Source organism: Lactobacillus sp. M0396, assembly GCF_016101625.1.
GTDB lineage: Bacteria > Bacillota > Bacilli > Lactobacillales > Lactobacillaceae > Lactobacillus > Lactobacillus huangpiensis.
On the sequence record NZ_JACFQE010000008.1, the window covers coordinates 1 to 57671 of the forward strand.

Annotated in this window: 50 protein-coding genes and 8 pseudogenes (1 of these 58 running past the window's edge); 23 read left to right on the top strand and 35 right to left on the bottom strand. The window is 35.8% G+C overall.

The annotated features are described in order from the left end of the window. Positions 1-368: 368 nt before the first annotated feature. The 3 genes from serS to H3T43_RS08610 form a co-directional block, all read right to left on the bottom strand. Positions 369-1676 carry a serine--tRNA ligase gene (gene serS / locus H3T43_RS08600; protein ID WP_198213972.1) on the bottom strand — a complete coding sequence of 436 codons (1308 nt, stop codon included), beginning with the start codon at positions 1674-1676 and terminating at the stop codon, positions 369-371. Between the two features lie 331 nt (positions 1677-2007). Further along, positions 2008-2538 carry a GNAT family N-acetyltransferase gene (locus H3T43_RS08605; protein ID WP_198213974.1) on the bottom strand — a complete coding sequence of 177 codons (531 nt, stop codon included), beginning with the start codon at positions 2536-2538 and terminating at the stop codon, positions 2008-2010. Next, a complete protein-coding gene (locus H3T43_RS08610; protein ID WP_034978773.1) occupies positions 2538-3143 on the bottom strand; it encodes a TVP38/TMEM64 family protein in 606 nt (201 codons plus the stop codon). Before H3T43_RS08610 ends, H3T43_RS08605 begins: the two co-directional genes overlap by 1 nt. A gap of 196 nt (positions 3144-3339) precedes the next feature. Here H3T43_RS08610 and H3T43_RS08615 point away from each other — a divergent pair, with 196 nt between their 5' ends. Together H3T43_RS08615 and H3T43_RS08620 are read left to right on the top strand one after the other, a co-directional pair. Continuing rightward, complete coding sequence (locus tag H3T43_RS08615) at positions 3340-4122, top strand: alpha/beta hydrolase (RefSeq protein WP_198213976.1); 783 nt, start codon at positions 3340-3342, stop codon at positions 4120-4122. A gap of 123 nt (positions 4123-4245) precedes the next feature. Then, positions 4246-5622: an NAD-dependent succinate-semialdehyde dehydrogenase gene (locus H3T43_RS08620; RefSeq protein WP_198213978.1), complete on the top strand. Its 1377-nt coding sequence runs from the start codon at positions 4246-4248 to the stop codon at positions 5620-5622. Positions 5623-5697: 75 nt separating this feature from the next. Here H3T43_RS08620 and H3T43_RS08625 read toward each other — a convergent pair whose 3' ends face one another. From H3T43_RS08625 to H3T43_RS08710, 18 genes are all read right to left on the bottom strand, one after another. Further along, positions 5698-6717, bottom strand: a complete 1020-nt coding sequence (locus H3T43_RS08625; protein ID WP_198213980.1) for a zinc ribbon domain-containing protein — start codon at positions 6715-6717, stop codon at positions 5698-5700. Positions 6718-6812: 95 nt separating this feature from the next. Continuing rightward, on the bottom strand, positions 6813-8372 hold the full coding sequence (locus tag H3T43_RS08630; RefSeq protein WP_198213982.1) for an ATP-binding cassette domain-containing protein: 1560 nt from the start codon (positions 8370-8372) through the stop codon (positions 6813-6815). Between the two features lie 324 nt (positions 8373-8696). Beyond that, entirely contained in the window at positions 8697-11729 is a 3033-nt protein-coding gene (locus tag H3T43_RS08635) for an MMPL family transporter (protein ID WP_198213984.1), read from the bottom strand. Continuing rightward, positions 11722-12309: a TetR/AcrR family transcriptional regulator gene (locus H3T43_RS08640; RefSeq protein WP_045927562.1), complete on the bottom strand. Its 588-nt coding sequence runs from the start codon at positions 12307-12309 to the stop codon at positions 11722-11724. Before H3T43_RS08640 ends, H3T43_RS08635 begins: the two co-directional genes overlap by 8 nt. A gap of 161 nt (positions 12310-12470) precedes the next feature. Next, on the bottom strand, positions 12471-13394 hold the full coding sequence (locus H3T43_RS08645; protein ID WP_198213986.1) for a serine hydrolase: 924 nt from the start codon (positions 13392-13394) through the stop codon (positions 12471-12473). A 14-nt stretch (positions 13395-13408) separates the two neighbouring features. Beyond that, on the bottom strand, positions 13409-14326 hold the full coding sequence (locus tag H3T43_RS08650) for a magnesium transporter CorA family protein (protein ID WP_034978790.1): 918 nt from the start codon (positions 14324-14326) through the stop codon (positions 13409-13411). Positions 14327-14461: 135 nt separating this feature from the next. Then, entirely contained in the window at positions 14462-15763 is a 1302-nt protein-coding gene (locus H3T43_RS08655; protein ID WP_198213988.1) for an extracellular solute-binding protein, read from the bottom strand. A 266-nt stretch (positions 15764-16029) separates the two neighbouring features. Next, entirely contained in the window at positions 16030-17340 is a 1311-nt protein-coding gene (locus tag H3T43_RS08660) for an extracellular solute-binding protein (protein ID WP_198213991.1), read from the bottom strand. 49 nt (positions 17341-17389) lie between these two features. Then, positions 17390-18685 (bottom strand): MBL fold metallo-hydrolase RNA specificity domain-containing protein, encoded by a 1296-nt coding sequence (locus H3T43_RS08665; RefSeq protein WP_198213993.1) that lies wholly within the window; start codon positions 18683-18685, stop codon positions 17390-17392. Next, positions 18669-19493 (bottom strand): carbohydrate ABC transporter permease, encoded by an 825-nt coding sequence (locus tag H3T43_RS08670; RefSeq protein ID WP_198213995.1) that lies wholly within the window; start codon positions 19491-19493, stop codon positions 18669-18671. The genes H3T43_RS08665 and H3T43_RS08670 overlap by 17 nt, the downstream gene beginning before the upstream one ends. Further along, a complete protein-coding gene (locus H3T43_RS08675; protein WP_198213996.1) occupies positions 19494-20360 on the bottom strand; it encodes a carbohydrate ABC transporter permease in 867 nt (288 codons plus the stop codon). Continuing rightward, positions 20360-21445, bottom strand: a complete 1086-nt coding sequence (locus H3T43_RS08680) for an ABC transporter ATP-binding protein (protein ID WP_198213997.1) — start codon at positions 21443-21445, stop codon at positions 20360-20362. Before H3T43_RS08680 ends, H3T43_RS08675 begins: the two co-directional genes overlap by 1 nt. Positions 21446-21772: 327 nt before the next feature. Continuing rightward, positions 21773-22645, bottom strand: a complete 873-nt coding sequence (locus H3T43_RS08685) for a DNA/RNA non-specific endonuclease (RefSeq protein WP_198213998.1) — start codon at positions 22643-22645, stop codon at positions 21773-21775. Between the two features lie 102 nt (positions 22646-22747). Then, positions 22748-23701, bottom strand: a complete 954-nt coding sequence (locus H3T43_RS08690) for an exonuclease domain-containing protein (protein ID WP_198213999.1) — start codon at positions 23699-23701, stop codon at positions 22748-22750. A 9-nt stretch (positions 23702-23710) separates the two neighbouring features. Further along, on the bottom strand, positions 23711-24532 hold the full coding sequence (locus H3T43_RS08695; RefSeq protein WP_198214000.1) for a Sir2 family NAD-dependent protein deacetylase: 822 nt from the start codon (positions 24530-24532) through the stop codon (positions 23711-23713). Between the two features lie 13 nt (positions 24533-24545). Continuing rightward, positions 24546-25181 carry a DUF421 domain-containing protein gene (locus H3T43_RS08700; protein ID WP_198214002.1) on the bottom strand — a complete coding sequence of 212 codons (636 nt, stop codon included), beginning with the start codon at positions 25179-25181 and terminating at the stop codon, positions 24546-24548. Between the two features lie 13 nt (positions 25182-25194). Then, positions 25195-25644 (bottom strand): DUF3290 domain-containing protein, encoded by a 450-nt coding sequence (locus H3T43_RS08705; RefSeq protein WP_045927550.1) that lies wholly within the window; start codon positions 25642-25644, stop codon positions 25195-25197. Between the two features lie 223 nt (positions 25645-25867). After that, positions 25868-26614, bottom strand: a complete 747-nt coding sequence (locus H3T43_RS08710) for a PAS domain-containing protein (protein ID WP_198214003.1) — start codon at positions 26612-26614, stop codon at positions 25868-25870. A gap of 165 nt (positions 26615-26779) precedes the next feature. Between H3T43_RS08710 and H3T43_RS08715 the strand changes: the two genes are divergently transcribed. Continuing rightward, positions 26780-27694 carry a proline-specific peptidase family protein gene (locus H3T43_RS08715; RefSeq protein ID WP_198214004.1) on the top strand — a complete coding sequence of 305 codons (915 nt, stop codon included), beginning with the start codon at positions 26780-26782 and terminating at the stop codon, positions 27692-27694. 437 nt (positions 27695-28131) lie between these two features. After that, entirely contained in the window at positions 28132-29379 is a 1248-nt protein-coding gene (locus H3T43_RS08720) for a glycosyltransferase family 2 protein (RefSeq protein WP_198214005.1), read from the top strand. A 137-nt stretch (positions 29380-29516) separates the two neighbouring features. Here the strand turns inward: H3T43_RS08720 and H3T43_RS08725 are convergent, their stop codons facing one another. The 4 genes and pseudogenes from H3T43_RS08725 to H3T43_RS08740 all read right to left on the bottom strand — a co-directional run bounded on the left by H3T43_RS08725 (position 29517) and on the right by H3T43_RS08740 (position 33522). Next, positions 29517-30674: an FAD-dependent thymidylate synthase gene (locus tag H3T43_RS08725; RefSeq protein WP_198214006.1), complete on the bottom strand. Its 1158-nt coding sequence runs from the start codon at positions 30672-30674 to the stop codon at positions 29517-29519. Positions 30675-30837: 163 nt separating this feature from the next. After that, on the bottom strand, positions 30838-32079 hold the full coding sequence (locus H3T43_RS08730; protein ID WP_255534832.1) for an MFS transporter: 1242 nt from the start codon (positions 32077-32079) through the stop codon (positions 30838-30840). Between the two features lie 169 nt (positions 32080-32248). Then, a pseudogene (cas9, locus tag H3T43_RS08735) lies at positions 32249-32478 on the bottom strand (type II CRISPR RNA-guided endonuclease Cas9); the annotation flags it as partial. A gap of 135 nt (positions 32479-32613) precedes the next feature. Beyond that, a complete protein-coding gene (locus tag H3T43_RS08740) occupies positions 32614-33522 on the bottom strand; it encodes an L-lactate dehydrogenase (protein WP_045927542.1) in 909 nt (302 codons plus the stop codon). A 185-nt stretch (positions 33523-33707) separates the two neighbouring features. On the opposite strand from H3T43_RS08740, the gene H3T43_RS08745 reads away from it, so the two are divergent. Then, positions 33708-34649, top strand: a complete 942-nt coding sequence (locus H3T43_RS08745; protein ID WP_198214008.1) for an aldo/keto reductase family oxidoreductase — start codon at positions 33708-33710, stop codon at positions 34647-34649. A 60-nt stretch (positions 34650-34709) separates the two neighbouring features. Here the strand turns inward: H3T43_RS08745 and H3T43_RS08750 are convergent, their stop codons facing one another. After that, the gene (locus H3T43_RS08750; RefSeq protein WP_223896662.1) at positions 34710-34991 is read right to left on the bottom strand and encodes a hypothetical protein; all 282 of its coding nucleotides are present in this window, start codon (positions 34989-34991) and stop codon (positions 34710-34712) included. 554 nt (positions 34992-35545) lie between these two features. Between H3T43_RS08750 and H3T43_RS08755 the strand changes: the two genes are divergently transcribed. The 4 genes from H3T43_RS08755 (at position 35546) to H3T43_RS08770 (ending at position 39642) form a co-directional block, all read left to right on the top strand. Next, a complete protein-coding gene (locus H3T43_RS08755) occupies positions 35546-36469 on the top strand; it encodes an ABC transporter substrate binding protein (protein ID WP_370520805.1) in 924 nt (307 codons plus the stop codon). 475 nt (positions 36470-36944) lie between these two features. Beyond that, positions 36945-37913, top strand: coding sequence for an ABC transporter substrate-binding protein (locus H3T43_RS08760; RefSeq protein ID WP_198214010.1), 969 nt, complete (start codon positions 36945-36947; stop codon positions 37911-37913). 33 nt (positions 37914-37946) lie between these two features. Further along, positions 37947-38861 (top strand): ABC transporter permease, encoded by a 915-nt coding sequence (locus H3T43_RS08765; RefSeq protein ID WP_370520806.1) that lies wholly within the window; start codon positions 37947-37949, stop codon positions 38859-38861. Further along, positions 38839-39642, top strand: coding sequence for an ABC transporter ATP-binding protein (locus H3T43_RS08770; protein WP_198180403.1), 804 nt, complete (start codon positions 38839-38841; stop codon positions 39640-39642). The genes H3T43_RS08765 and H3T43_RS08770 overlap by 23 nt, the downstream gene beginning before the upstream one ends. A gap of 119 nt (positions 39643-39761) precedes the next feature. On the opposite strand, the gene rpiB is transcribed toward H3T43_RS08770, so the two are convergent. Next, the gene (gene rpiB, locus H3T43_RS08775; protein WP_370520807.1) at positions 39762-40259 is read right to left on the bottom strand and encodes a ribose 5-phosphate isomerase B; all 498 of its coding nucleotides are present in this window, start codon (positions 40257-40259) and stop codon (positions 39762-39764) included. A 17-nt stretch (positions 40260-40276) separates the two neighbouring features. After that, entirely contained in the window at positions 40277-40933 is a 657-nt protein-coding gene (locus H3T43_RS08780) for a ribulose-phosphate 3-epimerase (protein ID WP_198214016.1), read from the bottom strand. A 181-nt stretch (positions 40934-41114) separates the two neighbouring features. On the opposite strand from H3T43_RS08780, the gene H3T43_RS08785 reads away from it, so the two are divergent. After that, the gene (locus H3T43_RS08785) at positions 41115-42101 is read left to right on the top strand and encodes a LacI family DNA-binding transcriptional regulator (protein WP_198214018.1); all 987 of its coding nucleotides are present in this window, start codon (positions 41115-41117) and stop codon (positions 42099-42101) included. A 92-nt stretch (positions 42102-42193) separates the two neighbouring features. On the opposite strand, the pseudogene H3T43_RS08790 reads toward H3T43_RS08785, so the two are convergent. Next, positions 42194-43182: pseudogene (locus H3T43_RS08790) on the bottom strand (D-2-hydroxyacid dehydrogenase). Between the two features lie 71 nt (positions 43183-43253). Further along, positions 43254-43960 (bottom strand): annotated as a pseudogene (locus tag H3T43_RS09650) (coenzyme F420-0:L-glutamate ligase). A 277-nt stretch (positions 43961-44237) separates the two neighbouring features. Between H3T43_RS09650 and H3T43_RS08800 the strand changes: the two are divergent. Further along, positions 44238-44843 (top strand): MFS transporter, encoded by a 606-nt coding sequence (locus H3T43_RS08800; protein WP_198214020.1) that lies wholly within the window; start codon positions 44238-44240, stop codon positions 44841-44843. A 107-nt stretch (positions 44844-44950) separates the two neighbouring features. Beyond that, positions 44951-45439: a hypothetical protein gene (locus tag H3T43_RS08805; RefSeq protein WP_198214022.1), complete on the top strand. Its 489-nt coding sequence runs from the start codon at positions 44951-44953 to the stop codon at positions 45437-45439. A 33-nt stretch (positions 45440-45472) separates the two neighbouring features. Here the strand turns inward: H3T43_RS08805 and H3T43_RS08810 are convergent. Together H3T43_RS08810 and H3T43_RS09655 are read right to left on the bottom strand one after the other, a co-directional pair. Further along, positions 45473-45896: pseudogene (locus H3T43_RS08810) on the bottom strand (IS3 family transposase); the annotation flags it as partial. Next, positions 45876-46309, bottom strand: a pseudogene (locus tag H3T43_RS09655) (IS5/IS1182 family transposase); the annotation flags it as partial. The pseudogenes H3T43_RS08810 and H3T43_RS09655, both read right to left, overlap by 21 nt. A gap of 31 nt (positions 46310-46340) precedes the next feature. Here H3T43_RS09655 and H3T43_RS08820 point away from each other — a divergent pair. Beyond that, positions 46341-46799 carry a transposase gene (locus H3T43_RS08820; RefSeq protein ID WP_198214024.1) on the top strand — a complete coding sequence of 153 codons (459 nt, stop codon included), beginning with the start codon at positions 46341-46343 and terminating at the stop codon, positions 46797-46799. A gap of 138 nt (positions 46800-46937) precedes the next feature. Next, positions 46938-47162, top strand: coding sequence for a transposase (locus H3T43_RS08825; RefSeq protein WP_198214026.1), 225 nt, complete (start codon positions 46938-46940; stop codon positions 47160-47162). Positions 47163-48249: 1087 nt separating this feature from the next. On the opposite strand, the pseudogene H3T43_RS08830 reads toward H3T43_RS08825, so the two are convergent. Then, positions 48250-49040 (bottom strand): annotated as a pseudogene (locus H3T43_RS08830) (FAD:protein FMN transferase). Between the two features lie 370 nt (positions 49041-49410). On the opposite strand from H3T43_RS08830, the gene H3T43_RS08835 reads away from it, so the two are divergent. Beyond that, on the top strand, positions 49411-49809 hold the full coding sequence (locus tag H3T43_RS08835; RefSeq protein ID WP_198214028.1) for a transposase: 399 nt from the start codon (positions 49411-49413) through the stop codon (positions 49807-49809). A 672-nt stretch (positions 49810-50481) separates the two neighbouring features. Here the strand turns inward: H3T43_RS08835 and H3T43_RS09660 are convergent. After that, on the bottom strand, positions 50482-50691 hold the full coding sequence (locus tag H3T43_RS09660; protein ID WP_198214047.1) for a transposase: 210 nt from the start codon (positions 50689-50691) through the stop codon (positions 50482-50484). A gap of 218 nt (positions 50692-50909) precedes the next feature. On the opposite strand from H3T43_RS09660, the gene H3T43_RS09560 reads away from it, so the two are divergent. From H3T43_RS09560 to H3T43_RS08870, 7 genes are all read left to right on the top strand, one after another. Further along, positions 50910-51041, top strand: coding sequence for a hypothetical protein (locus tag H3T43_RS09560; protein WP_255534833.1), 132 nt, complete (start codon positions 50910-50912; stop codon positions 51039-51041). A 102-nt stretch (positions 51042-51143) separates the two neighbouring features. Continuing rightward, the gene (locus H3T43_RS08845) at positions 51144-51728 is read left to right on the top strand and encodes a CPBP family intramembrane glutamic endopeptidase (protein ID WP_198214031.1); all 585 of its coding nucleotides are present in this window, start codon (positions 51144-51146) and stop codon (positions 51726-51728) included. A gap of 18 nt (positions 51729-51746) precedes the next feature. Continuing rightward, entirely contained in the window at positions 51747-52586 is an 840-nt protein-coding gene (locus H3T43_RS08850) for a hypothetical protein (RefSeq protein ID WP_198214033.1), read from the top strand. Next, complete coding sequence (locus tag H3T43_RS08855) at positions 52579-53262, top strand: hypothetical protein (protein WP_198214035.1); 684 nt, start codon at positions 52579-52581, stop codon at positions 53260-53262. Before H3T43_RS08850 ends, H3T43_RS08855 begins: the two co-directional genes overlap by 8 nt. Beyond that, positions 53262-54227 carry a hypothetical protein gene (locus H3T43_RS08860; RefSeq protein ID WP_198214037.1) on the top strand — a complete coding sequence of 322 codons (966 nt, stop codon included), beginning with the start codon at positions 53262-53264 and terminating at the stop codon, positions 54225-54227. Before H3T43_RS08855 ends, H3T43_RS08860 begins: the two co-directional genes overlap by 1 nt. Positions 54228-54237: 10 nt before the next feature. Continuing rightward, a complete protein-coding gene (locus H3T43_RS08865; protein WP_198214039.1) occupies positions 54238-55386 on the top strand; it encodes a pitrilysin family protein in 1149 nt (382 codons plus the stop codon). Further along, complete coding sequence (locus H3T43_RS08870; RefSeq protein ID WP_198214041.1) at positions 55355-56404, top strand: hypothetical protein; 1050 nt, start codon at positions 55355-55357, stop codon at positions 56402-56404. Before H3T43_RS08865 ends, H3T43_RS08870 begins: the two co-directional genes overlap by 32 nt. 42 nt (positions 56405-56446) lie before the next feature. Here the strand turns inward: H3T43_RS08870 and H3T43_RS08875 are convergent. Next, a pseudogene (locus tag H3T43_RS08875) lies at positions 56447-57233 on the bottom strand (IS30 family transposase). Positions 57234-57664: 431 nt separating this feature from the next. Here H3T43_RS08875 and H3T43_RS08880 point away from each other — a divergent pair. After that, a pseudogene (locus H3T43_RS08880) lies at positions 57665-57671 on the top strand (tyrosine-type recombinase/integrase) (it continues 602 nt past the right edge of the window).

Sequence of the window (57671 nt, forward strand, 5' to 3'; positions counted from 1 at the left end):
CTGGGAGCTTTTTGCCGTCTTCCCCCGACAGCGTTTATTATCTTACTAAAGCAGCTCGTTTTTGTCAACTGCTTTTGCTCGATTTATGTTGAACTTGTTATTTGTCGTAACTCGCTCAGACACATGTAATACCTTACTCTTTTTGTATTCATTCGTCAAATTAATCATTTTGTTCGTTATTTAAGTAAAATTGATTTCAAATTAGTTTTCACTAATACCTGTCAGACCAGTTTTTTTACTTTTTAGACTAGACCAATTAACCAATTATTCGTAATTTAGTCATTTTAGACACTTTTATTAACAAAAATTTGGGCAAAAAAATTTCGCAAGTTTATTCAACCTGCGAAATCATAACGAAGTACTACTTATTAAATCAAAGTTTCTTCCTTAGTAATCTTTGTCATTCCATTCATATAAGGAACCAAAACTTCAGGTACGGTAACTGTTCCATCTTCATTTTGATAGTTTTCTAAAATTGCGGCCACAGTTCTACCAACAGCTAATCCGGAGCCGTTAAGAGTATGTGCCAAATGCAGTTTGCCATCATCATCACGGTAGCGAATTTGCGCACGACGAGCTTGAAAGTCAGTACAATTTGAGCAACTGGAAATTTCACGATACTTATCTTGGGCTGGCATCCAAACTTCCAAGTCATATGTTTTGGCACTGGTAAAACTGGCATCCCCAGTAGACAAAGCTACAACGTGGTATGGTAAATCAAGTTTTTGCAACAAGTGCTCAGCATTATGAGTTAGTTTCTCTAATTCATCCCAAGAATCTTCCTGCTTGCAAATTTTAACCATTTCAACTTTTCTAAATTCATGCATTCTAATCAGCCCGCGAGTATCACGTCCAGCTGAACCAGCTTCACTTCTAAATGCTGGAGACAATGCAGTTACATTGATTGGCAGCTTCTCACCATGAATAATTTCGTCACGGAAATAGTTAACAAGCGGAACTTCAGCAGTTGGAATCAAAGTTAAATCACGTGGCTTGTCAGGGTTGTCGTTATCAACAATGGTGTACACATCTTCACGGAATTTAGGAAATTGTCCAGTGCCCTGCATTGATTCATCGTTAACCAAATATGGCGGAATTATTTCGGTATAGCCTTCTTTAGTGTTTTCATCTAAGAAGAAGTTAAAAACAGCCCGCTCAAGTAAAGCACCAGCACCTTTATAATAGACAAAACGAGCACCAGAAACTTTAGCTCCTCTGTCCCAATCCAAAATATCAAGATCAGTACCAATATCCCAATGTGCCTTAGGCTTAAAGGCTAACTTAGTCGGTTCATGCCACTTGCGAACTTCTTCATTATAACTTTCATCAGGTCCAATTGGATCAGAATCGTCCGGGAAATTAGGCAGTCTTAACAAGATGTAATCTTGCTTTTCAGTCAATTCAGCAACTTTATCATCAAGTTCCTTAATTTCCTGTCCTACTTCACGCATTTTTTTAACTGCAGCAGAAGCATCTTCTTTGTTTCTTTTAATTTCCGCAATTTTCTTTGAAACTGTATTGCGTTCAGCTTTTAATTGTTCACTGCGGTTCAATTCTTCACGCCGATCGGCATCAATTTTAACCAGTTCATCAAGCTCTTCCGGCTTAACGCCACGTCTGCCAAGCTTATCCTTGGCCCAGTCAAGATTCTCGCGAATCACCTTTATATCCAGCATCTTTTTACCTCCACAAAAAAAGCCAACTCATCCCACAAGATTGGGACGAATTGGCTCATACATGGCTTCGCGGTACCACCCAGTTTCAGCTAAATATTTAGCTGCACTTCATTAAATCGGCGATAACGATGCCGCGTGCCGTGTAATTATTAATTACCCACATTAATGGAATCTGGAAACGACATCTATTCGCTTGCACCAAGATGCGAACTCTCTGAATCAGTCTGAGGATTCCGTGTTTGGATATTATTTTAAGCTATTATGCTTTTTTTAGCAAACAATATTTAATGTTTTTATAATTATTTTTAAAAAATATTTTCTCAAATTTAAATCACTTTTCTCTTTTAAGCCAGTCTGCCTTTTTCAGCAAAAAATAATCTTCCTGATATCGAAATAGTGTACTTACCATACTCATATCAACTGAATAAATATATTTAAAGCCAAGTCGAGTAAGTAAACTTTGTGAGCGAAAATTATTTTTAAAAGTTCCAGCCCAAATTTCAGATTGATTGAGCTTTTTAAACGCATAATTTAAAAGTAAATTTAAGGCTTCAGTCATATAACCTTGACCAGAAAATTTTTTATCAAGTAAAAAACCAATTTCCTTGGTATGTAATAATTCTTCTTCGCTTGTCCCTCTATTATATAGTTCAGCTAAGCCAATTAATTGCTGGGTATTTCTAAGACAAATTGCATAACTATACTTTCTTGCGGCATACTTTCCTGCAGCAACCTCAGCTTCCGCCAGATTGTGATAATGTTCAAAACCAGCTAAACGTCGATAATATTGATCTTGTCCCCATTTCAGCAAAGTAGGTGCATCTGATAGTTTAAAAGGACGCAAATAAATTCGGCTGTCCATTAATGACCAGTCAATCTAAGCAGCCAGTCCATGCCAAATTCCAGCGCAAAACTGTATGCTGCAATAGTCCAGGGTTTGCCCAATATGATAATCCAAAAATAGGTCCAAAATTTCATATCAGTTAAACCTGCCAAAAGACATAAAACATCATCTGGTGCCATTGGAGCCACAATGCAGATTGCAAAAAACCAGTTGAATTTCCGCTGGTTTTTAGTCCACTTCATATATTTATCAAGAGTTTTTTCAGAGACAATATGAAGAATAAAAGGTCTGCCGTAAAAACGTGCTAAAAAGAAGTCAATAATTGATCCAATACAAATTCCCACGTAGTTGTAAATAAAACCAGCTACAGGTCCAAAGAAAATAACTCCACCCAAAAGTGAAACGCCACCAGGAATAATAGGAATAACAACCTGAATTATCTGAATCAAAACAAAAATAATCGGTCCGATTATTTTCTTGTCAGCCAAATATGCTTTCATTTTGGCTTGACTGGTAAATATTCCCAATCTATACCAATATATACATAACAAAATGATAATAATCCCGCTGACAACGGTCAAGATATTAATCAGTCTTCGACTAGCTTTAGCAGACAGATGCATAGCTTACCTCCAATGTTAAGCCTAATTTTACCAAAAAATAAGCATAGTGATTACTTTTTAAGTCATTAAATAATAATAATTAAAATTTTTTAATTATTTTTTCTTAAAGTAAAAACAAATTGGGTTTTTAGCAAAAACCGACCTTTAATTACATTATAATGGATATTAAAAATACAATTTTTGGGAGGAAAATCGGATGGCAGAAATTATCAATGATGTCACTTATGATGAACAAAGAAAACTTAAGGCAGATATTTATAAGCCGGACAAAGTCGGTTTTGGTGACAAAATATTGCTGTTTTGGCATGGTGGTGGCTGGTTTCGGGGAGATAAAAACAGTATTAAAGACTTATGTCAAAAAATTTCTGATAAAGGTTTTACTGTTTTTGCACCTAACTATTCTCTTGCTCCACAGCATACTTTTCCAGCCGCACACCAAGACAGTATTAACTTTGTTAAATGGCTAATGCAAAGCGATTATGTAATTAATAAAAAAGTTGACATTACTCAAATTGGTGCCAGCAGTGGTGGCACCATGGCACTAAATATTGCAGGCAAGTATGGTTTCCCAACAGTGACATGGTCTGCTCCTGTCAGTTATTCTGCTTGGATGAAAGACCACCAGAACGTCATACCTGCAGTTGATGGTCATAAAGAACTAGGCCTGAGCAACCAACATGATATTAACAACGCTTTTTATAAATATTTTACTTTAGCATATGCAGGCTCTGAAGATGAAATGGCGTTAAAAAGGATTGACGCAGATTCATATGATTACAGCAATCTACAACAATTATTAATGATCAATTCTGCAGACGAGTTGGCACCTATTAGATATTTACTTAATTTTATTGACTTTTTGGCTCAAAATAATCACGCTATAGACCTTAAACTAATAGCGGGTAATCGGCATGCAATGACTTATGCTGCTCAGTATTTAGAGGAATCATTAACTTATCTTTTAAATGCAATAAAATAAATCTTTATTTTTACTTACTAATTATTAGTAAAATATTCTATATGTGCTATAATGATTAATGAAAACGGTTTATATTGATTTTGAGAAAAATCTATCCTGATTAAAATTTAAGGAGATAATATTATGGCTAAATATCAATCTATTAATCCATATACTAATGAAACTTTTGCCAGCTATGACAATCCTACAGCTGAACAAATTGAAGACGCTTTAAACTTGACCAATGCACTTTACCACAAGTGGCGTAATGAAGGCCCTGAAACCCGAACAGCAACATTACACAAAGTAGCAGACGGTTTAAGCAAGCATAAAAAAGAAATGGCAGAAATCATGACTCGTGAGATGGGCAAAATGATTGGAGAATCTGAAGGTGAAGTTGATCTTTGTGTATCTATTTGCGATTACTTTGCCGACAAAGGTCCTGAATTGTTAAAACCAGAACCAATTGATTCCAAATTAGGCGATGCATATTACCTAAAGCAGGCAACTGGCGTGATCATGGCCTGTGAGCCATGGAATTTCCCTCTTTATCAAGTAATCAGGGTATTTGCTCCAAACTTTATTGTTGGTAATCCTATTATTTTGAAGCATGCCCACAATGTTCCAGGCTCTGCAGCTTTGATTGCTAAAATTATTAAACAGGCAGGTGCTCCTGAGGGAAGTTTGATTAATATGTATCCAAGCTACGACCAACTTGATCAAATGATTGCTGATCCTAGAATTCAGGGCGTAGCGTTGACTGGTTCAGAACGGGGTGGTTCTTCAGTTGCTGAAAATGCTGGTAAAAATCTGAAGAAATCTACTATGGAGCTTGGAGGTAATGATGCCTTCATTATCCTTGATGACGCTGATCCTGAAGTTTTAAAGCAGGCGCTTAGTTCAGCCAGAACTTATAATGACGGACAGGTATGTACTTCTTCCAAACGCATTATTGTTGTTAAGTCTCGCTACGAAGAAACATTGCATGAATTAAAAGAGGTCTTTTCTAGTTTGAAGCCTGGAGATCCACTTGACCCAAGTACTACCTTGCCGCCAATGAATTCGCAGAACGCAAAGGAAAAACTAACTAAACAATTAGATAGTGCCCTTGCGGGAGGAGCAAAAATTTTCTACCAATATCCTGAAATTGATTCAGATGGTGCATTCTTCCGTCCAACTATTCTAACCAATGTTGATCGTGATAATCCGGCATTTGACCAGGAGTTCTTTGGTCCGGTTGCTACTGTTTACGAAGTCGAAGATGAAGACGCCGCTATTGCTTTAGCAAACGATTCTAGTTATGGTTTGGGCTCTTCTGTTATCAGTTCCAACATTAAGCGTGCTCAAAATGTAGCTGCACAAATTGAAACTGGTATGAGCGTAATCAACGGCACATGGATTAGTTCCGGTGAATTACCATTTGGTGGTGTTAAGAAGTCTGGCTATGGTCGTGAACTTAGTGATTTAGGTTTGATGGCATTCGTAAACCAGCACTTAGTAATATCAATGCCAACCAAATAACTCATCACTAAGACATAAATTAAAAAGCTGATAAACTGCGTTACTATATAAGAACGTTGATTTATCAGCTTTTTATTATTGCTTTTGACGGTGACGAAATAAATTATACCCTGTCAGTCCAGTCGTCATCACGCTAGCTAAAATTAAGAAATAAGTTGAAGCGCCAATTGAAACTGCGTATAAAAGCAGTTGACTGGTAATGCTGTGTAAAATACCATGATTAGACAGTGTACTATTAGACATTCTATAAATGATGTAAATTAGAAAAATAGTTTCAATCAAAGAAAGTAAAAATGCGATCAACCTGCTCTTTTTAGAATCTTTCAACGTGTGATAAATGATAAATAGCGGAATCAAAACAATTATTAACCATATTACACAAAGTAAGACACCTGAAAACAGTGTGGCATTTGAAGAAAAAAGTCTGCCAGCAAGTCCAAAGACAACCCTGGTAATTGACATTTTTTGACCGTAAGTCATGTCTAAAACAGATGCACCAGATCCAGTAAATAAAACTATCAGGTTTATTACTGCCACCAAAACAATTAGAAGCTGCACATACGTAAAGTGCTTCTTTACCTGAACATTTTCTTTATATTTCATACCCTTCTGAGCTAATCTGCTTTTCGATTTAACTTTTTCTTTCGATTCAGCCACATCATTGAACATGTTGGAACCCAATTGATTGATTTTTTGTGTTAAGCGCTCATCCACGGTATAACGATCAATTTTTTCTTGACGACTGCAAACAATGTAAAGCCAGACAAGCAATGCAAAAAAGCAAATCCAACCAAAGCTGCGGGAGAAACTCATGAGAATTAGTAAAGCAATTCCCAATAGAAAAACAATCATGCTGTTAACATGAATCCATTGCAACATTCGCTCGATAACCGAATTTTGCTTTTTCGGATAAAATTCTTGCCGGTATACCTTGCGACTGGCTATTTTTTTACCGGCTTCTTCATCTTCATAGTTTGCCTTCTGATGTTGGTCAGTGAAAAAAGTCTCACGGTATTTTTGTAAATCAAAATGGCAGTTAGGACAGGTAACATCCGCATCATTAATGGGACGGCCACAGTTTGGACAAGTAGTCATAAGAAACTTCCTTTAATCAATAATTATTAATAGCTTAATCATAAAACAAAAATAGCGATAAGGAAAACTCTTTATCACTATTTTAATACAGCTTTTTATTGTAAATTTTGAATTTGTTCCTTAACCCGTTTTATTTCAGAAATTGAAGTCTGGGAGTCAAGCATTAATTGATCAAGCTTGAATTTGAGCAATTCTAATTCATTATCATTGCTTTTTCTAGACCTTTTCCTTTGGGATGCGGAAGTTATTAAGCATCTGTCCTTAATTTGCCATTTTACAGCTTCAAGTTGCTTGATAAATGCCTGATCGTGCGAGACGAGAATCATGGCAAAGGGATAAGCAGTGACAAATTCGACTAAGGCATTAACCGATGCAATATCTAAAAAGTTAGTCGGTTCATCCAGCAGCAATAAATTATATTGACCTGTAAGTATCTTAGCTAAGTTGAAACACACCAGCTGCCCACCGCTAAGATCACTTATTTTTTGCTGTCCGTATTGACGTAAATGTAGATCACCTAAAACCTGCATAGTTGAACTATCATCAAATATACTGGTAGCAAAAAGAGAATCTAGCAGGGTTTTATCAGTTTGACTAGTAACAATATTCTGGTTAAAATAACCTATTTTCAATTTAGAATTATAAAAACCGGTTAACTGTCTATTCTTGATTTTTTTCAAAAAAACAGTCTTGCCAATCCCGTTTTGCCCAGTTAAAACTACTTTTGAGCTATAAGTAAGATTTGCTTCCTGAGTAATGCTAAACAGCTTTTGACCATATGCATTAACTGGCTGTTTCTCCAGCCGTAATGCCTTGCTTTTAGGTGAAATTGATAAATCAGTTATTGCATTGTTGCCATTTTTTAAGGTAATCGCATAATGCATTTGCGGCTTCTTTATTTCTGCTTTTTCCTTATTGATGCGGTTGGCGAGATTCTTACCTGCTCTTATAACATTATTTACAGTTTTTTGTTTTCCCATTGACTTTGACCGCCAATCAGATGAGGAAAGTCCCTTTTTGTTGTGAGAGAAAGTTCTGGCCTTATTAAAATGCAGATTATAACTTCTCTTTAACTGCTCAAGGTGCTTTTTATTTTGCTCATAAGTCGTTTCTGCCCGTTTTCGCTGATCTTCGCTAAAGCTGCGAAACTCTTCATAAGTCCCTGAGAAATTGTGTACTTCTTTATTTTGAATATACCAGATTGAATCACAAACTTTGTTCAAAAAATTCTGGTCATGACTGATAATTAAACAGGCAATTTTGCTTTTACTTATTAACTTTATTAACCATTGTTGCTGCGTAATATCCAAATTAGAAGTGGGTTCGTCCAAAAGCAGCAAACCGTTAGGCATATTTTTTAATTGTGTGATGGCCTTATTGAGAGCCAGTTTTTCCCTTTGTCCACCGCTCTTATCCCCAGCATCAAGCAATTGTGAAACATAAGCAAAATTACAATTGCTGGAAACCCTACCTTTAAAAGTAAATGAATCTGTTAATTTTTCTTGAGCAAGTATTCGCATTAAAGTTGTTTTACCGGCACCATTGTTGCCAATTAAACCAATTTTTTGCCCAGAATTGATGCTCAAATTTGAGACAGTCAGCAGTTTAGAAGCTGCCACGCCAATTTGTAAATAATCTATTTTAATTAATTCCACTTATAAAACCTCAACGTGCACACATAATACACTAAATAGACTGCAGTTCATTGAATTGCAAAAATTACTCTATCTGCTAAAGTGATTCGCTCTACGTTAGGTTCAAAATTAAAAAAGTGATTAATTATTTAAAACTTTAACGAGAGCTTACTGATTATTTACTTGTCTTGACATTCCAGTATTCCTTACTTTCTGCTTAAAATTTAATTACAAATATTATACTATAATAAATCAACTTTTGTAAACCTGTCAGAAAACATATTTCACTAACAGAAAAAGCTGAAACTCTCTGAATGAGAATTTCAACCTTTTAATTAAGTTCAATTAATTTTTAGCACGCTTATTCTTATGCCAATGAACACCTTCATAGGTCAACTTGACAGCAGCAGACAAAGTGATCGGCATAATAAAGACCAAGATTATCAGTCCGATAATCACTGCCAAGGCCACTTCAATCAGAGTTGGAATCCCTGAAGGGATTAGCGCAGCAAAAGTACCACCTAAAATGATAGCAGCTGAAACTACAACTGTGCCGATAATGCCACAGGCCTTGAGCATTCTTTGACTTGGCTTACCGTCTTCAAGTTCACGATAGCGAGTCATTAAGAAAATACTGTAGTCAACGCCCAGGGCAATTAACATGATGAAGCCAAAGAACGGTGTGTTCCAGGTCAGCATGGATTTGCCTAATGCAGCTTTAACTACCCATTCCGTAATTGATAATGAACAGAAGTAGGCAATCAAAAGAGTACCCAAGATATAAACTGGTTGCAAAAGTGAACGAGTTACAAAAATGAGGGCAATTCCAATACCAATCAACATTATGGCGGCAGTTCTAATAAAGTCTCTGTTGGCAATATCTTTGATGTCAGCAATGTTAGAACTCTCTCCGCCCATTGCTACTGTAGCCTTTTTGAGTCTGGTTCCTGCTAAAGACTTCTTAGCCATTAAACTCAAATCTTGCGCCTTCTTGGTTGCTTTAAGACTACTTGGATTTGACTTAAAGACAATCATAAGCATTGCTGACTTCTTATCAGGACTCAGGTAATTTTTAATTGAGGTTTGGAAAGTATCGTTTTTAATAAATTCCTTCGGGATATAGAAAGTATCTGCGGCTGAGGAACTAGCTAAACCATTAAGATAAGCTGCACCTTGACCAAGTCCACTATTAACTTCATCTACCCCATTGGTAATCTTAGGTGTACTTGAAGCCAATTTCCCTGCACCAGTATTTAGTTGACCAACACTGGAATTCAATTGGCCAATGCCTGAGCTTAATTGACCAGTACTGGAATTAACTTGACCAATACCTGAGCTTAATTGACCTGCACTGGAATTAAGTTGACCAATGCCGCCATTTAGAGTAGAAGCACCGCTATTTAATTGACCAGAAGCAGTAGTCAATCTGCCGACACCAGATTGAAGCTGACCCATTTGGCCAGATACATCTGGCATTGAAGCAGAGGCTTCTGCCCATGATTTTTCTAAAGCAGCACCAGCAGCTTGCATGGCAGCCAACTTCTGTTGCTGAGTTAAACCGGGTATACTATTAATACTCTTTGATAGGTTAGCTTTATAGCTCTTTTCTAAAGCAGCCTTAGTATTTTTCTGCGCATTTGCGATACCAGCACTGCCACTTGCCAATTGAGAATTCAACTGGTTAAGGCCACTGGTCATTTGCTGGGTTCCGCTCTGCAGACGACTTGCACCACCTTGTAGTTGACCAGTACCATTTTGCAAACGGCTGGCACCATTTTGCAGCTTACCCGTACCAGCTTGCAATTTGCTTGCGCCATCTTGGAGTTGACTAGTACCATTTTGCAACTGGCTTGTTCCATCAGCCAACTGACTTGCACCCGCAGTAACTTTTTTGCTTGCCTTACTCAATTTACCTAAACCTGCACGTGCTTGGTCAACACCTTGGTTGACAGTATTTAACTGGTTATTGACGTAAAGCTGATCAATGCTTTCACCATAAGGCTGAGTTACAGAAGTGACAAAAGCCACATCTCCAGATGCCTGGAGTTGTCTGGTTAATTGATCAATTAACCGCAAATCTGCTTCATTATCAAGTTTATGGTTACTCTTAATATAAAGTGTTGAAGGTTCAGCCATCCCTTTTGAAAAGTGATCTTCGACAACGAGCATCCCTGCTTTAGCTGAAGTACTATTATCAATCTCATCAGTGTCATCATAATTCAAGTGACCAGTATACATAAGACCAAAAGGAAGCACAACCACAGCTAATACAATTAAGTAAATAATTGGGTGAGCAAGTGTCGCTTTGGAAATACCATGCCATAATTTATCTTCATGCTCACCGGTAAACTTCTTCACTGGCCAGAACATTTTTTCTCCCAAAACAGCCATGAAGAAAGGATTGAGTGTCAGCAGCACTATTAACAAAACTGCTACACCGACCGCAACACCAACTGCTGAGCGATAAATTGAAAAGTTAGCTAAACTCAGTGCCGAAAATCCAATTAAGATTGAAGAACCGGAATACAGAATGGTTTTACCAGCGACTTTTAAGGCACTATTCATCGCTTCATAGCGATTTATTCCTTTACCGAGGTCTTCTTTGAACTTGTCATACAAAAGGATGTTGTAGTCCGTACCAATTCCGAATAACACAATAATCATAAAGACTTGTGTAAAGTTAGAAAACGGGAAGTTCTGGTATTTAACTAAGTTAGTAACAATCGCAAACGATGTGATAAAGGAAACCCCCACAGTCAGCAATGAAATCAGGGGTACTATTGGTGACCTGAAGACAATCACTAACACGATGAAAATAAAGATAACAGTAATTACTTCTGTTTTCTTAATTCCCTCTTGAATAGCATTTGAAAAGGCATTTTGTAAAACATCAGCACCAGTAACGTAAGTTCTGATGCCGGCAGTTTTGACTACTTTATTCAACTCAGCCTCAACATCATTAACCGGTCCGTGCTTTTTAGCCACATTCAACTGCATTATCCAGGTTGTATTATCCTTTGACTGCAGCTTTTTCTTAGTAGCAATATTATCATCTGGGCCTAAAATCATTTTTATGCCGTATTGATCCTGATCATTTTTCAATCTGTCAATAGTTTCATTAATGGCATTCTTATCATCGGAAGTCAGTTTGCCCTTTTGCTTATTAAAGACCACTGCAATCTGATAGGTATCTTTTTGTTTAGGACCCCAATCATTTTGGATTGATTTTGCGACTTCACTTTGAACATCAGACGGTAAGGAAATATTTGAGTGCTCACGGGTTAACCCTGTAACGTCCGGCAAAGCCACAACAGAAATAATTAAAATTAAAATCCATGCAATTAACGAGAAAATATGATTTTTTACTAGTTTATGCACTCTGATTTTCCTTTCTATTTTTTTGCAATAATTTCTTGGGCTGAACCAATTGAATAATTAATTCATGATAACCTTGGTCAGCCTCTTCACTAGTTTCTTCTGTAAATGAATCAGACACATCTAAAAAAACGTATCCTAGTACTGCTCCAATTAAGGAATGGAGCGAAACCGTGCTGTCACTTCTCAAATTTAGTTTGTCAGCCAAAGCTATTATCTTTAAAATTTCTTGAGTAATAGCATCGTCTTTTTGGTACTCATTCAGATGGTAGAGAATACTAATTAATGCAGGATCGTCCAAAATAAAATCACGGACGATATCCGCAAATTTAAGTAAAGCCTCTTCACCCGAAATTCCGATCAAATTATCAACTAATTTTTTACCTAAAATTTTAATTCTGCTTGCACCGACAAGCGACAACAATTGCTTTCGACCTGAAACATAATGGTAAAGTGACTGTGAACGAACGCCTAACTCTTTGGCTAGGTTCGGCAGAGTGGTCGCGGAAAGTCCCTTTCGTCCAATCAGCTCCGTCGCCTTCGCAATCACCTTATCTAAATCAAGGCTTCTTTTTTTAACCAATTTCACCCCTCCTTCTGACAGCATACTGAATAATATATCACTACAACATGAAGAATACAATCTACATGATGTAAATTATTTTATATTAATAAAAAAGCCCTAAAACATAGTTTTTATTAGGGCCAAAAATTTAAGATTTGGTAAAGTATACGTCAAAAATGTTATTTAAAAAAGCTGTTGACTGCCTTTCCCAGTTTAACAAAATCATGGTCATTATTGCTCCAAACGCTGACGCAATACGCATTACCATTAGACTGGACAAGTGCAACATTGGCTTTACTATCCCCAATAGCATAAATTAAACCCTTGCTATTACGGATAATCTTGGGCTTAGTTTTGTTAGCATTCAGTGCTCCTAAAACTTGATTGGAATATTGTCTGCTTAAAATCTGATCATGATATAGACTCACCATAATTTTATTCAAATCATTTGCAGTAGTATAAGCTGCTGGTTTAGCTGAAAGTTTTCCTTTAATGGCAGTATCTTCAGCGCCAGTTCTTCTGATAATTGAGTTGACTTTTGCAGGCTTAACTACGCGCAACAAAGCGTTGGCCGCAGTTTTGTCACCTTGCATCATTAATTGCTTCAAATAAGTTGCATTATACGCAATTCCTTTTTGAAGGACCTTTTCACCTTTAACGTGATCTGCTTTTTTAATTTTGACAGCTTTATTTATATTTAACTTCCCTTTTTGTTCTTGATAAGTTAAAGCAACAAGCAAAAATAAGCGACTAATAGTATTTACACCATGTCTTTGGCTAGTGTTAGAAACACGGGCAAATTTATTATTATTGAGATCTTGAACACAAACTTGATAGCTCTGATCCTTTCCCATCACCTGTACAATTTTTTCAGCCCATTTTTTCTCACTGCCGGAAGCAATTTTAATGTGATTTGGATACTCCATAGTCGCAATTTTTGGTTCACGGGCAGAGTTTTTTCCTTTTTTATTTTTGACAACTTGTTCCTGTCCTTGACTCACAATTTTCAGGCTGCTGTTCTCTACTTTTTTAAGATTGACAGAATAGAGCATAAAAGCAATAAGTGCTGTGATTAATGAGCCTATCAAAACTTTATTTTTCATTTATTTGCCTCAGTTTAAAAGAAGTGATGTCGTTTCATTAGCACAATCAGCCATACCATCAAAAAGATCGTTATTACAGTAATAGCAATCCAGTCAGACGAGCTGTGTCCAACCGGGAGGCTGACGTTCATACCATAAAAGCCGGTTAAAATTGTGGGAATGGTTAAAACCAAAGACCAGACTGTAAGGAACTTCATCGTATCATTTAGATTATTGTTCATCATGTTATTAGAAGTTGCAGACAAAGTTTGGGTTACCTGTTGCGAAATTTTTACCATTTCTGCAGATTGATTTGATTCAATTAAAACATCATCCAATCGTTCACGTCCAGGCTTGGTAAAGTTCAACTGAGACATTTTTAAACTGTGCAGCATCATTAGGTTGGTCTGAATTGAGCTAGACAAATACACCAGACTTTTCTCAATGTTGGACAGCTCTACCAAGTCCTTGTTATTAATGTCACCAGAAAGTTTTTGATCTAAACTATTGCGTTCTGCATCAAGCTGAGTAACAGCTCGCTGGAAATACTGCGATGAATATAGTAAAAACTTCATTAAAAGTTCAGTAACATCCTGTGCCATTGATAGCTCTCTTCTCGTAGCAGCATCATTAAACTCATCAAACACATAGCTGGTCGATTGAGTATGAAAGGTAAAGATGTTTTGCCCAGATATTAAAAAAGTTACTGGATGGGCTGTAAAATGCTTGATGGTTTTAGTTGGCCAAATAGGTACATCATAAACCAACAAATTGATATGCGTATGCGTATCATAATCATAGTGGGGTCGTTCATGTCGGTCTGAAATATAGGTAATCATGTCAGGAGTAAAATGAAAATCTATTTGCAGCTTATTACTGTCTTCTTCACTCAAATTGCTGATATCATACCATTTATAATTAGTTTCTACTGGAAACTTTTGTTCTTTGATCACGTTTTCACCCCTGGCCGCTGTATTTAGCTGGCGTAGCTACCAGCTTTTATATGCCAATATTATCTTACCATTGAAGAGAAAAACGACAAATAAAAAAACAGGTCAAGACCTGTTTTTTTAATTTTTATCACATTTCTATTGTTTCCAAGCGGCATCAAATTTATTTTTACCTGTTGTAATGGCTTTTTCAACATTACGGTTCTTTTGTGCGGCAGATAAGATTGACTGCATAATTGGGGTTAATTGACTAAATGTAGCACTAGAGTCCTTAATTACAGGAACACTGTAAAGTGAGTTGGCATTAAGAATGTCTTCCAATTTGGCAGGCAGTTTAAAGTCTTTATTCGACTTATATTCATCAGACTTTGTGGCACTGTCACTAACCGGAATATAGCCGGTTTCTTTAGCCCACTTAATTTGACTATCTTTAGAAGAAAGATATTTCATAAATTTGAAAGCAGCGGCTTTCTGCATCGCACTTGCATGGCTGAACATATAAATGTCGGTTCCCTGTGACATTGTATATTTGCTTGGCCGAGCTGCAACTTCATAGTTGAAGCCTTTCTTAGCTGCCTGTTTGATCCATGTTTCAGTTGATGAAGATGTAACAAACATTGCCAATTTTTTGTTAGTAAATGGAATGTACAAGTATTTATCAGAACCTGGCATTCTAAAGTAGCCTGCCTTTTCTCCGTCGATAAAATAATTGAGCAACTTTCTGGATTTAGCACCAGTAAAGTCAATTTTACTGGAGAAATTTTCACCCTGGTTCTTCATACCCAAAACGTAGTAGTTATCAAGGTCATCAAAACCGGCACCAACTACTTGATGATTGCTCTTTTGGTAAATAGTCTGTGCAGCCTTCTTAACCTCGGCCATTGTTGCAGGTACTTTGGTAATGCCGTACTCCTTAAACATCTTAGGGTTGTATATTAAAACCTCGATTGACTTGTTAAAAGGAATACCGTATTGAGTGCCCTTAATTTGCGCACCATTTAGCATGTCTTCTTTAATACCAGATGCTGCAACACTGCCCCAACCTACGTCTTTATCATTAATGTATGGTTTAAGGTCAACCAACATCTTATTCTTAGCGGCACTTTCAAGCCAACCAGGATAAGCCTGAGTGATTGTCGGTAAATTTTTAGGTGATTGCAGAGTCGAAGTAATTTTTGACTGCAAGTTATCGTAATCACCTTGTTGTTCAAGCTTGATTTTTATTTTAGGATTTTTATTTTCAAAATTCTGAGCTAAACTTTTCAGTGTTTTTTCCTGAGAGCCCTGCATCCCATGCCAAAAAACAACTGTAGTTTTTTGAGTTACCTTTGGTATTTTAGAACTTGAGGATGATGAACTGTTGCTTTTTGAACAAGCTGCAGTTCCAATTAATGCCAAGCCGGCTGCCGCAACAGCTGCCAGCTTTTTACCGAAATTCATGATATCTTTTTTCCTCCAAAATTTTTTAAGTGCTCAATAGTGATAGTTTGAGCATTAATACTCATTTATTGTATAGCAAATAATGCAAGATTACAATAAATTTAGACACAAAAATTCGGCTTTATTTGTATATTTTACTTTATTTATCATTATAGTTAGCTATATTCCGAACATTTTTCAGATGACCTTTATTTTGTTCCATTTTGGGCATAAAAAAGAACTTGCCTATTATGGCAAGCTCTTTAATAAAAATTGCTATTTAGTTTTTATTGCTTCCAAGCAGCATCAAATTTTGTTTTGCCCGATTTAATAGCGTCATCAACATTTTGCTTCTTTTGAGCAGCAGCTAAAATATTTTGCATAACTGGATTCAAATTACCGTATGCAGCACCAGCATTTTTGATAATTGGCACACTGTATAAGTTTGCCATTGCATCTTCAAGTTTAGCTGGCAATTTAAGCTTTTTAGTATCCTTGTATTCAGCTGAATCAGCAGCAGCCTGGTTAACAGGAATGTAACCAGTAGCATTTGCCCATTCAAGTTGACTTGCTTTTGAGGTCAAGAACTTAATGTAAGTAAATGCTGCAGACTTTTGGTCAGCTGAAGCATGCTTGAACATGTAAATATCAGTACCTTGTGACATAGTGTATTTACCTGGACGAGGTGCAACATCGTAAGTGAACTTGTTGCCTACACCTTGTTTAACAAAGCCTTCACCAGCAGAAGTACCAATGTACATTGCTACCTTTTGGTTAGCAAATGGTCCAGACAGATAGTGTTCTGAACCAGCTACTCTGAAGTAGCCATCTTTGATTCCATCTGCATAAAAATTAATAACCTTCTTTGAAGTATCGCCGGCAAAGTCAATTTTACTTGAGAAGTCAACGCCTTCGTTCTTCATGCCTAAAGTGTAGTAATTTGATAATGAGTCAAAACCGGCTCCAACAACTTTATGATTACTCTTTTTATAAATAATTTGTGAATCTTTCTTCAGTTCATCCATTGTTGCAGGAGCTTTTTTAATACCGTATTTCTTTAACAAGTCTGCGTTATAAGTCAAAACTTCAATTGATTTGTTAAAAGGAATACCGTATTGTTTGCCATTAATCTTAGCGCCATCAAGAAGTTCAGACTTGATGTCAGAAGCTTTACTGCTTCCCCAGCCAACTTCTTTATTGTTAATGTATGGCTTTAAATCAACCAGCATGTTTTTGCTAGCAGCATTAAAGAGCCAGTCAGGATATGCCTGAGTAATGGTTGGCAAGTTATTAGGCGATTGCAAAGTTGAATTAATTTTGGCTTGTAAGTCATTATAAGCACCTTGATTCTCCAACTTGACCTTGATTTTAGGATTTTTGCTTTCAAATTCCTGTGTCAATTTTTTCAAAGTCGATTGTTGCACACCTGTCATACCATGCCAAAAAACAATATTGGTTGTCTTTTTGACTTTGGCAATTTTTTCTGAACTTGAAGATGGGGAAGAATTAGAATTGCTTCCGCCATTTGAACAAGCTGCAGTACCAACAAGAGTTAAACCAACAGCAAACGCAGCGGCTAACTTTTTACTAAACTTCATTTGGTTAAACCTCCCAAATATAAAAACTAAACAACATTTTTTTGATTAATCAAAACGCAATTGTTTGGTTACGTTTTGGTAAAATCCTGTTACCATAAGGGTTTTCCACCAGCTCCGGATGCAATGTGTGCACAGGAATAAGTGTTGGTGGTTGAACCCAAGCAATAATTTGTTTTAGTTCTTGCTCGTCAGCGTGACCAGAACAACGCAACGTCTGAACTTCAATATTTTGCTCAGCGAGATTTTGCAAAAAAGGCTTGTATGCTGGGTCAAAATCTCCTAATGGCTCTGCATTAGAGTGAATATACAAACCACCTTTTTGCAAGTGGTCGAAATCAGCAACTGCTTGCCAGAGGAATTCGTGATCATCATTTAGCAGATCATCGTAATGAACAGCTAGTTCCGGTTTCAGATCAACGAATTTCTGCTCCCCTGGCAAGTAATAATAAGGAAAATCTTGATTTAAACTTTCCTTGAGCAAATGAGCTCTTGCAGCATGCAAAACAACTTTACGCGGTGAATCAGAAATAATGCGCAATAGCCGCTCAACGTTGGTAGGATAAGTATTAAAAGTAATTTGCCGCTTAGGGTTGTCATTTTGCAATTGTACAAATTTGGCAGTCAGTTCATCTTCATTTTTAGGACCAGTAAATTCTTCGCTATTTTCTTCATGCTTTTCTTCTGGCCAAGAAAACCCGGTTGCTTCAGTAATTAAAACATCACAGTCTTTAGCTGCTGCCAAAAATTTTTTAACCCAGTCAGGATGATAACCATGAAGACGAATGTCGCCAGTATAGGCAATTGCCAAGTCTGGTGTTCTAACTATCAGACCAGTTGCACCATAAGCATCGTGGTCACTTGGCCACACCGTCATCGTTATATCGCCGATTTCTATTGGCTTTTGATACTCGGCTGCAAAAATTGGGCGTGTATAGTTCGATTCATGTCCGGCAGCAGGCAGCAAAAAGTCTCCTTTTTCATTTAAAGCAGGCAACATCTTAGCTGTTATTGACCCTGCATACAAAGGTATTTCTGGAGCCAAGAAATTCATGGCCTTGCTGTGATCAAGGTGCAGGTGGGACATATAAGCTGCCGCATATTCCCAACGTCCATGATCAATTGCTTTACCAGTTAGTTGGGGATCATAAAAGTTCGGTACATCACCAATCAGCTCATTTTGCACTAAAGTCTGATAATTTTCGTCAGGCAAATTGAGCTCAGGTCGGTAGACTTCACCCAAATCAAACAAAATGTGCGATTTGTGATATGCCACCTCCATCATTGGACCGCCAATAGTATTTAAACCATTGTAAAACGTAATGGTGGTTCTATCCTTTAAGGTCATTACGAACCACCCCCTTAATAATCTGTTTTCTAAAGATTAGGTACAAGACTAAAATTGGTAAAACAGTCAGGGTAGCAGCAGCCAGTTGCAATTGCGTTTCACTACCGGCATCGGATGCAAAGGCAGATAAACCATTATTTAGCAAACGCATGGTATCTTCATTTGTAACCAGTAACGGCCAGAGAAATGAATTCCAGCCAGAGATGAAACTTAAAAGACCAACTGTAAACAAACCGCCTTTTGACATCGGTACTAAAATTTTCCAAATGTAATCCCAATCGCTGGCACCATCAATCATAGCTGCTTTATAAATCGTATCTGAGATTGAACCAAAATAGCTCTGCAAGTAATACATGTAGAAAATCGAAGTTAGGAATGGCAAGACCAGTCCTACATAGGTATTAAGCAAACCCATATGTGCAATCGTATTGTAATTAGTAAAAATAATTGCTTCACCAGGTACCATCAATAATGACAAAAGAACCATTTGGATTAGACCCTTGCCCTTAAAGCGCAGGTTAACCATGGCAAAAGCGCCAAGCAATGAATTAAAAAGACTGACAAGCGTGGTGATACTGGCTGTTAAAACCGTATTGAAGAAGTAGCGACCAAAAGGTGCGCGGGCAAATACTTTTGCGTAGTTAGACCACTCAAAATGATGCGGGATTAATGTTGGCGGAATAGAAGTTGTTTCCTGAAAGCTCATCAAACCACCTAAAATCATATAAATGAATGGAAAAACAGTAATGATGGCAAAGATAAATAAAATAATGTAACTGAATAAAACTCCTAGCCGAATTCGTTTCATTTAATTCTCTCCTATCTTCTTCATCATTTTCCGTTGCAAGAACGTCGCAAACAGAATTATCAGGAACAAAATTACCGTTGCCGCCATCGCAACTCCCGGAGTGCCGACAATTTGGAACTTATTGTAAATGTAGAACACGGCAGTTGTTCCCGAATTACCCACTCCGGCTTGCCCGTTAAAGAGTGCGTAAACAGAAGTATAGATTTTAAAGGCCCCAATCACATTCATTGTTAGCAAGAAAGCAATAGTAGGAACCAGCTCCGGCATAGTAATGCGCCAAAACTTATCGCGCCCGCTAGCACCGTACATGTCAGCAATTGTATAAAAATTCGGGTCAATATTACGCAGTGCTCCCATTAATATGACAATGTTAAAAGCCAGTGACGACCAAATACCAAAGATAATAATGGTAGTTAAAGACATTGCCGGATCATCAATCCAGTCAGGAGCAGGCAGATGCAAACATCTAAGCAAAAAGTTCAACATTCCGTAATCACCATTAAAGATATAACGGAAAACAATCCCTATGGCAATTGTTGAAGTAACATATGGCATAAAAAACGTTGTTTCAAAGAACGACTTATGCTTCACCTTGTCAAAAATTATCCATGCCAGCATAATTGAAATTATTAAGCCGATAGGTACTGAAATAATTGCATATAGCACCGTATTCTTGATAGCCAGCCAAAATTCCGGATCGTTGAAAATATACTGATAATTACTAAAACCATTCCAGTGTAAATCAATTAATGAACCACTTTGAAAGCTCATACCAAAAGCACGTAAAATGGGATAAATACTAAACAAAGTGACAAAGATAATAGTTGGTGCTAAAAAAAGCCAAGCCTTTTTTTGATTTGTCTTCATTAGTAAACTCGCTCTCCTTCAGGTGTAAAAAGAAATACCCGATTTAATCGCATTTTAAGTTTAACTTGATCGCCTCTCTTAATTGGAGTTTCAAGGTTAATTAGTGAACGAACCTGCTCATTATCAAATGTAAATTTCAGAATACGTTCACGTCCAATTAATTCAATATCATCCACCGTGGTCTCGAAAAGACCCTCAGGATCTGGAACAATATTTTCAGGTCGAACAGACAAGATATACTCACCATCTGGCAATTCCCGTTTAAAACGAGACTGTTCCAGATCAGCAAGATCTATAGTAAATTGGCTTGACTTTAATTCATTTGCAGTTTTAGTTATTTTAAAATTATCAATTACTGGATTGCCGACAAAATTGGCTACAAAATAATTATTAGGTTCCAAATAAAAGTTTTGGCCTAAATCGTCTTGTTGTATAACACCATCATTAAAGAGGATGATTTTATCACCAATAGACAATGCTTCTTCTTGGTCATGAGTGACAAAAAGCGTGGTAATGCCAACAGATTTGACTAATGAACGAATTTCTTCACGAATCTTTAAACGCAGTCTGGCATCCAAATTGCTCAAAGGTTCATCCATGAGCAGAATTTGAGGTTCTTGTACCAAAGCACGAGCAATTGCCACTCTTTGTTGCTGACCACCGGATAAATTGCCAGGCTTTTGATCAGCCAGCTCGGTAATCTGCGTTAATTCCATGTACTTAGTGGCAATCTTTTTGGCTTCTTCTTTAGGTTTTTTGTTAGCCCCTACAATAAGTGGAAACATTACGTTTTGCAAAACAGTCATATGAGGATACAATGCATAGTTTTGAAAAACGTAGCCAATATGGCGATCTTTAGGTGCAACCTTTACCACCGACTTGCCATTAAATAAGATGTCTCCTTCTGTGGGATTAAGCAGACCAGCCAGTATATTTAAAATAGTTGTTTTTCCACAACCGGATGGCCCTAATAAACACACCAAATCTCCTTTTTTAACGGAAAAGCTGACGTTTTTTATAGCTTCATGACCATTGTCATAAACTTTTTGCAGGTTTTTCACTTCAACAAATTTATTGTTATCCATTAAATCGCACCACTATAATCTTTATTTTTCATTTTTACTCTCTTAATTTTATGATAAAAAAAGTCAGAACACAACCTAATTTGCTTAATTAAAATTCGTAATTATCTTATCATAATCAAGCTTTTAAGTTAATTATTCGTATTTGTTGTTTAAATTGTTAATTATTATCCGGAAATCGCTTTTATTGTTCTCTTTTTAAAGTTTTGCTTTAAGAAAAAAGCGACAGTAAATGTTACTGCCACTCTTTTTAATCTCTGTATATATTAACTATTATTTTATCCGAACATTTGGTTATTCTTTAAAGCTGATTTTGTCAGCAACTACTGGTTAGTAATTATCTTTCACAAAAATCTCATGATTTACTTTGGCTCGTCCATTGTTATAGTTAAAAGAGTAACCAGGCTGAACGTTAAACAGATAAACATTAAAATCAAGTTCTCCGTCAGTTGAGACTGCCTGCAAGTTAATACCACGTGCCATTAATTCGTCTCCTCGAAAAATCGGCGTAGCTTGATAAATCACTTTTTTATTTTGCCTTAAAGCAACACGAATACGACTTTCAAACATTGTTTGAATTCTTTGATTGGAAAAAGCAGACTGTGTGAACAAATTTTTAGGGTTATTTTGATCACCTGAATGATTGCGGGGATTGAAGTTGCCTTCAAAGTCAATACCGGCAGAAACTGAATACGCAATGAGGTGTCCACGATTATAAATTTGTGAGCCATTGCGCCGGTTATAATGCCAACCAGTTGGTTCAACGAATTGGCGAACCCTCAAACTATCGTTAGCAACATTGCGCTTTTGTAAAAAGGCTGTATTCGAACGAGATGTACGATTTAAACTATCCAAATCAGAATAAATAACCCGATTAACTCGCCAGGCATTTTTGATTAACGTGGAATGGTCATTATTAACAGTAATATAAGAAGAACTTCCACTTTTAAAGTTTAAATTAGCCAGTTTTTGGTAGTCTTCATGCGACAAGCCACCGTATACTTTAGCAGCAGGCTTGGCCTTATCAATTTTATTGCTTTTCTGGCGGTCACTGCGCGTGATCCTGTTCATTGTCTGGTGCCCGCTTGGGTCTGAGCCACCTTTAGTAGAAACAAACCACAACAAGAACAAGATAATAATGACTATTGCCCAAAAATCGCCATTAGTTGTTTTAGTTTTTCGTCTGCTCCTCCTGCGTGCCATTCACATTGCTCCTTTTTAATAATAATTAAGTATAGCTAATCGAACTGTTGTTTGCAACAGGAACAATAAAAAAGCAAGGTCAATGATCCCTTGCCTCTAATTTTAACTTCTGGCCCATTCATCCAGCATATTCAAAAAATAGCTTTCAGACAAGCGCTTAATCTTGCTGCCTGCATGATTAAATTCTTTTGCCTTCAATGCTTCCGGATTATTTTTACTGAAAAAGCCATCATCACTCATAATTAAATAATCTGTATCAGCTTTGACACCAGTTTGGGCTATGCCATTCATATTATTAACCATTTGAGCAGCTTCAGTGCCGTTTATTTCCACCTCAGGAGCAAAAGCAATCTTTTTATTATTAACCGGATTACGAAATCCTAATTCCCAGACTTCCAGTTCTTCCTCCAGCAAATCAATGTTTTTCAGTTTGCCTTGTGCTTTTTGCAATAGTTCTGGCGTAAAATGCTGGCGAAAATCATCATAAACTTTTTTAGTATCAAGGGAATCTTCCAGACCATGATGCTGTTCTACTTGTGCAATTCCTGCGCGCTGAATGCAGTCAAGCAAGCGATTGTGCTGCTGCGGATAATATACTCGAGCTAAACGCAACACATCGACATAATCGTTACTAAGCTCCGGCAAATGAAATTTTCGTGCTAAATCATACAAAAAATTGAGATCGAAATTGACGTTATAGCCAATGATAATATCGTCACCAATAAACTTGCGAAAAGCCGTCATTGCCTCTTTTACCGGTTTTCCTTCTTTAAGAAGCAGTTCTTCAGTAATACAATTTAACTTAGTGATAAAACTCGGCACATGATTTGACCGTGGATAAACAACCAGTTGACTAAACTCATCTACCACTTTGTTAGCACGCACTTTAACTGCACCAAGTTCAGTTACATGATCACGATATGGGTTTAAACCCGTAGTTTCAATATCGAGCATAGTGTAGTCGGAAATGAAGTCAGGCCATTCCTGACCCTTGCCCCGGATCTTATCTTGAACGCCAGAAACATGCAGTACGCCATTTTTTACGTAAATACTCATTGAAATCAGCTACTCCATCACCAAATTATTGATTAAACTTGCTGCATCCGCGTTTGTACCAGCGCTGCGTTCTTGAATTTCCGGTAATAAATTTTCCTGCTTGAAGTCAGCAGCCACATAGGACCATTGCGGAAATTCTGCTACCAAATGTTCAATTGGTTCCCGTAATTGCGGGCTCGTTTCGTCAACTCCTAATTCCAAAAAAACAGTGTTTTTATCTTCATTACCGGTTAAAAACCAGCGGAAACGAGTGTTAGCTTCAGTATCTGGATAAAAATGCTCATTAAGTGGCATATGTATTTCCAGTGGCTGACCACATACATCACATTTTGGTACCAATTCTTCTATGTTGGTATCGGGCTTTTTCCCAGCAATCTTTTGAACGACAGACTGACAATTCTTAAGTCCATGATTGATGCCGCTGGAACACTGCGCTTTAGTCCAGTCGCCAAACACATTAAAAATGCGGTTTTCATTAAAGCCGGCAGTTTCAAAAAAGTGACCAAATGCAGAGGTAGCAATAAAATACTGCTTGTCATCAATTAATTGCTTCAGTTTTTGCAATGTTTTACTAGGATGATAATCAAGTGAATACCTTTGAATAAGGTTTGACCATAACTGCCATTTCTCAGCCCATGAAAGCTTGTGCTCATCAAGAGCATATCCTACTGAATGAACATCATATTTTTGAACAATAGTGGGAAAATCACGTTCAAAATCTTCCTGACCCAAAAGGTCAAGTCCTTCAGTTTTAGCTAAGCCATTACCGGCAACCACTATCACAGTATCAGCATTTTGCACTAACTGTCGTGCCTTATTCAAATTTTCCATTTAATTACCTTTTCTATTTTTGATTATAACCAGTAAATGAAACTTGGCCATCTTCAAATTCTCCTAAGAAAATATCACCAGTATCATCATAACCAGCTTGTTTGACCTGCTCTTTTAGCCAGTCTTCATCCTTATTAATAGATTCAAGCACATCTTGGTTGATTTGACCATCATTAATTAACGGAAAACGTACATTCTTCTCATCTTTTTTAATTACCGTTAATTGACCGTTCTTTTCAAAAATACAGTTTTTCACTTTATCAACAGAATAAATTCCTTGACTGCGCAATTTAAACATTAATTCATTAGCTGAAAGTCCAGCAGATAAACAATTTCGAGGCAAAACTTGACCATTTTTAATTATTTGAATTGGTTTGCCATCAATTAGGCTGCGAATAAAGTTGCTGTGCTCTCTGGCAAATTTTAGGATAAAGACCACTAAAGTCCAGACAATCAAAACCAGCAAAAACTGTAATACGGAAATATTGGCATTATAAATAACGCCTCCTATAATACCACCCAAAACATAGTTTTGCAGTTGATCCAGAGCCGTTGTGGGAGCAATATTGCTCTTGCCAAACACATTTATTTGAAAAATTAAAGTTAACACACCTAATACGAATTTAATAAAAAGCTGCGTATAATTCATTATTATTTTCCTCCTAATTCTTTACGTCGACCGTGTGGTTAATCACGTGGGCCTGCTTTAAAGAATATGAATTGTTATCGTCATTTAGTTCCAGTTGATAGTCAATGTCTTTGGAATCAACTCTGACAATTAGACCGTTTTGCAAAGTTGTAGAACTAACCATGACGTCCGAAACCGGAACCTTATGATCTTTAGCAACTGATTTAATAAAAGGCGCAATCTGCTCGGATTGGGATTTTACCACATTGGTTTGCACGTATTTTTCGTATTGTGTTCCCATAAATAAAAGCAAAAACAAAAGTGCAATAATGCCCAGGTCTCGGTAGCGCGTATCGAATCTATGCCTGAGATAAAGAACTGTAAAAGCAATCATCGTTAAAGCCGCAACCGCAATCAGTACATAGAGAATGGTTTTACTTGTATTTTGATTTTGCTCAATATATTTAAGTGTGTAAAAAGTCATGACATAATTACCTCTATAAAAAACAATTTATTCTATTTTACTGTAGTCAATACTTTTTAAGAAATTTCATATTAACTACCTTAATTATTACCAAATATAGCTAAAACATTTAATTCCTCCCAGAAGCTTACTTCAACTGTGTTTATAAGCTCATCTATTATCAGTATAACAAAAAAGTAGTTAGAAGCTGTCTAACTACTGCTTATTAATATTCAATTTATTTCTAGTTTTGAGAAGCACCCGTTGCTGCATCAGACTCAGTTTCTGCTTCAGCATCTTCTTTTGCCGCTTCAGCTTTAGTTGACGCACCTGTCTTAGCATCAGGATCTGAATTGCGTCTATATGTCGCACCGGTTGTCACATCCGGATCAACGACCAATTTTTGTCCTGTAGTTTCACAGAAATATTTTACTAATGGATAAAGATCTTGTACCCATTCATAAATACCGGCATAATTGCCCTCATCATCTTCAACGCGTTTATAATAATGCAAAACCAGTTCCTTAAGATTTCCAGTAGGTACTGGCATATATACAGTATCATGCCCACTCTCTTTAGTGCGCAGTGCATGAACAACTTTTTTAGCTTCCGGAATTACTTCACGCACATCCGGATGAACTTCGCCCATTGTGTTCCCTACTTGCGCAGGAACTCTTTTGGCCTTCATCTTCACATTAGGATCAACCGGACGATTGTACCATAAGAACTGGTTATTATCATCCACAAAGGTTAGTTCTCCAATCGTGTTGCGTAGCATCCAGTTTATTTGGTTAACTGTTAACAGCCCACTATCAAGCTTAACATAATCATCTCCTGTAGCGGCGTGAGTTTTTTCTGCTGCTTTGTCAAGCCAATCTGGGTCTTTCTTATCAAGCCCTTCTACTGTATAGCGACTTTTGCCTTTTGCATCAAAATCTTCTTTTAAATACTCGCTAGCATCCATGTCTTTTAACCATTTGGGTTCAGCCATTTTCGTTCTCCTTAATCTTCATCTAACATACTAAACTAATTGTAACATGTAATCGCTTAATTTTAGGCATTACCTTAAATTACTTTTCATTTTTGGGATTTGTTTTTCTTTCTATTATAATGAGCTAAAATAGAGACTAGTTGATAACGATTAAAGGAGAGAAATATGAAAACAGGTACCAAAATTATTACGCTGGATAATGGCTATCATTTATGGACAAACACTCAGGGTCAAGGCAAAATTCATTTACTGGCTCTACATGGAGGCCCCGGAGGAAACCATGAATATTGGGAAGATACTGCCGATCAATTAAAAAAGCAGGGCTTGGATGTGCAAGTAACGATGTATGATCAGCTTGGTTCCCTTTATTCCGATCAACCCGATTATTCTGATCCGGGAATTGCTAAAAAGTATCTAAGATATGAATACTTCCTGGATGAAGTTGACGAGGTACGTGAAAAACTGGGTTTAGACAATTTTTATTTGATTGGTCAAAGCTGGGGCGGACTTCTGGTACAAGAATATGCCGTTAAATATGGTCAGCACCTGAAAGGAGCAATTATTTCCTCAATGGTGGACGATATTGATGATTATGTTAAAGCCGTGAACCGACGTCGCCAAGAAGTTTTGCCCCAAACTGAAATTGACTTCATGCATGAATGCGAAAACAATAACGATTATGGCAATGACCGCTATCAAGAAGATGTCAACATTCTCAACATTAACTTTGTTGACCGCAAACAGCCGTCTAAGTTATATCATTTAAAGGATATTGGTGGTTCTGCTGTATACGAAGCCTTTCAGGGTGACAATGAATTTGTGATTACTGGCAAACTAAAAGACTGGCACTTTAGAGACCAACTTAAAAATATTAAAGTACCAACTTTGTTAACCTTTGGTGAAAATGAAACAATGCCAATCGCTACGGCTAAAATTATGCAAAAAGAAATTCCGAATTCCCGCTTAGTTACAACTCCTGATGGTGGCCATCATCATATGGTTGATAACCCTGATGTTTATTACAAGCACTTAGCAGACTTTATCTGTCAAGTTGAAGCAGGGACTTTTAAAGGAGAATAACAAGTCCGAATATTTTTATGTAAGTAAAAGTACCCGAAAAACAAGCACGCAGCTGTTTGTTTTTTTGTTCACTTAAAAAAAGCTTTCTTACTAATTACTTTTTGCAAATATAATTATTTTTTACTATATTTTAATCCTGTATAAAATAACAGTTTACAATGATATGCCTTTTTTAAAAAATAATAATAAAATATTTTTCTTCACTCATTAATTTACAACAATAAAAAAACTATATTAAAAATAATCCAGTATACTTTTCACTTATTTAAATTTTAAGTTTTCCGTGATTAAAGCAATGTCTATAAGGGTATATATTTTTTTATTAAAGTTTAAACTTATAAATTTTAAAAGAATATATTTTTAGTCTAGACCAATTCATGTTATTATAAAGTTAACATATATTTAGAATACGGAATAAATAACTTGGAGAAAATAAAATGAACTTATTAATAGTCATCATTTTAATTTTAGGTGGCTGTTCGTACATTTTTGATTTAATTTGGACTCTTTATCTGACATTTAGCAATAATGTAAAGCAAGATAATTACGGCGAGCGCTGTCGAGATTTCGATACTATGTTCTTGTTAATCCCAGCAATGAATGAATTTCAATCCTTACGAAAAAACATTCCTTATTTAATGGAATTACAAAAACAATGTGAAAGTTTTATCAAACTCAAGCTGGTCTTTATTGATGATGATTCTAGTGATGGTACCACTACTTTATTACAAAAATATGCTTATCATCCTAATGTCATAGTTGTACACCGCGTAAAACCTAATGCTCAACAAGGTAAGGGGCCAGCATTACAGGATACAGCCAAACGCATTGCCAAAATGAATTTTCCTGAAGAAAAAACTATTATTGGCGTCATAGATGCTGATAGCCACTTAGATGCAAATTACTTAAGGCAAGTCGTATATGCTTTTAATCATTCTAATTGTGATTTGCTTCAAACAAGAGTAAATATTTATAATCTGGAGTATAATATCGCAGCAATGCAAAATTTTGAATTCACTATTTATAATTCTCTTCTACAAATGGCAAGAACTGATTGGGGTTCATCTTTAGCTTCCGGCAATGGTCAATTCATGACCTTAAAAATGACCAATAACGTTGGCTGGTCATCATCATTATTGGAAGATTGCGAATTCTCCTTAAAAGGCTTATTAAAGGGTTACCGTGGTACATTCTTAAATACCGTTAGCATTGGACAAGAGGGAGTTACAAAATATAAAAAGCTGATCAAGCAACGTACTCGCTGGTGCCAAGGCGGTTTTCAATGTTTAGGCAAATATAGCAAAAAGATTGTTAAATCTAAATCTATTCCTTCAATGGTTAAAACTTTTGTACTGCTCTTTCTGCTTATTCCAGTATTTTCAATGGTCACAACCCCAGCATCCGCAATTTCATTTATAGTTTTACTGCTTTATATGAAAACGAATGCCTGGATTAGCATTTCAATTATTGCAATTTTGCTAATAATAGAATATTTGACAAATACATTGTTAATTCTAAAGCAATGGCGTGAAGCTAAGTTTGATGAACCGCTAAAATTTTCATATTTGCTAAAAATATTGTTTTTGATTGATTTTTACAGATGGTCGTTAGCCATAGTTCCATATAAAGCTTTGGCACGAATTTTAGTTGGCAATCAGTCCTGGTCAAAAACTTCTCACACTTAACATGGCAGAAAACTGAATTAGCTTCTATTTTTAAAATTCTTACATTCAAAAAGACTAATAAATTTGTGTATTGACAACACAATTTATTAGTCTTTTGCTTTCTGCAAATTTTATATAATTATATCCAGTTAATTGTCTTACAGTTCTCTATTCTCAATGACTCTTCTAAATTGCAGCCAGCTCTCACTAAGATTTGAAGTCAGAGAACCAGATGCCTCATCTGGAAGGCAATCAGGATTTTTTTTAAGTAAATCTGTCATCTTTTCTTTTAATGCTGGAAATTGTTTCCAGTCACTGCTTTTAGCTGACCATGCTATATGTTCAAACGGACTCATATGCTTTTCAGCAAGCAATCTTTTACCCAAATTTGAGCCGTTTCTATTTTTCATTTTAGAGCGGTCATGATACGAAATTCTGGCACATTCTGAAGCCGATTGCAGAAGCACTGGCTCAAGCCTCTCCCATGATAACAGATCATTTTCTTCAACCTCGATAAAGGGAACATGCAATATTCTCTTTTTCAATGTTCCATACTTGGGACTTGCTTTAAGAACAGCTTTAATCAAAATTGCAATAGTTTCCATTTCCGGCTGGACGCCAGCAGCAATTCGCAAATCCAGAAAATTTTGCCAATAAGTTGATGTTACCAGAGTTTCATGCCACATCCATGGTTCAATCAATCTGTTGCAGTCTTGTTTATGAGCATCATTCCATGAAGCTGGAACTGCATCATTTTTATATGCTTCATCATACTTGTCGGCAAATTTTTCCCAGTCACTAGCTTCAGCATCGTAAGGGACTTCTTCTTCATTCATTAGCTGTCGAAACATTCCCAGAACGGCTTCATCTCGGGAATGCAGCCAATTTGCAGTAGATCTTTTTGCCCTTTCTAAATCAGCAAATGTACCTGTCATGCCCTTGTGATTAATAGTCCAAAGTGGAATCACAGGTTGCTGCATTACTGGCTTGACGGTAGTCTTTATGCTTCTGGCTCTTGAAGAGGCACTGTTTCTGCTGAAAACCCGGTGAGTATTCCACTCGGGAAGAATAAATCTGGGAAACCTGACAATCATAGTTGTGACTCTGTCTGGTGTAATTAAGTTTTCATTCTCAGAAAACTCTCTGTTGATTGAATCTCTTACAATTACAGCAGAATAGCCTCTAAGAACTGGATCCTTATACCTTGCGCAGATGGTCTTGGCACCATTTGAAGACCAGGGCATTTGCTCTTCTTCCACAATCACTGAAGACCAATCTGGTTTAACTTCACAACTATTATTGTGCACTGTAGTCATTTATATATCTCCTCATTAATTTATTAAGTCACAGACTATAATCATTATTAATCTATCTGCTACTTTAAACAAATGACCTGCATATATAAACAAAAAATAATTTATAGTTTCCCAACATGCCTATAAATTCTTGCTTTTTACTATTTTGCCCAAGTTTTTGATGCTAAGACTCGTTATCATGCTTGATTTCAGGTGCCAGTAAAAAAATACTAATTGCTGTAACTAGCAAAAGTTCAACAGCTGAAACTCCAATGCCTGATCTTGAACCTATTTTTTTAGCAACAAGACCGCCTAAAAGATAGCCCAAAGAGTTTACTCCAATTAGCACTGTTTTATAGATACTCGTAACCCGCCCCAGATATTTTTGTTCAACTTGCTGTTGCCTATTCGTAATGATACTAATATTAATAATTGATTCAATTATAGAAACAAATGCAATGGCCAGAACCATTGTTGGTACATTTTGGTTCAGCGCAAAAAGGGCACGAAAAAGAGCACCAGCAAAAATCAGCAATACAAATAATAGATTAAACTTAATGTGCCTATTCAACCAATTGACCACCAAAGTACCAATTAAGGCACTGACAGCTGCAATCGCTGAAATTATTCCAATATTTTGAGAGGAAAGTTTTAATTGAGTACGTAATATTATAAGACTGTCATTATCAAAATTAGCTGACACAATATTAACTAGTGCAGCTAATATTAACGGATACAAAACAGAACGAAGATTAAGGGTATATTGCAGACCTTCCTTTATATCTGTTTTTACCGTTTTAAGTGCAGATTTAAGAGCTGTAAAGCCGGTAAAAGCGGTAGATTTAGTTTTCAGGCTGATCCTATTTTCCAGTAAAAGGCTAATTAGGTAGAAAACTGCACAAATAACAATTAAAAGACTATGCGAAATATATTGATATAATATTCCACCTACAATAGGCAATGCAAAATTAGCTGCATATTGTATGCCATAAACCAGACTGTTTAATTCTGAAAAATCCTTCTTTTCTACTAAAAAAGAAACAAAAGTAATTTCTGACACGGTATTAATTGTGTTTGTCACGCTGACGACAAGTGATACCGCATAAATAATTAAAATCATGCAATTCACTGTTAACTGGAATGCAAATGATGCGGAAAGAATCAAGTAGCTGATTAATCTAATCAAATCACTAAAAATGAGAATCTTTTTAACATCTAATTTATCCGTTAGAGCTCCTGCCGGAAGACCTAAAACCAAAATAGGCAATGTTTCAATAATAGAAATTATTGATAAGTGAATACCATTTTTAGTGATATCAAGTACCATCAACGGCAACGCAAATGACATTAAAGAGCTACCCAAGTTATCTGTGATCACTGACAAAAGGTATAGTTTGTTGTTGTTACTTTTTAGTATGTTTTTCATGTGAACAAATAGTAGCCTTTCTTTAATTAGTGTCAATTTCTTAAAATATTAAAGTATAATTTATATTTATTAAAATTAAATCTACATCAATTTTAAAAGCTTCAAAATCTTTGACTGGTGTATGCTATTAAAAATTACCACGATACTTAACAATGTGGTATATTATCAAAAATATTTTCTCCAGCAATCTTAAGCGCCATTTTCTACGCTTGAGCCGCCTTCTGGTAGTCCTAAAACCACGCCGATCTGCAGCAGTATGCCCTTCATCAAATAAATGTGAGCCAATTGCTGTTTTTCCTCTTAGTTTTAATAAGTTATTTTTTTATCAGTTACGGCCCAGCCGCAAGAGTTGGTCCCGATATCAAGACCTAAAATATAATCTTCATTAATCTTGCTCATGATTTTTCCCCTTCTAAGTATTCATTACTATAAGAATACCCCTTATAACAATAGAATTCACTATCTTTTTCATATAATAAAAAAATGATGATCTTTGTGACCACCATTTTTACTAAATAACTAAATAAACTAGAACTATTTGTTTGCTTTTTCTTTAATTGTTTCTGCAGATGCCTGTAATTTCTTTTCTTCTTCATCTGTCAGTGTCAATTCAACGGTTTGAACAATACCATCGCGACCAACAATTGCCGGGTAAGATAAGTAGGTACCATATTTTTCCTGGTAATTTGAAACTGGCATTTCAGTGTGAGCATCGCTTTGAATGGTTTCTACCAAACGAGTTACAGCAGCTGAAATACCGTAGTTGGTATATTGTTTGCCTTTATAAACTGTTTGACCACCAAATTTAATTTCATCGTTTAAGTCTTCAAGCTTAAGATGTTTTGCTTCAGCTACTTCAGTAATTGGTTTTTCCAAAACTTTAACAGTTGACCAAGCAGTAAATTGTGAATTACCGTGCTCACCCAAGTTAAAACCTTCAACTGAACGAGGATCTACATTCATCCGTTCACCAACAGCACGCTTCATACGAGCCGTATCTAATAGAGTACCGGTACCAATGACATGTTTGCGCGGTAAACCAGTTAGTTCCTGGTACATATTAGTAATTGCGTCAACTGGATTGGTAATGGCAACCAAAATACCATTGAAGCCACTCTTCTTGATTGACTCCGCAATGTCTCCAATTCGCTCACGGTTATAATTCAATTCTGCAAAACGCTCACCGCCTGCTTCCAACTCAATATTTCCAAAAGCACTAATGACAATGTCTGCATCCTTGAGGGCGGAATAATCATTGATCGTAATAGTAGTGTGATGCTTCAAATTTGCCATCGCGTCTTGAAAATCAAGCTGATCTGCTCTAACCTTTGCTTCATTAACATCAATCATAACGAGGTCATCTACTAAACCCGTTAATATTAACTGCTGCGCTACCGTACTGCCAACGTGACCGTCACCGATAACTCCTATTTTATTACTCATAATTTTCCCTCCTACTTGTTTTTTCAAAATTATGTAATATCTATTATATACAAAATAATGATAAAAATAAAATTATTTTTAAAAAAATATTAGGTTTTTGCAATTATTGCTAAATATAAATTAAAACTCCCTGTTTTTAAATTTTTGCCTCTAAGAAAGCGTATACTAAAGAAAGGAGGTACATTATGAGACAAATTAAAATTGGCAACACCAACTTTTCTGGTTCAGCCATTGCACTCGGAATTATGCGCATGAATAAACTGACTGTTGATGAAGCTGTCAAGGCATTAGAAACTGCCCATGAAACTGGTATTAACTATATTGATTCAGCTGATGTTTATGGTCATGGTAAATCTGAAGAAATTTTCGGAGAAGCATTACAAAAATCAACCTTAAAACGCGACGATTTTTACATTCAATCAAAGACTGGAATTTATGAAAATCCTGAGTTAGATTATAAAACTACCAGGTATGATTTTTCTAAGAAATATCTGATTAATGCTGTGGATGGCATTCTTTCTCGCATGAGAATTGATTACTTAGACAGTTTGCTGTTGCACAGACCGGATGCTCTGATGGATCCTGCAGAAATCGCTGCTGCCTTTGATGAATTACAAAGAGACGGCAAAGTGCGTCACTTTGGCGTTTCCAACTTCAACCCGATGCAAGTCGATTTACTGCAGAGTGGAGTTAGTCAAAGACTGTTAATTAATCAACTGCAATTAAGTGTCATGCATACTGGTCCAATTGACTTCAATATTCACACTAATATGACGGATGAGCGGAGTATTGATCATGACCGTGGCGTTTTAGATTACTCACGCTTGCACAATATGACCGTTCAGGCATGGTCACCTTTCCAATACGGTCAAATTGAAGGCAATTTCATTGGAAATCCTAAGTTTCCGGAGGTTAATGATGCCTTGCAAAAAGTAGCTGAGCAAAAAGGTGTTTCTAAAAATGCTGTTGCTGCTGCATGGATTTTAAGGCATCCGGCAAATACACAAGTTATTATCGGTACGATGACACCAGCTCATATCATCGACAGTGCCAAGGGAGCAGATATTTCACTTACTGCTCAGGAATGGTATGACATTTATCTAGCTGCTGGTAATGATTTGCCTTAAAATTAGCTGATAACACAAAAATCCTAACGCAATTTTACGTTAGGATTTTTTTTGCCAATATTAATCAATTGACTTGGATTTTCTACTGTAACTATTAGGTATATTGAGTTTTTTACGGTATTTAGCAATCACTCGTCGACTTAAAGTCACATCATGCGCTGCAAAAATTTCTACTAATTGCTGATCACTTAAGGGAGCACGGACATCTTCTTTCATGGCATTTATTAAATCATGAGTACTATAAGAAAGACTGGTTAAATTCTGCTTTAATTTTAGTGACAAAAAAAGCTGTGTCACTAACTGCTCTTTTGGCTTTAATACCATTTTTTGCAATCGTGTCATCGGCTTTTCCTCCTCTTACTTAAGAATGACTGTCAATTTAATTATACTACACCTATCATTCCTAAAAAGATTGACAATTGAGTTAAATTATTTGACGTTAAATATCATTAATTTCATTTGCTAACTTGGGACTGATAGCAAAACTAGTTTCAGAAATTAGCGGAATATCTTTCATCAACAATAAAATTAAATTAAGCCTTGACTTTAATTTTTTATTTTTTTATAATTCGGTTATTGAAGTTGGAGGTAAGGGTAATGATTCAATTTAGTCAAAAAGAAAATCAACTAAATAATCGTTATTATCTTAGCTACTATAGATAAGAGTTTGGGTTCATCTAGGTGGATTCAAACTAAACACAAGTTTGAATTTATCTATGATGGCTAAGACTCTTTTAGTTTGGTTAGCCACATAGCTTTCTAAGTGGCTGACCACATTCAATCGTTTTTGGCAATAAAAATTTTTGTGTACCCGCTTAGAAATAAGTGGGTATTTTTTATGGAGGCAGAAAATGCATTTCAAGAAATTGATCACAGGAATTAGTATTGTCGGATTAATGGCACTGGGAGGGTGCAGCAGCAAAAAAGCCAGCAAGGTGCCTGAGGTTAAACATGTTGGTATCTTACAAGTAGTGCAGCACCCTTCTTTAGATAAGGCATACAAAGGTTTTAAAAAGGGACTAAAAGAAAGTGGTTTTGTTGAGGGTAAAAATCTTAAAATTGACTACCAGAATGCACAAAACAATCAAGACAATCTGAAAAGTATGAGTGAAAAACTGGTTAATGAAAAATCAGATTTGATTTTGGGTATTGCCACTCCGGCTGCACAGAGCGTTGCTAATGCGACCCAAAAAATACCAACTGTTGTTACTGCTGTAACTGACTTGAAAGCGGCTAAGCTAGTTGATTCAGATGCTAAACCTGGCAGAAACATTACGGGAACAACAGATATGGTTTCAATTAAACGCCAGATCAAACTGCTCCTGTCAATTGTTCCGAAGGCTAAAACTATCGGTATCATGTACAACGCTGGTGAATCAAACTCTAAAATACAGGCCGATTTAGCAACAGCTGCACTGAAAAAAGCAGGAGTGAAAGTTTTGATTAAAACCGCAAATACAACTAATGATGTCCAGCAAGTAACTGAAACGCTTGCGTCTAAAGTTGACGGTATTTTCGTTCCTACCGATAATACTTTCGATTCAGCTGCTTCTGTAGTTGGAAAAGTAGTCAAAGAAAAGAAAGTTCCCCTGGTAGCAAGTTCCGTTGATCAAGTTAGAACAGGTGGTTTGGCCTCAATCGGAATTGATTACGAACTATTAGGAGAACAAACTGGCAAAATGGCTGCAAAAATCTTATCTGGAAAAGCTAAGCCAGCTAACATGCTGGTTGAAAGAGCACATGATATGAAATTAGTTGTTAATAAGAGCATGGCAAAAGCACTGGGAATTGATCCTAAATCAATCAAAGCACCTAAATAATTTTAAGTTGATATAAAAAGGCCACTGAACAGTGAAATAAATAGCGAAAGCGCAAAGCTTTGTTGCTTATTTCAAACGGGTGACCTTTTTATTTTGCCTTTGCTTTAAGTGATCATAAATATTATTATTTTTACAAGCTAAATTTATTATTTCTTGACTTTTTCTTCTTTGTTTTTTATAATCTTCTCATTAAGGTTGGAGGTAAAGTTTTATGAAATGTAATCTAATACGAGTCTCACAACTGAATAACCGTTATTACTTTAGCTATTTTAGATAAGGTTTGGGTTCATCTAGATGAATTCAAACCAGACTCAAGTTTTGAATTTATCTATGATGGCTAAAGTCCTTTAATTGCGGTTAGCCACATAGCTTCTAAGTGGCTAATCACAAATGATTATTACTAATAATTCTTGTATATCCACTTAGAAATAAGTGGATATTTTTTTACGGTCAGCAGGATTACGGAGGAACGAAAATGCGAATCAAGAAAATTATTATGGGAATGGCTTTAACTAGTCTGTTGCTGCTTAGTGGCTGCAGCAACAAGAAATCAGGAAGTACAGCAACTGTCAAACATGTGGGTATATTGCAAGTGGTGCAGCATCCCTCATTAGATGAGGCTAACAAAGGTTTCAAAGAAGGCTTGAAAGAAAATGGCTACGTTGAAGGCAAGAATCTAAAAATTGATTATCAAAATGCCCAAAATAGCCAAGACAATCTGAAAAGTATGAGTGAAAAACTAGTTAATGAAAAATCAGATTTAATTTTAGGAATTGCTACGCCGGCAGCGCAAAGCGTAGCAAATGCTACTGAAGATATTCCTATTGTAGTAACTGCAGTGACTGATCTAAAAGCTGCTAAATTAGTAAATTCAGATGCAAAACCTGGCAGAAATGTTACTGGAACTACTGACATGGTTTCAATTGATAAACAAATAAAATTGTTATTATCAATAGTGCCTAAAGCTAAAGCAATTGGCATCATGTACAATGCCGGTGAGGCCAATTCTAAAATTCAAGCGGATCTAGCTGTCAAAGCACTTAAAAAAGCCGGCGTTAAAGTTTTAATTAAGACAGCTAACACTACTAATGATGTCCAGCAAGTCACTGAAACTTTAGCTGGAAAAGTACAAGGAATTTACGTACCAACAGACAACACATTTGCTTCTGCTTCCTCAATTATTGGTAAAGTTGTTAAGGAAAAGAAAATCCCACTGGTAGCCGGTTCAACTGACCAGGTTAAAACTGGTGGCTTGGCTTCTATTGGAATAGATTACGAGGCGCTTGGTAAACAAACCGGTAAAATGGCTGCTAAAATTTTAGACGGTAAAGCTAAACCTAAAGATATGCCTGTTGAAAGGGCAACTGATTTGAAATTGGTGGTTAACAAGAAAATGGCAAAGGCACTTGGAATTGATCCTGCTTCAATTAAAGCACCTAAGTAAATTAAAGAAAGGCAGCGTGAATCAATAGTTATGTTGAATACATTTTGGGAGTTATTACTTTCATCTACTTCTCAAGGATTACTTTGGTCATTAATGGCAATCGGTGTTTACTTAACTTTTCGGATATTAGATCTAGCCGACATGACAGCTGAAGGCAGCTTTCCGTTAGGGGGAGCCGTTGCAACGATGTGTATTATTAAGGGAATTAATCCTGTTTTAGCAACTATTGCCGCATTTGTTGGCGGTTTGATTGCTGGCGTAGTTACTGGTATTTTGAACACCAAATTGCGTATTCCTTCCTTACTAGCAGGAATTATTACAATGACTGGCTTGTACTCCATTACTTCCAGAGTAATGCAAAACGCTGCTAATGTTTCATTGTTGGGCAAAGATACAGTTTTTACAATTGCGCAAAATTGGGGATTAAGTCGTAACAATGCAGTAATTGCGATGGGATTGATAATTGCACTTTTGGTTATACTATTATTAGTTGTTTTTTTCAAAACTGAAATTGGCCTAGCTATGAGAGCTACAGGCGACAATCCTCAAATGAGTGCCGCAAATGGTATCAAAACTCAAGGAATGAAAATTTTAGGCTATATGATTTCTAACGGATGCATTGCCCTGTCAGGTGGACTTTTAGCACAAAATAACGGCTTTGCCGATCTTAACTCTGGTGTTGGTACTCTGGTTATTGGATTAGCTTCAATTATTATTGCAGAAGTACTTATCAGGAATCTGCCAATTGGCGGTCGTTTACTTACTTTAGTTGTAGGTGCTATCATTTATAGACTGATTTTAGCCCTGGTATTCCAGATGAATGTAGAACCATCTGATGCAAAATTAGCTTCAGCTTTAGTTTTAGTTGTGTGCTTAACTTTGCCGAATTTCCACTTGCCACGCAATCTTAAAGGAGGAAAGCAAAATGCCAGAAGTACTAAAGATTAAAAATTTACATCAAACTTTTGAACAAGGAACTGTCAATGAAAACCGAGTTTTACGCGGAATTGACCTTAATTTAGAAGCCGGGGATTTTGTGACTATCATTGGTAGTAACGGAGCGGGTAAGTCTACCCTGCTCAATAGTATTGCTGGTACACTGCCTATTCAAGAGGGTCAGATTATTTTAAAAGGTACCGATATTACAAAAATGCCTGTTACTAAACGAGCAAAAAATATTAGTCGTGTATTTCAAGATCCTAAAATGGGAACAGCGGTCAGATTAACAGTTGAAGAAAATTTGGCTTTAGCGATGAAACGAGGCCAACGACGCGGTTTTCGTCCCGGCGTTAAAAAACAGGATAGAAAATTTTTCAAAAAACAGCTTGCACAACTTAACTTAAATTTGGAAAATCGTTTGGAAACTGAAATTGGACTTCTTTCCGGAGGTCAAAGACAAGCCATTACGCTTCTAATGGCGACTTTGCAGAGACCAGACTTGATTTTACTGGATGAACATACTGCGGCTCTTGATCCGCAAACCTCGATTACAGTCATGCAATTAACTGAAAAGTTAATATCCGAACAGCATTTAACAGCTTTTATGGTTACCCACAACATGGAAGATGCTATACGATACGGTAATCGATTGATTATGTTGCATCAAGGTCGTGTGGCAATTGATTTGGCCGGTGAAGATAAACAAAACTTGACGGTGCCTAAACTGATGGAACTATTCCAAAAGCATGTTGGTTCGGGGCTTGAAGATGATGCTATTTTACTGGCATAGCATCTAATTTAAAAAACATTAAATGAGTCCCGAAGGTGATCTAACCTTTCGAGACTCATTTCTTATATTATTTCGAATTTTTTAGTTACACTTGAACCTTCAAAGTGACACTGCCATGATCATTTTTCTTTGCCATCAAATTCTTTGGAGTGCTCCAATTCATCAAACTTTTGTTCATCATCACTTTCGATTGCTGATAATTCTTCTACCCGTCTTTCATGACGACCACCAATATATTTGGCTTCTAACCAATTTTTAACGATCATTTTGGCTAGCTCTGGACCAACCACACGGGAGCCAAATGCTAATACATTTGTGTTATTGTGCATTCGCGAAAGTTTAGCAGAATAACAATCACTGCATACGCAGGCACGAATACCTTTTACTTTGTTGGCTGCTAATGAAATACCTACACCAGTACCACAAATTACAATTCCCAGATCATAGTCTCCGCTAGCCACGGCTTTACCAACCTTTTGCCCGTAAATAGGATAATCAGTTCTCTCATTACTCTTAGTCCCAAAATCATAAACTTCATAGCCCAAACTTTTAACATATTCCATAATTGTTGGCTTCAATTCCAAACCGACATGATCTGATCCAAAAGCTATTTTTATTTTCTTTGCAACCATTTTTACTGATTTTCCTTTCTGATTTGAGCAATTGTTTCCTGATAAGAAACTGACTTGTTAAATAGTGCCGAAGTTCCGAGAATAAAATTATCAACGCCTTTTCTATACAGTTGATTAATTTTTTCTCGTGAAACTGCTCCGTCAATTCCTAAGACAAACTCATACTTTTCTTTTGCTGCGATAAACTGATCCAGCTTTGGCATTACAAAATCTTGAAATGGTTGTCCAGCAAATCCTGGATGAACAGTCATTACTAAAACATAGTCTGCGTTAGGTAAAAGTTCTTGAACTGTAGTGAAAGACGTTCCCGTATTTACTGCAATTCCAGCTTTTTTACCCAAAGCGTGAATATCATCAATCGTCCTTGCAGGTTGCTTTTCAGCATCTGGGCAAAAATAAATAATGTCTGCTCCCAAATCACTAAAGAATTTAATGTAAGAACGAGGATTTTCAATCATCAAATGAGCATCCATAGGCTTCTTCGTCAAGGAACGGATTGTTTGATAATCTTCTGGTCCTAATGCAAAATTCGGAACATATCTACCATCCATTACATCCATGTGATACATATCGACTCCAGCGTTATTCAGCTTTTCAACTTCTTGTTTTAAATTACTAAAATCTGCGCACATCATTGACGGGCTTAGTATTAAAGACATTTTTTCCTCCTTTTTGAGTAATCGTTTACTCAAATTAACATACTGCTATTATTACACTTATTTTTTATTTTGTAAACGTTTTTCTAAATAATACATTATAAATAGAGCAATCGTTCAACCACAAAAAAACTTAAATTTTTATTTTAATGATATAATTAGGCAATAAATGAAGGAGTAAGTAATGAAGCAATATTCAATTAAAGACATTGCAAAATTATGTAATGTTTCAACTGCAACAGTTTCACGGGTAATTAATAATAATGGCAGGTTTTCTGAAAAAACCAGACAAAAGGTTTTAGATGTTATTAAACAAACTGGCTATAAAATCGATAACAATGCCCGTAGTTTGCGTACGAATATTACATTCACTATCGGAATCCTGGTTCCAGACATTAAAAATCCATTCTTCGCCGATTTGGTTCAAAAAATTGAAGAATTACTTTTTTCCGAAAACTATTCCACTATTATTTGTAATACTGATAAAAATGAACAAAAAGAAAAAGCATACTTACGTATGCTTGAAAACAAAAAGGTTGATGGCATTATTGTAATTTCTGGATCTTATCAACATGGTTTTAAATTTCAAAGTTCTCTAAAAGAAATTCCCTACATTTGTATTGATCGCGAACCAGAAAATTTTCATAATACAGTTTTTATTTCTTCTAATCACTATCAAGGTGCCCTAGATGCAACTAATTACTTATTTCAAAAAGGAGCAAAATCTCCAGTTGTCGTGGTCAAAAAGGTTGGCACCTCAATTATATCTAGAATTGACGGTTTTAAAGAAAGTTTGAAAAATCATTCTCTTAAATTCCTCAAGTCGCGCCATGAACTTAAATTGCAAAGTCAATCTTCATTCGCCAAATTTTTGCAAAAAAATCCCAATACTGATAGTTTATTTGCCGTCGATGACGGAATTGCAATGGAATTACTCAAATATCTTAAAAATCTTGGTTACCAAGTTCCACAACAAATTCAAGTTGTAGGTTTCGACGATGTGCCTGCTGCCAATCTGGTTACACCAAAATTAACGACCATCCAGCAAAATACCAGAAAAATTGCACAAACAGCTGTTACCAGCATGATGCATGCCATCAATAAACAAAATGAAAAAGGAAGTCAATTTCTAATTCCAACTAAATTAATAATTAGAGAAACCACAAAATAGCTAAGTAAAAACTTAGCTATTTTTGTTTAAAGATGCTGTTTCATTTCATTGTTATAACGACCATTTGCGGCTAAAATATTTTCACTATCTATTTACAAGTTAACTACGCTATTTACTTCTCCTCCAGAAATAATTGTTTTAGCATCGTTCAAAGCAATTTCAATACTGTTTTTAACAGCTAGTTTTGTGAAGAAAGCAATATGCGGAGTAATTAATACCTGAGGCATTGCTTTTAGTTCTTTATAATCTTCCGGAAGGGAATTCAGCATATTTTTTTATCATAAAAATCTGTTTCATCGGCTAAAGTATCCAATGCTGCAGCAGAAACTTGTCCATTTTTAAGGGCCGCAATTAAAGCTTGTGTGTCAACCAAGCCCCCACGAGCTACGTTAATTAAAATAGGCTTTTTCTTCATTTTATCAAAAGCAGTTTTGTCAATCATGTTTTCAGTACTTGCTAATAATGGCGTATGCAAAGAAATAATATCGGATTCAGCAAGAATCGTATCAAAGTCGGTATAAGTGAGGTAAGGTTCCAGAGATGCGTCATAAACCGGATCACAAGCCAAAACTTTAGCGCCCAATGCGCTGTATAGGTGTGCACTGGCTCCACCAATATGACCGGCGCCAACTATACCGACAGTGCAATTAAAAATTTCAGTACTAATTGTACTTTTATCATAAGTAAAATCACCATGATCCATTCTGTCTTGATAAATCCCAATTTTACGCAGTAAGTACATTGCATCGGTTACACCGAGTTCGGCAATGGCTCTTGGCGAATAAGCTGCAACGTTTGTAATTTTAATACCATTCTTTTTTGCGGCTGCTAAATCTTGGTTATCAACTCCAACCTGCCGCACGGATAATTGCTTAATGCCATATCGCTTAAATTTTTCGTAGACACTGGCTCCGACTGGAAGATTTCCTTCAGAACTCACTCCGTCAAAACCTTGTGCTAAATCAGCATTATCTGCAGACAAGTCATCGTGGACGATTTTTATTTCAACTTGGTTTTTTTGAGCCCAGTTTTCAATAATGCTTTCTTCCATTTTAATTACACCATAACAAATAATTTTCACTTTTTATCTCTCCTATTCTTGCTTTAAAAATTGACAATTTTTATTTTTAAGTTTGACATATCCTATTAAGCCTAATTCACGGTATCTGCAATGCTAAAATCCGTAGCTTTTTCATATTCAAGACCATGAATGCAGGCTAATGGTATATTAATACCACGTTGTCCCATTACTAAACCCGCAGCAGCTGCCAGCAAATCACAAAATGTTTCGCTAGTACCAGTTTTCTTATTTGTTCTCAGACCATTTAAACCATATAAGCCAACTGCTACCTGATTAGCACCTTTTTTATCTGCCCTACCGTCACTGTCAGTAATAATCACACTCGTTTTTACCCCTAACTCTTGGCAAAAAGCATTGCTGATGCGTTTAGCTGTTAAATTACAATTCTTGGGCAAAGTTATCGCCGTATTATTTTTACCCTTGTCAACACCGCCACTAGTTAAAAACAATCCATTTGGCAGCCATGCACCAATATGATTTCCACTTATTTCCAGCTTGCTACCAGTGGGATCACCGGTTTGGTCGATAATTACTTGAATTAAATGCTCATCTTTTCTGGGAATTCGCTGCTGAATTTTTGTGCCAAAGGTGTCGGCACAACTTGGTTTAGATCTATAACATCGCCTTCTGCTAGCGAGCAAATTTTAGAAGCTACACAAATAATATCGCCATCAGCAATTTGAAAATGCTCTTTTTTGATTGTTTTAATTAATATTTGTGGCAAGTCACAAACTTTAGAAATTATGGGTACGCCACGCAAACCAGTAATTGTAACCATATAAAATCCTTATCATAGTCGTTATTATTATTTTGCCTTAATATTTATATAATACTCTAAAAAGTCGAACAAAACTATGTATTTTATGGCTTGGGCAGCATAACAAAGCATTACTCTTAATGATCTTGATAAAGTTAACAATTAAATCTATGTCTAGGAATTTGTATAGTAAAAAAGGCCATTTCAACTAATGAAAATGGCCTTTTGTGTTACTTCTGCTACTGGCAAAACAGCTACATGTTACGCTTTTTATTATATTACATGAAAGCGTGAAAAAATGGACAGTAATAAATTTCTCAATCGCAATCAAATATTATTACCGCTAATCAACCTGCTATCGAATTTTGGTAGTATTCTAGTTGGAATAGGTGGTTCACTAATTATCCGTGAATACTCAGAAAATATCGTTGTTAATGGCTTGATATCCAGTATTAGTTCCTTAGCACTTATTTTGAGAGTCCTATTTATTGGATCACGACTTGATAATGTCGACAAGCGCCGCATGTTAATTTGGATATATATCTTTCTGTGTTTATTCATATTACTGCCCTTTTCTTTTCCCAAAATATACTTTATCCCCTTATATATTCTGGTTGACCTTTGCATTACAATGTTCAGTTTAGTTGAAGAACTATCATTTACGGGAAATTTAAAATCTCTTCTGACTGATAATTCTCTCGAAAAAACAATTAACTACAATTCTATTGCTGGTCTGATCGGTAATATAGCCAGTGTAGCTGCAATAGCAGTATTGATTTTGACTACGCGCAATTATTTATATTTTCTCTTAGTAGCAAGCAGCGCATTTTTCATTAACATTTTTCTTTCTCTAGCTTTACACCAAAGGCATTTTGTTAAAGATAAAAAAATTTTAAAACCATAACTCATTTAATCAAAGTCTGGCACGAGATTATTACTAGTAAAGGCTTACGCGCATCAATTATTGTTGCCATGTTTAATGGTGCTCTTCAATCTGTATTCAACGGATTAATGATTTACTTCTGGAAAGCAATTAATCCTACATATAGTCAAGTATACTGGCTGCTGTTTGCCGTAGTCAGTGGTTTCTTATTAGGAGCAGTGCTTATTCGCTTTGATAACCACTTTTGGTTACTGTGCGCCTTAGTCATAGTCACTACTTTAGCATTAGGTATTTTCTTTTTAAAACAAACAATCGCTACCATGTTCATTAGCACAGTGTTAATTTATGGAGAAACTTTACCAATCAGTAATTGGTGCAGCAAAGTTAGAATTAAAAGAACCAGTAAAAATGTTCAGTCTGCTCAATCAAGTTTTTTGCAGCTAGGCAGTGCGCTACTAAATATCTTTTTTACTGTTGGGGTTTCGGTAATTGCCAATGCCTTATACCGGCCTGCTCTTACGCTCCTTGCTAGCGGAATTTCGTTATTAACAGTTTTTGTCATTTTTGGTATTAACGTGCAAAAATACCGCTTAGGCAAAAGCAAGGGGTCTAATTGATGTGAACCCCAAATTAGGACAGTTTAATAAATTTTAGCTAAGGACTAACTCCCGATATTCGATCGGGGTTAGTCCTTTCAGTTTGCTTTTGATTCTTTTGGTGTTGTAGTAGTCAATATACTTTCTGATTGCTTCTTCTAGTGCGGTTAAGTCCTTGAAGGTCTGTTCAAAGCCGTAGAACATTTCTCGCTTCATGATGCCAAAAGCCCTCCATCAGTCTGTCGTCCAGCGAGTTGCCCTTGCGCGACATCGACTGGTCGATGCCATGATTCTTAAGCCAGGATTGAAACTGCTGGTGCTGGTACTGCCAGCCCTGGTCCGTATGAAAGACCAAACCGTTCAGTGCCAGATGCTTACGCATCAGGCACTGCACCTTCTTATGATTGACTATCAGGCCGCGCCGTCTGAGCTCCAAGGTAATGCGGCGGTAGCCGTAGCGGTCGCGTCTGGTGGAATAGTGCTTGAAGTTAAAGCGCCCGCCCTGGTGGTCTATGTAATAGTCATCTTGCTCATCATAGTGCCAGTTGCTGGGCATAGTTGTACTCGCTGCCAAAACCGGCAGCTGCGCTAAAAAGGATACCAGGGTTCTGGTGTCAGTTGGGTTAGGATACAGGGCATAGTCGATGACGTACTGGTCACAATCTGCAGGTTGTAGCCCGGCTTCAGCTGCCCGTTAAGCATCGGGTCTTCCTTCATGCGGTCATGGCCGGTCTTAGAAAAGCTGTTGCGGCCCTTGAAGGGTCTGCTGTGTTTATACTTCTGGGCGCGAGGCTGGTAGTCGCGGCGGATTCGGTGGAGCAGCTTCTTTAACCGGCGCCGCTTTCATTTATGTTTGGATCCATCCGGAATTGCTTGCGGTTCTCGTTCAATGGTCTGACTAGTCTGGGCCTCTTCAGCCGCCATGGCCCAGACTGACCTGGTTGATAAGTACTGCGCCATTGCCAACCCCGTTCACGATGACGACACTTGGCTGCCAGAGCACCTAGCATTTGACGAATTTCGGGGCGTGGGCCGCAAGCTGCATTTCATTGCCCTAGACGGAATCACTCACCAGGTGGTCAAGATCTTGCAGACCCGTTATAAACACGCCGTCATGGCCTACTTCAGGCATTATCCCGAAATTGTGCGACGCCGCGTCAAGACGGTCTCCATGGACCTTAACTACTATTATGCAGGCATGGCCAAGGAACCCTTCCCAAATGCCCAGGTGATCTTAGACCGCTTCCACGTCGTCCAGATGCTCAACCGCTCTTTCAACGCCTGCCGCATTCAGGTCATGAAGCAGTATTCCAAGGCCAGTCGCAATTACCGCCTGCTCAAGTATTTCTGGAAGCTGGAAGCTCTACTTCAAGCCCTTTGACAATTAGAAAGGATCAGTCCCCGCTACAATTGGCACTTAAAGGACCGGTTGACGCAGGCCCTGCGGCTAGCTCTAAAAGAAAAAGACGTTAAGTAAATAAAGGATTGTCTCAAACACCCCGGCAGACTAGGCTGGCAAATGGAGGTTACCCGCAAAACCTTTAAACGCTGTCTGTCTGACCTGCTCAACGCGGCCAAGTACAAACAGTCCAACGGCTGCCTGGAAAGAGTCAACCGCAAGATCAAGCAGATTGAGCGTACGGCTTACGGCTACCGCAGCTTCAATCACCTGGTTGCCCGTATCAAGCTGGAAGAATCAAAAGCCGTAATCAAAGAAAGAGCATCAAGCTACTTGGTAGCCTGATGTTCAATCAAAAATATTATCAAATTCTATCAACAGGATTTCTTATAGAATGTCAAGTATCAAAAGATTAAAAAATGGATATACTAAAGGTACTTCAAAAAAGCGCCTTTTTGAAAGTTAAATATTTGTTTGACAAAGAGCCGCACAAGATATTTACATAATGCTGCACAATTTAAGTGCATGTAATTAAACAATATCATTATCAAGTTAAGATTTGGAGGCCATAAAATTGCATAGGATAAAATTTTATTTTTACAGGGGCAAGCCTGATTATGTCAATGTACCACTTTCAGGTTAGAGCGTAGAACAAGGAAATTGCGTTGAATGAAGTTAGGGAGAATCTTGCCCCCATCGTTTTCTAATAGTTAGGATACTTGCGTTTATGTCGATGTAAACAAATTAATTCTAATTTATGTATCAGACGCCTAACATTCTTATCTTTGATTACAAAACCATTATGTTTTAATTCGCCGATTGCTGGTGAGAGGCCTTAACTTATAAATAACTCCAAAATTGTCTAACCTTCTGAACTCACCCTAAATAGAATCTTCTTATATTGTATAGTCAATGTAGCTACTAGTATCCTTGGGCTTTACTAAATTTTTGATTGACTTCTCAAAATTACTTTTAAGGTACTAAAAAGATCATTGTCCGACTATAATTTTCTAAATGATTAGCCTAAGTTAAGCTTTATACTATAATATGTTAATTAATTTAATAAAAGTATATATACCAGAAACAATAAAACTATTCTGACTACATGATGCATTAGATGAAACGATTTATTCAAAATACCATGTAAAATTGCTGAAATAACAATTAATAAATTCGAAATTGCAGTTATAGTTAAAAAATTTTTGTAAGTAACTAAAAAAAATGTAAAAACAGATAATCCTGCAAGAAAAGTTATTATGCTTAAATATGAATGATTATCATTTTCAAAAAAATCCCAAACAGCAGCTATACTAGATAAAATCATAAATATGAATAAAATAATAATTCCAATACTTGTTTTCATCTTAATGTTCCTCAATAATTAAACTTACTTTTTATTTTTTTACTCATGATTAAAAGTATGATATAAAATCTAATTCATACCATCATAAAAAATATGTCCATCTCTATATATGAAAATCGCACCATACCGATTGGGATTTTTATTCCAATTCTTGATAGGCTTTCCAGCGAAAAAAGCCTTTTACATTCAATTTCTGCTTGAACTAAATTTTTGGTAAAGGTTGTCACACTTAACAAATTCGTTTTAACCGGATAGTCCGTGTTGGGATCAATTATATGATGGTATTTACAATCATCAACCATTAAATAGCGTTCATATGTACCACTAGTTACAACAGAACTTTCAGGAGTCATTAATGTAGCTATACTATTCCCAAATTTCTTAAATGGATTTTGAATATCGACAATCCAAGTTCCATTATTGATTTCAGGTGAATTACCTACAAATAAAATATTACCGCCCAAATCAATTACACCTGCTTTTATTCCATAAGAATGCCACAAATCTCGTACTCGATCTGCAATCCAACCTTTAGCAATTCCACCTAAATCAAGTTCCATTCCTTCTTTAGTCAAGAAAACAGTTTGATCTAAATCATTTAGTACAATGTCGTTAGGACCTATTAGTGCATTAAAACCGAAATTCTCTTTACTTATATTAACTACTAATTTAACTAAAGAATATGTTCCACTGGAGACTTGTATTTTCTTTTTCCCTGCAGCATGATTAATGGACATTAGTTCAGATTGATTCCTGTTTACTGTTAATAATTTTTTATAATGATTAATCAATTTTACTGATTGATCAATGATATCATTACTTTGAGTTCCATAAGTCTGTAAGTTTATAGTGGCTCCCATAGCTTTATAATGATAAGAGTTATATTTTTAATCATGATATTCAATTTTTTGAGATACTTTAAATTTAAATCAATTAACAATGATATAAAATTTAATATTATTAATTCTAAATTTAATGATAATTTTTGGGGCTCTAACTGTCAATAACAAATTATTCTCTTACTACCGTTCCTCTCATTTATACCTTACATAATAATTTCAGCTCTTTTTGATACTTGACATTCTATAAGAAATCCTGTTGATAGCTATCTTAGACTAATTTCTATGAGATGCTATTGGCAGGATTTTTTGGGCACAATAAAAGAGGCCCTAAGCCCTCTTGCCATATAACCTTTTACACTGCTCTTCAGATCTATTTAGGAGTTTGCTTATGAACTTTCTGTCTAATTATATTAAACTTTTCCTCAATATTAAAGACCCTAATCGAGAAATTAACCAGGTCGTCCTGGAAACAATTAACAACGTTGAAACCAAAGTCTGCTACTGTACCCTTAAATTGGCTGCCTGTCCTTACTGCCACTCAAGTCACGTCTGGCACAATGGTCATGTACGCGTTAAGGTCAGATACCTCAGCAGCGATGCCAGCCAGACCGTGCTGCTTAAGCTGGCCAAAGAGCGCTTCCCAAATGCTCAGGTAATTTTAGATCGCTTCCACGTCGTCCAGATGCTCAACCCCTCTTTCAACACCTGCCGCATTCAGGTCATGAAGCAGTATCCCAAGGCTAGTCGCAACTACCGCCTGCTCAAGTCTCTACCTCAGGCCCTTTGACCAATTAGAAAAGACTCAGCTCTGCTACAATTGGCACTTAAAGGACCGGTTGACGCAGGCCCAAATTGTGACTGACGGCTTAAAACTTGATTCAGTCTTGGAAAACACCTATAACTTCACGAAGGACCTGCTCAATGCAGCTAAGTACAAAGGCCTAATGACCGCCTGGAAGGGGTCACAAGCAGATTGAGCGTACGGCTTAATCTGATAGCCTGGATTAAACTAGAAGAGCCAAAAGTTGTAATCAAGCAAAGAACATTAAGCTACTTGGTAGCCTGATGTTCAATCAAAAATATTATCAAATTCTATCACTAGGAAATGACAAAGAGCCCATTGAAATTGGTCTCTGATCTATTTGTGGTTGGTAAATAAATAATATCAGGACTAAGCAGAAGTGTATACGAAAAATCAAGTAATATCAATGATTAATTTAACTTTTATGCTCAAAGTAGTCTAGGTTATTGAATAATTCAGTTTTTCCTTTGCCTAGCTGCTCTTTTTAAGGCCGCATTAAAAGAGTTTAACCTTTTGGCTTAATTTTGCGGTTAAACTGTTATAATGAACTTGATCAAATTATTACGATTAAAGCCCAGTTCTTAACTGACTACGTTGTAATTGATTAAGTGGTAAACAGTCTGAAGCAACTTATGGACTGCTGCGATTGCGATCTTCTTAAAGCTGCGCGCTTGAGAAGATCGTTTTCGTTTGTCGTAATAATACGCAATCTGGTAAGCACGTTGATGCGCTTACCAGATTGCCGGATTCATAGTAATGCAGGTCAATGCCCATAAAGTCATTGAGCGCGCTGAGATTACGGAAGCGTCTGAGATCGCCCAGTCCGCCTAAAAGACATAGTGTCGTTATTTGTGAAATCTCGAGAATATCTCCAAAATGAGTTTGTTTGACTTAACAATAATTTGCTTAACTGCTTACGTTAAATATTAGGCTTGCTACGTACCCAGTAAGTCTGAATATCTATTTTTTATTAATATTGAGTTTTTAATTTCTATGTTTCAAATATTTTTTAAAAAAATTAAAAAAGCGCTCGCAAAAATAAAAGCAAAAATATAAAATGTAGTTGAAAAAAGGAGGTGATTATTATGCATGATGGTATAGAAAACAAAAATTTGTTAAGCGTTGAAATGCTTCAAGAAGTTGATAATTGCGAAACATCTTTTATTGCTAAGAAGCAGTGGCTTTTAAATCATATTATGCAATGGGTTTTAAGTTAATTTCGATTTTTAAAAAGACAATTCTAGAAAAAGACATGTTATCTTATATTTAATTGATGATAATCATTTCTAGAATTGTTTTTTTTGAAAGGTTTTTGTTAAATGAAAAGTAAGCTTTTTCCATTACTCGGTAAAATATTTATTGTAATTAGTATCTATTTTATTATTGAACTTGTAGATAGAGCAGTATATATTTTTTTGGCAGAGCATTATTATTTTGATACTAAATGGAAAATTTTACGGGATACTATCACTTTGATGATATTTTTATTTTATAGTTATAAAATGAAAATTTTAACTAAAGATGATCTTACAATATCTTTTAAACCGTTAATATTGGCAGCAATTATAGTTTTCTTGTTTTTATATATTTTTACTAGAAGCGATCCAAATCAGCAATACAATACTGTTCAGATCTTTAGAGCGGTTAGCTTTTCACCAATAATTGAGGAATTAATTTGTAGAAAATTAATTTTATCTGAATTAAACGCAAATGGATACTTAGTGACAGGAATAGTCATTAGTACGATCGTTTTCGTGTTGTTGCATTTCAACTTTAGCTTAAATGGGATTATCTTTTTCCTAATTATGAATTTTATCCTTGTAGGATTGCAATTGAAAACCAATCATATTATTAATAACATGTTGTTACATTCATTTTCAAATTTATTGATATTAACATTATAATCTTTAGGAGGATAAAAAATGCAAAAGGATTTGATTGATCAATTAGTAATTGATTTTAATTGTAAGTATGATAGTATCGAAAGCTTGAATATAAATATTGAAAATCATCGATTTAAGTTAAAGGGAGACGAATATTGTGTAGTGGCAAATCCGATTTTAGGATTGGAAATTTGGCAAACGCCTGATAGTATTCTTGTTAGAAGTAAAGATTTTTGTATAAATAGAAAACAAGACTCTTCTGAAATATATTTTAATAGTAAATTGAAGGCCACTTCTGATATTGGTTACGGTGTAATACGTGGTGAGGTCACAAGATTAATTAGAGCAAGAAAATTACATGACGCATATTTTTATCTTCATGCTGCTTTTGTTCGACTGGATCAAAAAAATTATTTAATTATAGGAAATAAGGGCACAGGCAAAACCTGTGCAACTCTTCACTTTTTAAGTAAAGGTGCCTCTGTTTTTACAGATGAAACAGTTATTTGGACCTCTGATAAAATCGATTTTATCCAACGCTCTCCAGCTCTAGATACAGTAACACTTAATACGTATTTTTCACAGTTATCAAATTTAGTATGGCGTAAACAAAAAAGTATATTAAATATACAAAAAAAGAATCTATTAAAAATTAAATTAGAATCTCAATTAAAGGATTATCAGATATCAAAAGTATTTGTTTTAACAAGGGGAAACATTTGTTTAAATAAAATGCAAATGCTGAAACTAGTAGCCAAACAATTTGGAACGGGTGAATTATCTGTAAATAGTACAGCGATAGCAGCATTAGAAAATCTATTAAAATGTGTGGAAGTCACAAATATTAAGGAAATTGAAGAAGGAAAATTTGATGACTAATAAAATTTCTGTTGTTAAACAAATAATTAAACGTGAAGACATAGAAGGAATTATTCAGCACGGATCTACTGTACAAGGAGTGGCCGGAGCAAATAGTGATTATGATTACTATGTAATTGTAAAAAATAAAGTGACAACTCCAGTTTTTGCTGAAAGAATAAATAATATCAAATTTCATATTCAAGTAGTTGATCAAAAATCATTTGAGAAGGAAATTAATGATTTTGTACCAAAGTTAATGATGGCACTATTTGATACTAACATTATTGCTGGTAGATTGTTACAGGGAAAGGTTATTTTAGATAAGGACAACGCTACTTTTAGTTATCTTAATGATAAACGATCAGAATTAAAGCTTCAAGTTCCAAGATTGATAAAAAAATTTCGATATCAGGCTATAGGATTTATGGAAGATTCTCAGCATTCTAATACATTATTTCAATATATATGTATTGAAAAAGCAATTGATTCTCTTGCAATTGGCATATTAATTAAGAATAACTTTTACAATTTAAATCCTAAGTGGCAGCCTATATTTTTACAAGATTTTTTATCTAAAAATTTATATGATAAATATACAAGAGCAAGATTCTTTTTGCCTAATATTGAATCTACAGAAATACAATCAACTTTAATACAATTATTAAATGAGCTTACGAGCAAAGAGGAAGAATAGTGATTAATCCTAAAATAACGAATAATAATGGGCTTAAAGTAATTGATGAATTTTTTAATTTTGATATCCCATTGTCATTGATATTCCATAAATACATCGTTTCCAGCCACTTAATAAATCTTGATATTTATTTTACTTGTAAGGACAGCTTTGTATTAAGTCTATTAAGTAACTATTTTGACTTTACAAATGATATAAGAACGGGCACACAAAATTTGATTGTAAGATTTGACTTAATCGATTCTAATAGCTTTTTTGATGGATTTAGAAATTGGTCTATTGAAGAAAAAGATGGTATTGAAATAGGTAATGACAATCTAGGTAAAAAGTTTTATTTATATAATTATATATTGGTCAAATCAAGTTTAAGCGGTCAATATATAGAAGTATATTATAAAAATAATGAGCAGTTACAAAAAAACTTTTTTTGGATAATAAAAACAATTGAGTCAAGAATTGCATTATTAAATATTAGTAACATGTCTGATGTAGTTCATGGAGACTTATATAAAGATGACAAAGGTAAGCTTATATTAGCTTTTGGTCCTTCTTTATCTGGTAAAACTAGCTATTTCAATAGTTTATCTTCGCTGTCGTTAATAGGTGATGAAATATTATGCGTTACAAAAGAATATATTTTCCCCTTGGTCAACTATGTGCGGAAATACGTATCATCAACAACAAACATAACCTATTATGAAGATTACAAGGGTATAATTCGTTCAGTAGCTAAGCAAGTACCTATTAAAAAATATTTGAGTTCAGATATTAAAGAAATAAACATACTGTATCGTAGTAATTCTAATAAAATTGTTCATGTTAAAAATCAAAAAGAAAAAGCTCAAATTTTATTACAGTATTTTAATAATGGGGTTTTACAGCCATTTTTGGAAACTAAAGGCAATTTTGAACTAATTACGTCGAAATTGTGTAAAAAAGACTTGAATATTATTTATCATAAATAAAGGAATAAAAATGTTGAAAAATTTTAAATATAAGACTTATTCTACAGGTATATGGTTTAATGAAGGAGCTTTAGCTGATCCATCTGGTTTATCTGGTTTACATCATTTAGTAGAGCATAGTTTATTTCGTGATAAAGAAATAACTGTGCTGAAAGATAAACTAGAGCAAAATGGCTGCTATATTAATGCTTTTACAACTTATGATATTACCGCGGTATATATACAATGCGTAGAAAAATTTAGACCTTTGGCAGATCAACTAATTGAAGACTGCCAAGCTCAACTTTCTTTAAATGAAGCATTATTTAAAACAGAAAAAAAAGTTGTAAAAAGTGAGATCCAATATTACAAAAGCGATCCAATCGAATATTTAGCAGATATCTTAAGTGTTTTGGCAAATAACAGTAAACCAATTCCAAAAATTTTAGGTACAGTTAAGACTATTGATGATATAACTATAGACGATTTGAAAAGGATATATTCAAAAATGTTAAATAATTATATTGTTGTTAACTCACTCCCGGAAATTGCTAAAAATTGTTTAAAAGATAGTGATGTGTCTCAAGACAATAATTTTCAAAAATTAGATACTGATAGAAGTTTATATTGGACTACATTTGGAAATAGCAAAAATACATATTATTATGGAATAAATTTCTCGATTCCAAAGTCTATGGCAGAAATATATACTGATATATTTGAGATCTTGAATAAAGAATTTATGGAAGTAATAAGAGAAAAATATGGTTTAGCATATAGAATCGAACGAAATATGACAATGGATACAGATACTGTCTATTTAAAATTTGTTTTTCAGTCTAATAATAAAAATTATGATAAATTGATTTTGCTTGTGGCACATATTTGGAAAAATTTTAAGAAACAAGACTCGAAAAACTTAGCAATAAAACTAGAACAACAAAAAGAAACTACCAAAAATATGCAACAAATTAAGACAGATAATCCTATTGGAGCAATCAAATCATTAGCTATTAACAATTTAAGCCTATTTAATAAGCAAAAATCAAGTAATTTAGCTGAATGTTTAAGTGCATTATCTAGTATAAATTACAACCAAGTTTTATTGGTTCCTACTTCGGTACAACAGGTAAGGGGAGGAATTAAAATTGGACAAGGAATCATCTCTGCACTGGAATAAACCCTCTAGTATTGAAAAAACTACAGATGGACGATATATACTTCCAATTAAAACAGGTATGCTGCTAATAAATAAGGAACAGTTAAATTTCTTAAACATTTTTTTACAAAGAGACTATTCCTTACGAGAAATCGAAAAGTTGTTTTCAAATGACATTCAGCAAATTGATACGCTTGTTGAATATTTTTTTCAAAAAGGAGTTTTAATAGATTCCCAGGGAATAACAAACAAAATTTCAATATATTCAATTTTTAAAAGGATTTATTTCTGGACAATTCCTAAGTTTATATATGATCGTGTGCTAAAATCAATTGATAAAGTAGCAAAAAATTTAAATATCAGTTACTGTACAAGTGTAATGATACTGATTAATCTACTTTCAGCATTGCCTACTATATATTTATTTTTTGCTTTGAAAATAAATTTATCTATTATCGAACGTAACTGGTATATGTTGCTAATTGGCTTTGTCAGCGCTTTTGTACACGAAGTTTTTTTAAGTATATATATCCGAAAGCAAAACAGACCCATAAAAAGGTGGTTTATCAAATTCGTTTTTGGAATGTTTATTTCTTTGGGAACTAACTGGTCAAGCATGATGGCAGAAAGTAAAGAAAAAAGAATAAAAATGTTTCTTTTTGCACTTAATTCTGTCATAACGGTTTCAAGTATTTTGGCTTTTATATCCTATGTTTTATATAGTTGTAATCAAGTATATATTTCTTATACGCTGTATCTTATGACAATTGCAAATGATAGTTTTGTTTTATTAGACATATATCCCTTTCTTCTTAAGAATGATGGATATCAACTTTTCCAAGAATTGACGGGTACTTATAGATTGCGTGCAGCATTTTTTCGCTGTATTGTTGCAATGTTTTATCCAAAATATAGAATAGAGTGGTATTCAAAAAAGAATATAGAAAAAATATTTATTTTAATATGGGGAACAATGTTTATTTTTTCTATGTTTGGCATAATTTATGCTTCAATTCATGCTATAAGGATTATTTTTTAAATTTTATTTTTATTCGAAAATTGCAATATTAAATTGAACACCCTAGCATGCTTGATAGATGCAATCTAATCTTCGTTCATATATTTCATCGGGAGTGTGGTAGGCTAGCAACTTGCGCGGCAGGTTATTGCACCACTCTTCAATCACGAAGATCGGCTCTAGGCTGTAGTCCTTAATCGCATTGCCTTTGGGAATGAAACGCCTGATCAGCCGGTTATGCCGCTCCACGCTGCCCTTCTCGCATGAAGTATACGGATGGACATAATAGACCAGGGGATGGGAGATTTGTTCAAGGTCAGCCAGGTTCGTAAACTCGGACCTGTTGCCCGTGGTGATGGTCTTGAAGACCTAGTTCCAGTGCTCGCGGTACTGAGCGTGCAGCTGCGTGATGGCATCCATCACGCTGGCGGCTGTCTTGTCCTTATTGGGCATAATCATGAACTTGCGGGTCATACGCGTTCATAAAAGGTCAAGAGGGCCTGGTCATCTTGGGTCTTGTGGCCCAGAACCAGGTCGCATTCCCAGTGGCCGAACTCTTAGCGCTGGTCAATGTAGCCGGGCCGCTGTGCAATACTATGTTCCAGTCTGCGCTTGTGCTGGCGTACCCGTTTGCTTTGCTTGCGCTTCAAGGCCTCGGGCAGGTCCAGGGGTTTAATTCGCAAAAGACCGCTGGCTATATAGTGGTAGAGCGTCTTCGTGCCGTCTGGGCATCATAGCGCGTGGTGTGGTAATGTTTAACCTGGCCGCGTTCAAGCTCGTACTTGATTGTGGTGGGCGAGCAGTGGAGGACGCGGGCAATTTGGCGCAGCGACTGGCCCTGTTCGTGCATGATTTGTATGATAACCCGGTCAGTTAAGGCAAGATGTTGGCCTGTTTAGTGACTAATATGGTAAAAATAAGCGGGTTCATTGGAAACTTCTTTCTAGAATGGCTGGACAATTACATTCTATCAAAGAAGTCCAATGGACTTTTTTCATTTTTTAAAACAAGGTACTGTTCAAGTTCATTTTACAATCTACCAAAAATATAAATTTTAGTTGAGGACTAACTCCAATTGAATATCGGAATTAGTCCTTTCAGTTTGCTTTTGATGTTGAGATTGCAATCCTAACGATAAGTTCATTATTTTATCTAAAAGATTAATAATGGGCGAACCCAAACTTAAAATTTTGACTAATTGATTTTATTTGAATGTGAGAGTCACTATTTAATTAACTAGTGTTATAACACTATTAGGATTTTAGAAAGAAAGAGTAACTTATGAAGC

What these genes read in the sequence shown, in the direction of transcription:
- serS (WP_198213972.1), bottom strand. Translation starts at nt 1,676, where the DNA reads ATGCTGGATATAAAGGTGATTCGCGAGAATCTTGACTGGGCCAAGGAT.
- H3T43_RS08605 (WP_198213974.1), bottom strand. Translation starts at nt 2,538, where the DNA reads ATGGACAGCCGAATTTATTTGCGTCCTTTTAAACTATCAGATGCACCT.
- H3T43_RS08610 (WP_034978773.1), bottom strand. Translation starts at nt 3,143, where the DNA reads ATGCATCTGTCTGCTAAAGCTAGTCGAAGACTGATTAATATCTTGACC.
- H3T43_RS08615 (WP_198213976.1), top strand. Translation starts at nt 3,340, where the DNA reads ATGGCAGAAATTATCAATGATGTCACTTATGATGAACAAAGAAAACTT.
- H3T43_RS08620 (WP_198213978.1), top strand. Translation starts at nt 4,246, where the DNA reads ATGGCTAAATATCAATCTATTAATCCATATACTAATGAAACTTTTGCC.
- H3T43_RS08625 (WP_198213980.1), bottom strand. Translation starts at nt 6,717, where the DNA reads ATGACTACTTGTCCAAACTGTGGCCGTCCCATTAATGATGCGGATGTT.
- H3T43_RS08645 (WP_198213986.1), bottom strand. Translation starts at nt 13,394, where the DNA reads ATGAAAAATAAAGTTTTGATAGGCTCATTAATCACAGCACTTATTGCT.
- H3T43_RS08655 (WP_198213988.1), bottom strand. Translation starts at nt 15,763, where the DNA reads ATGAATTTCGGTAAAAAGCTGGCAGCTGTTGCGGCAGCCGGCTTGGCA.
- H3T43_RS08660 (WP_198213991.1), bottom strand. Translation starts at nt 17,340, where the DNA reads ATGAAGTTTAGTAAAAAGTTAGCCGCTGCGTTTGCTGTTGGTTTAACT.
- H3T43_RS08665 (WP_198213993.1), bottom strand. Translation starts at nt 18,685, where the DNA reads ATGACCTTAAAGGATAGAACCACCATTACGTTTTACAATGGTTTAAAT.
- H3T43_RS08670 (WP_198213995.1), bottom strand. Translation starts at nt 19,493, where the DNA reads ATGAAACGAATTCGGCTAGGAGTTTTATTCAGTTACATTATTTTATTT.
- H3T43_RS08675 (WP_198213996.1), bottom strand. Translation starts at nt 20,360, where the DNA reads ATGAAGACAAATCAAAAAAAGGCTTGGCTTTTTTTAGCACCAACTATT.
- H3T43_RS08680 (WP_198213997.1), bottom strand. Translation starts at nt 21,445, where the DNA reads ATGGATAACAATAAATTTGTTGAAGTGAAAAACCTGCAAAAAGTTTAT.
- H3T43_RS08685 (WP_198213998.1), bottom strand. Translation starts at nt 22,645, where the DNA reads ATGGCACGCAGGAGGAGCAGACGAAAAACTAAAACAACTAATGGCGAT.
- H3T43_RS08690 (WP_198213999.1), bottom strand. Translation starts at nt 23,701, where the DNA reads ATGAGTATTTACGTAAAAAATGGCGTACTGCATGTTTCTGGCGTTCAA.
- H3T43_RS08695 (WP_198214000.1), bottom strand. Translation starts at nt 24,532, where the DNA reads ATGGAAAATTTGAATAAGGCACGACAGTTAGTGCAAAATGCTGATACT.
- H3T43_RS08700 (WP_198214002.1), bottom strand. Translation starts at nt 25,181, where the DNA reads ATGAATTATACGCAGCTTTTTATTAAATTCGTATTAGGTGTGTTAACT.
- H3T43_RS08705 (WP_045927550.1), bottom strand. Translation starts at nt 25,644, where the DNA reads ATGACTTTTTACACACTTAAATATATTGAGCAAAATCAAAATACAAGT.
- H3T43_RS08710 (WP_198214003.1), bottom strand. Translation starts at nt 26,614, where the DNA reads ATGGCTGAACCCAAATGGTTAAAAGACATGGATGCTAGCGAGTATTTA.
- H3T43_RS08715 (WP_198214004.1), top strand. Translation starts at nt 26,780, where the DNA reads ATGAAAACAGGTACCAAAATTATTACGCTGGATAATGGCTATCATTTA.
- H3T43_RS08720 (WP_198214005.1), top strand. Translation starts at nt 28,132, where the DNA reads ATGAACTTATTAATAGTCATCATTTTAATTTTAGGTGGCTGTTCGTAC.
- H3T43_RS08725 (WP_198214006.1), bottom strand. Translation starts at nt 30,674, where the DNA reads ATGACTACAGTGCACAATAATAGTTGTGAAGTTAAACCAGATTGGTCT.
- H3T43_RS08730 (WP_255534832.1), bottom strand. Translation starts at nt 32,079, where the DNA reads ATGAAAAACATACTAAAAAGTAACAACAACAAACTATACCTTTTGTCA.
- H3T43_RS08740 (WP_045927542.1), bottom strand. Translation starts at nt 33,522, where the DNA reads ATGAGTAATAAAATAGGAGTTATCGGTGACGGTCACGTTGGCAGTACG.
- H3T43_RS08745 (WP_198214008.1), top strand. Translation starts at nt 33,708, where the DNA reads ATGAGACAAATTAAAATTGGCAACACCAACTTTTCTGGTTCAGCCATT.
- H3T43_RS08750 (WP_223896662.1), bottom strand. Translation starts at nt 34,991, where the DNA reads ATGACACGATTGCAAAAAATGGTATTAAAGCCAAAAGAGCAGTTAGTG.
- H3T43_RS08755 (WP_370520805.1), top strand. Translation starts at nt 35,546, where the DNA reads ATGGCACTGGGAGGGTGCAGCAGCAAAAAAGCCAGCAAGGTGCCTGAG.
- H3T43_RS08760 (WP_198214010.1), top strand. Translation starts at nt 36,945, where the DNA reads ATGCGAATCAAGAAAATTATTATGGGAATGGCTTTAACTAGTCTGTTG.
- H3T43_RS08770 (WP_198180403.1), top strand. Translation starts at nt 38,839, where the DNA reads ATGCCAGAAGTACTAAAGATTAAAAATTTACATCAAACTTTTGAACAA.
- H3T43_RS08780 (WP_198214016.1), bottom strand. Translation starts at nt 40,933, where the DNA reads ATGTCTTTAATACTAAGCCCGTCAATGATGTGCGCAGATTTTAGTAAT.
- H3T43_RS08785 (WP_198214018.1), top strand. Translation starts at nt 41,115, where the DNA reads ATGAAGCAATATTCAATTAAAGACATTGCAAAATTATGTAATGTTTCA.
- H3T43_RS08800 (WP_198214020.1), top strand. Translation starts at nt 44,238, where the DNA reads ATGGACAGTAATAAATTTCTCAATCGCAATCAAATATTATTACCGCTA.
- H3T43_RS08805 (WP_198214022.1), top strand. Translation starts at nt 44,951, where the DNA reads ATGATTTACTTCTGGAAAGCAATTAATCCTACATATAGTCAAGTATAC.
- H3T43_RS08820 (WP_198214024.1), top strand. Translation starts at nt 46,341, where the DNA reads ATGGCCCAGACTGACCTGGTTGATAAGTACTGCGCCATTGCCAACCCC.
- H3T43_RS08825 (WP_198214026.1), top strand. Translation starts at nt 46,938, where the DNA reads ATGGAGGTTACCCGCAAAACCTTTAAACGCTGTCTGTCTGACCTGCTC.
- H3T43_RS08835 (WP_198214028.1), top strand. Translation starts at nt 49,411, where the DNA reads ATGAACTTTCTGTCTAATTATATTAAACTTTTCCTCAATATTAAAGAC.
- H3T43_RS09560 (WP_255534833.1), top strand. Translation starts at nt 50,910, where the DNA reads ATGCATGATGGTATAGAAAACAAAAATTTGTTAAGCGTTGAAATGCTT.
- H3T43_RS08845 (WP_198214031.1), top strand. Translation starts at nt 51,144, where the DNA reads ATGAAAAGTAAGCTTTTTCCATTACTCGGTAAAATATTTATTGTAATT.
- H3T43_RS08850 (WP_198214033.1), top strand. Translation starts at nt 51,747, where the DNA reads ATGCAAAAGGATTTGATTGATCAATTAGTAATTGATTTTAATTGTAAG.
- H3T43_RS08855 (WP_198214035.1), top strand. Translation starts at nt 52,579, where the DNA reads ATGACTAATAAAATTTCTGTTGTTAAACAAATAATTAAACGTGAAGAC.
- H3T43_RS08865 (WP_198214039.1), top strand. Translation starts at nt 54,238, where the DNA reads ATGTTGAAAAATTTTAAATATAAGACTTATTCTACAGGTATATGGTTT.